At 72.5% G+C, this 56,173-nt stretch carries 48 protein-coding genes, 4 tRNA genes and 1 pseudogene (1 of these 53 cut by a window edge); 20 read left to right on the forward strand and 33 right to left on the reverse strand.

Annotated elements, in window-relative coordinates:
• The coding region (locus ACWDD7_RS26225; RefSeq protein WP_450459171.1) for a beta strand repeat-containing protein at nucleotides 1-3,219 on the forward strand (3,219 nt) is incomplete at its 5' end.
• A 127-nt stretch (nucleotides 3,220-3,346) separates the two neighbouring features.
• Here ACWDD7_RS26225 and ACWDD7_RS26230 read toward each other — a convergent pair.
• Nucleotides 3,347-3,420, reverse strand: a tRNA-Lys gene (locus tag ACWDD7_RS26230).
• A 174-nt stretch (nucleotides 3,421-3,594) separates the two neighbouring features.
• Between ACWDD7_RS26230 and ACWDD7_RS26235 the strand changes: the two genes are divergently transcribed.
• The 3 genes from ACWDD7_RS26235 to ACWDD7_RS26245 all read left to right on the forward strand — a co-directional run bounded on the left by ACWDD7_RS26235 (nucleotide 3,595) and on the right by ACWDD7_RS26245 (nucleotide 6,859).
• Entirely contained in the window at nucleotides 3,595-4,887 is a 1,293-nt protein-coding gene (locus tag ACWDD7_RS26235; RefSeq protein WP_450459172.1) for a peptidoglycan-binding protein, read from the forward strand.
• A 75-nt stretch (nucleotides 4,888-4,962) separates the two neighbouring features.
• Nucleotides 4,963-6,174, forward strand: coding sequence for an SPFH domain-containing protein (locus tag ACWDD7_RS26240; RefSeq protein WP_450459174.1), 1,212 nt, complete (start codon nucleotides 4,963-4,965; stop codon nucleotides 6,172-6,174).
• Nucleotides 6,175-6,253: 79 nt separating this feature from the next.
• A complete protein-coding gene (locus ACWDD7_RS26245) occupies nucleotides 6,254-6,859 on the forward strand; it encodes a lytic polysaccharide monooxygenase auxiliary activity family 9 protein (RefSeq protein ID WP_351872384.1) in 606 nt (201 codons plus the stop codon).
• 43 nt (nucleotides 6,860-6,902) lie between these two features.
• Here the strand turns inward: ACWDD7_RS26245 and ACWDD7_RS26250 are convergent.
• The 6 genes from ACWDD7_RS26250 to ehuB form a co-directional block, all read right to left on the reverse strand.
• Nucleotides 6,903-6,976, reverse strand: a tRNA-Lys gene (locus tag ACWDD7_RS26250).
• 76 nt (nucleotides 6,977-7,052) lie between these two features.
• Complete coding sequence (locus ACWDD7_RS26255; protein WP_450459175.1) at nucleotides 7,053-7,811, reverse strand: IclR family transcriptional regulator domain-containing protein; 759 nt, start codon at nucleotides 7,809-7,811, stop codon at nucleotides 7,053-7,055.
• 213 nt (nucleotides 7,812-8,024) lie between these two features.
• A complete protein-coding gene (ehuA, locus tag ACWDD7_RS26260) occupies nucleotides 8,025-8,807 on the reverse strand; it encodes an ectoine/hydroxyectoine ABC transporter ATP-binding protein EhuA (RefSeq protein WP_450459176.1) in 783 nt (260 codons plus the stop codon).
• Nucleotides 8,797-9,447, reverse strand: a complete 651-nt coding sequence (gene ehuD, locus ACWDD7_RS26265) for an ectoine/hydroxyectoine ABC transporter permease subunit EhuD (RefSeq protein WP_450459177.1) — start codon at nucleotides 9,445-9,447, stop codon at nucleotides 8,797-8,799. The genes ehuA and ehuD overlap by 11 nt, the downstream gene beginning before the upstream one ends.
• The gene (gene ehuC / locus ACWDD7_RS26270; protein ID WP_450459178.1) at nucleotides 9,444-10,163 is read right to left on the reverse strand and encodes an ectoine/hydroxyectoine ABC transporter permease subunit EhuC; all 720 of its coding nucleotides are present in this window, start codon (nucleotides 10,161-10,163) and stop codon (nucleotides 9,444-9,446) included. Before ehuC ends, ehuD begins: the two co-directional genes overlap by 4 nt.
• Nucleotides 10,160-11,074, reverse strand: a complete 915-nt coding sequence (gene ehuB / locus ACWDD7_RS26275) for an ectoine/hydroxyectoine ABC transporter substrate-binding protein EhuB (RefSeq protein WP_450459179.1) — start codon at nucleotides 11,072-11,074, stop codon at nucleotides 10,160-10,162. Before ehuB ends, ehuC begins: the two co-directional genes overlap by 4 nt.
• Nucleotides 11,075-11,120: 46 nt before the next feature.
• Here ehuB and ACWDD7_RS26280 point away from each other — a divergent pair, with 46 nt between their 5' ends.
• Nucleotides 11,121-11,615 (forward strand): DUF3830 family protein, encoded by a 495-nt coding sequence (locus ACWDD7_RS26280; protein WP_450459180.1) that lies wholly within the window; start codon nucleotides 11,121-11,123, stop codon nucleotides 11,613-11,615.
• Here ACWDD7_RS26280 and ACWDD7_RS26285 read toward each other — a convergent pair.
• The gene (locus ACWDD7_RS26285) at nucleotides 11,596-12,999 is read right to left on the reverse strand and encodes an amidase (protein ID WP_450459181.1); all 1,404 of its coding nucleotides are present in this window, start codon (nucleotides 12,997-12,999) and stop codon (nucleotides 11,596-11,598) included. The genes ACWDD7_RS26280 and ACWDD7_RS26285 overlap by 20 nt on opposite strands.
• A 15-nt stretch (nucleotides 13,000-13,014) precedes the next feature.
• Nucleotides 13,015-13,965 carry a D-2-hydroxyacid dehydrogenase gene (locus ACWDD7_RS26290; RefSeq protein WP_450459183.1) on the reverse strand — a complete coding sequence of 317 codons (951 nt, stop codon included), beginning with the start codon at nucleotides 13,963-13,965 and terminating at the stop codon, nucleotides 13,015-13,017.
• A gap of 231 nt (nucleotides 13,966-14,196) precedes the next feature.
• Between ACWDD7_RS26290 and ACWDD7_RS26295 the strand changes: the two genes are divergently transcribed.
• From ACWDD7_RS26295 to ACWDD7_RS26305, 3 genes are all read left to right on the forward strand, one after another.
• Nucleotides 14,197-14,982, forward strand: a complete 786-nt coding sequence (locus ACWDD7_RS26295; RefSeq protein ID WP_450459185.1) for a maleate cis-trans isomerase family protein — start codon at nucleotides 14,197-14,199, stop codon at nucleotides 14,980-14,982.
• Nucleotides 14,979-15,710, forward strand: coding sequence for a maleate cis-trans isomerase family protein (locus ACWDD7_RS26300; protein WP_351872358.1), 732 nt, complete (start codon nucleotides 14,979-14,981; stop codon nucleotides 15,708-15,710). The genes ACWDD7_RS26295 and ACWDD7_RS26300 overlap by 4 nt, the downstream gene beginning before the upstream one ends.
• 102 nt (nucleotides 15,711-15,812) lie before the next feature.
• On the forward strand, nucleotides 15,813-16,931 hold the full coding sequence (locus tag ACWDD7_RS26305) for an LLM class flavin-dependent oxidoreductase (protein ID WP_450459187.1): 1,119 nt from the start codon (nucleotides 15,813-15,815) through the stop codon (nucleotides 16,929-16,931).
• Nucleotides 16,932-16,957: 26 nt separating this feature from the next.
• Here the strand turns inward: ACWDD7_RS26305 and ACWDD7_RS26310 are convergent, their stop codons facing one another.
• Nucleotides 16,958-18,760: a putative bifunctional diguanylate cyclase/phosphodiesterase gene (locus ACWDD7_RS26310; RefSeq protein WP_450459188.1), complete on the reverse strand. Its 1,803-nt coding sequence runs from the start codon at nucleotides 18,758-18,760 to the stop codon at nucleotides 16,958-16,960.
• Between the two features lie 322 nt (nucleotides 18,761-19,082).
• Here ACWDD7_RS26310 and ACWDD7_RS26315 point away from each other — a divergent pair, with 322 nt between their 5' ends.
• On the forward strand, nucleotides 19,083-20,342 hold the full coding sequence (locus ACWDD7_RS26315; protein WP_450459189.1) for a M6 family metalloprotease domain-containing protein: 1,260 nt from the start codon (nucleotides 19,083-19,085) through the stop codon (nucleotides 20,340-20,342).
• A gap of 140 nt (nucleotides 20,343-20,482) precedes the next feature.
• Here the strand turns inward: ACWDD7_RS26315 and ACWDD7_RS26320 are convergent.
• The 7 genes from ACWDD7_RS26320 to ACWDD7_RS26350 form a co-directional block, all read right to left on the reverse strand.
• Nucleotides 20,483-20,556, reverse strand: a tRNA-Lys gene (locus ACWDD7_RS26320).
• Nucleotides 20,547-21,089: a hypothetical protein gene (locus ACWDD7_RS26325; RefSeq protein WP_450459190.1), complete on the reverse strand. Its 543-nt coding sequence runs from the start codon at nucleotides 21,087-21,089 to the stop codon at nucleotides 20,547-20,549. The genes ACWDD7_RS26320 and ACWDD7_RS26325 overlap by 10 nt, the downstream gene beginning before the upstream one ends.
• A 134-nt stretch (nucleotides 21,090-21,223) precedes the next feature.
• Nucleotides 21,224-21,592 carry a hypothetical protein gene (locus ACWDD7_RS26330; protein WP_351872343.1) on the reverse strand — a complete coding sequence of 123 codons (369 nt, stop codon included), beginning with the start codon at nucleotides 21,590-21,592 and terminating at the stop codon, nucleotides 21,224-21,226.
• A 117-nt stretch (nucleotides 21,593-21,709) separates the two neighbouring features.
• Entirely contained in the window at nucleotides 21,710-23,050 is a 1,341-nt protein-coding gene (locus tag ACWDD7_RS26335; protein WP_351872340.1) for an AAA domain-containing protein, read from the reverse strand.
• Nucleotides 23,047-24,636: a hypothetical protein gene (locus ACWDD7_RS26340; protein WP_351872338.1), complete on the reverse strand. Its 1,590-nt coding sequence runs from the start codon at nucleotides 24,634-24,636 to the stop codon at nucleotides 23,047-23,049. Before ACWDD7_RS26340 ends, ACWDD7_RS26335 begins: the two co-directional genes overlap by 4 nt.
• The gene (locus ACWDD7_RS26345) at nucleotides 24,627-25,823 is read right to left on the reverse strand and encodes a hypothetical protein (protein WP_450459191.1); all 1,197 of its coding nucleotides are present in this window, start codon (nucleotides 25,821-25,823) and stop codon (nucleotides 24,627-24,629) included. The genes ACWDD7_RS26340 and ACWDD7_RS26345 overlap by 10 nt, the downstream gene beginning before the upstream one ends.
• Complete coding sequence (locus ACWDD7_RS26350; RefSeq protein ID WP_450459192.1) at nucleotides 25,720-26,652, reverse strand: phosphatase PAP2 family protein; 933 nt, start codon at nucleotides 26,650-26,652, stop codon at nucleotides 25,720-25,722. Before ACWDD7_RS26350 ends, ACWDD7_RS26345 begins: the two co-directional genes overlap by 104 nt.
• 238 nt (nucleotides 26,653-26,890) lie before the next feature.
• On the opposite strand from ACWDD7_RS26350, the gene ACWDD7_RS26355 reads away from it, so the two are divergent.
• Nucleotides 26,891-27,487, forward strand: coding sequence for a histidine phosphatase family protein (locus ACWDD7_RS26355; RefSeq protein ID WP_392215861.1), 597 nt, complete (start codon nucleotides 26,891-26,893; stop codon nucleotides 27,485-27,487).
• 155 nt (nucleotides 27,488-27,642) lie between these two features.
• Here the strand turns inward: ACWDD7_RS26355 and ACWDD7_RS26360 are convergent, their stop codons facing one another.
• The gene (locus tag ACWDD7_RS26360; protein WP_450459193.1) at nucleotides 27,643-29,127 is read right to left on the reverse strand and encodes a hypothetical protein; all 1,485 of its coding nucleotides are present in this window, start codon (nucleotides 29,125-29,127) and stop codon (nucleotides 27,643-27,645) included.
• 267 nt (nucleotides 29,128-29,394) lie between these two features.
• Between ACWDD7_RS26360 and ACWDD7_RS26365 the strand changes: the two genes are divergently transcribed.
• The gene (locus ACWDD7_RS26365; RefSeq protein ID WP_351872329.1) at nucleotides 29,395-29,796 is read left to right on the forward strand and encodes a hypothetical protein; all 402 of its coding nucleotides are present in this window, start codon (nucleotides 29,395-29,397) and stop codon (nucleotides 29,794-29,796) included.
• Nucleotides 29,797-29,830: 34 nt separating this feature from the next.
• A complete protein-coding gene (locus ACWDD7_RS26370) occupies nucleotides 29,831-30,700 on the forward strand; it encodes a spermidine synthase (RefSeq protein ID WP_351872326.1) in 870 nt (289 codons plus the stop codon).
• A gap of 16 nt (nucleotides 30,701-30,716) precedes the next feature.
• Here the strand turns inward: ACWDD7_RS26370 and ACWDD7_RS26375 are convergent, their stop codons facing one another.
• A complete protein-coding gene (locus tag ACWDD7_RS26375) occupies nucleotides 30,717-31,091 on the reverse strand; it encodes a hypothetical protein (RefSeq protein ID WP_450459194.1) in 375 nt (124 codons plus the stop codon).
• A 121-nt stretch (nucleotides 31,092-31,212) separates the two neighbouring features.
• Between ACWDD7_RS26375 and ACWDD7_RS26380 the strand changes: the two are divergent.
• Nucleotides 31,213-31,791, forward strand: a pseudogene (locus tag ACWDD7_RS26380) (cellulose binding domain-containing protein); the annotation flags it as partial.
• A 53-nt stretch (nucleotides 31,792-31,844) separates the two neighbouring features.
• Here ACWDD7_RS26380 and ACWDD7_RS26385 read toward each other — a convergent pair.
• Nucleotides 31,845-33,269, reverse strand: coding sequence for a GH1 family beta-glucosidase (locus ACWDD7_RS26385; protein WP_450459196.1), 1,425 nt, complete (start codon nucleotides 33,267-33,269; stop codon nucleotides 31,845-31,847).
• A gap of 151 nt (nucleotides 33,270-33,420) precedes the next feature.
• On the reverse strand, nucleotides 33,421-34,470 hold the full coding sequence (locus tag ACWDD7_RS26390) for a LacI family DNA-binding transcriptional regulator (protein WP_450459197.1): 1,050 nt from the start codon (nucleotides 34,468-34,470) through the stop codon (nucleotides 33,421-33,423).
• A gap of 494 nt (nucleotides 34,471-34,964) precedes the next feature.
• Between ACWDD7_RS26390 and ACWDD7_RS26395 the strand changes: the two genes are divergently transcribed.
• The 5 genes from ACWDD7_RS26395 (at nucleotide 34,965) to ACWDD7_RS26415 (ending at nucleotide 41,511) form a co-directional block, all read left to right on the forward strand.
• The gene (locus ACWDD7_RS26395; protein WP_450459199.1) at nucleotides 34,965-36,284 is read left to right on the forward strand and encodes an ABC transporter substrate-binding protein; all 1,320 of its coding nucleotides are present in this window, start codon (nucleotides 34,965-34,967) and stop codon (nucleotides 36,282-36,284) included.
• A gap of 417 nt (nucleotides 36,285-36,701) precedes the next feature.
• The gene (locus tag ACWDD7_RS26400) at nucleotides 36,702-37,694 is read left to right on the forward strand and encodes a carbohydrate ABC transporter permease (protein WP_351872312.1); all 993 of its coding nucleotides are present in this window, start codon (nucleotides 36,702-36,704) and stop codon (nucleotides 37,692-37,694) included.
• Between the two features lie 14 nt (nucleotides 37,695-37,708).
• Complete coding sequence (locus ACWDD7_RS26405; protein WP_351872310.1) at nucleotides 37,709-38,617, forward strand: carbohydrate ABC transporter permease; 909 nt, start codon at nucleotides 37,709-37,711, stop codon at nucleotides 38,615-38,617.
• Between the two features lie 207 nt (nucleotides 38,618-38,824).
• Nucleotides 38,825-40,273, forward strand: a complete 1,449-nt coding sequence (locus ACWDD7_RS26410; protein WP_450459201.1) for a GH1 family beta-glucosidase — start codon at nucleotides 38,825-38,827, stop codon at nucleotides 40,271-40,273.
• 182 nt (nucleotides 40,274-40,455) lie between these two features.
• On the forward strand, nucleotides 40,456-41,511 hold the full coding sequence (locus tag ACWDD7_RS26415; RefSeq protein WP_450459202.1) for a LacI family DNA-binding transcriptional regulator: 1,056 nt from the start codon (nucleotides 40,456-40,458) through the stop codon (nucleotides 41,509-41,511).
• Nucleotides 41,512-41,633: 122 nt separating this feature from the next.
• Here the strand turns inward: ACWDD7_RS26415 and ACWDD7_RS26420 are convergent.
• The 4 genes from ACWDD7_RS26420 to ACWDD7_RS26435 form a co-directional block, all read right to left on the reverse strand.
• Nucleotides 41,634-41,709 (reverse strand) — tRNA-His (locus ACWDD7_RS26420).
• A 118-nt stretch (nucleotides 41,710-41,827) separates the two neighbouring features.
• Nucleotides 41,828-42,433 carry an oligoribonuclease gene (gene orn / locus ACWDD7_RS26425; RefSeq protein WP_392215851.1) on the reverse strand — a complete coding sequence of 202 codons (606 nt, stop codon included), beginning with the start codon at nucleotides 42,431-42,433 and terminating at the stop codon, nucleotides 41,828-41,830.
• A gap of 139 nt (nucleotides 42,434-42,572) precedes the next feature.
• Complete coding sequence (locus tag ACWDD7_RS26430; protein WP_351872298.1) at nucleotides 42,573-43,799, reverse strand: helix-turn-helix domain-containing protein; 1,227 nt, start codon at nucleotides 43,797-43,799, stop codon at nucleotides 42,573-42,575.
• A 379-nt stretch (nucleotides 43,800-44,178) separates the two neighbouring features.
• Entirely contained in the window at nucleotides 44,179-44,544 is a 366-nt protein-coding gene (locus tag ACWDD7_RS26435) for a hypothetical protein (protein ID WP_450459203.1), read from the reverse strand.
• Nucleotides 44,545-44,898: 354 nt separating this feature from the next.
• Between ACWDD7_RS26435 and ACWDD7_RS26440 the strand changes: the two genes are divergently transcribed.
• A complete protein-coding gene (locus tag ACWDD7_RS26440) occupies nucleotides 44,899-45,426 on the forward strand; it encodes a universal stress protein (RefSeq protein ID WP_285561389.1) in 528 nt (175 codons plus the stop codon).
• A 54-nt stretch (nucleotides 45,427-45,480) separates the two neighbouring features.
• Here the strand turns inward: ACWDD7_RS26440 and glmS are convergent, their stop codons facing one another.
• Together glmS and ACWDD7_RS26450 are read right to left on the reverse strand one after the other, a co-directional pair.
• A complete protein-coding gene (glmS, locus tag ACWDD7_RS26445) occupies nucleotides 45,481-47,298 on the reverse strand; it encodes a glutamine--fructose-6-phosphate transaminase (isomerizing) (protein WP_351876352.1) in 1,818 nt (605 codons plus the stop codon).
• A 12-nt stretch (nucleotides 47,299-47,310) separates the two neighbouring features.
• Nucleotides 47,311-47,568 carry a hypothetical protein gene (locus tag ACWDD7_RS26450; protein WP_285561385.1) on the reverse strand — a complete coding sequence of 86 codons (258 nt, stop codon included), beginning with the start codon at nucleotides 47,566-47,568 and terminating at the stop codon, nucleotides 47,311-47,313.
• A gap of 475 nt (nucleotides 47,569-48,043) precedes the next feature.
• Between ACWDD7_RS26450 and ACWDD7_RS26455 the strand changes: the two genes are divergently transcribed.
• Complete coding sequence (locus ACWDD7_RS26455) at nucleotides 48,044-49,645, forward strand: beta-N-acetylhexosaminidase (RefSeq protein ID WP_450459205.1); 1,602 nt, start codon at nucleotides 48,044-48,046, stop codon at nucleotides 49,643-49,645.
• A 51-nt stretch (nucleotides 49,646-49,696) separates the two neighbouring features.
• Here ACWDD7_RS26455 and ACWDD7_RS26460 read toward each other — a convergent pair whose 3' ends face one another.
• The 6 genes from ACWDD7_RS26460 to ACWDD7_RS26485 form a co-directional block, all read right to left on the reverse strand.
• Nucleotides 49,697-51,466 carry an IucA/IucC family protein gene (locus tag ACWDD7_RS26460; RefSeq protein WP_450459206.1) on the reverse strand — a complete coding sequence of 590 codons (1,770 nt, stop codon included), beginning with the start codon at nucleotides 51,464-51,466 and terminating at the stop codon, nucleotides 49,697-49,699.
• Entirely contained in the window at nucleotides 51,463-51,996 is a 534-nt protein-coding gene (locus ACWDD7_RS26465; RefSeq protein WP_450459208.1) for a GNAT family N-acetyltransferase, read from the reverse strand. Before ACWDD7_RS26465 ends, ACWDD7_RS26460 begins: the two co-directional genes overlap by 4 nt.
• Nucleotides 51,993-53,276: a lysine N(6)-hydroxylase/L-ornithine N(5)-oxygenase family protein gene (locus ACWDD7_RS26470; protein ID WP_450459209.1), complete on the reverse strand. Its 1,284-nt coding sequence runs from the start codon at nucleotides 53,274-53,276 to the stop codon at nucleotides 51,993-51,995. The genes ACWDD7_RS26465 and ACWDD7_RS26470 overlap by 4 nt, the downstream gene beginning before the upstream one ends.
• Nucleotides 53,260-54,702, reverse strand: a complete 1,443-nt coding sequence (gene desA / locus ACWDD7_RS26475) for a lysine decarboxylase DesA (RefSeq protein WP_450459210.1) — start codon at nucleotides 54,700-54,702, stop codon at nucleotides 53,260-53,262. Before desA ends, ACWDD7_RS26470 begins: the two co-directional genes overlap by 17 nt.
• 126 nt (nucleotides 54,703-54,828) lie before the next feature.
• Nucleotides 54,829-55,674, reverse strand: coding sequence for a siderophore-interacting protein (locus ACWDD7_RS26480; RefSeq protein ID WP_351876366.1), 846 nt, complete (start codon nucleotides 55,672-55,674; stop codon nucleotides 54,829-54,831).
• A gap of 43 nt (nucleotides 55,675-55,717) precedes the next feature.
• Nucleotides 55,718-56,173, reverse strand: partial view of an ABC transporter substrate-binding protein gene (locus ACWDD7_RS26485; RefSeq protein WP_450459211.1) — the 3' end only. Its footprint extends 591 nt past the window's final position; 456 of the gene's 1,047 nt are visible here — the last part of the coding sequence; the start codon falls outside the window, past its right edge — the gene reads right to left on this strand; it ends in the stop codon at nucleotides 55,718-55,720.

The following is a 56,173-nucleotide window of genomic DNA, read 5'->3' on the forward strand; positions in this document are numbered from 1 at the left end:
GTCCAGACGGTGACGCAGGCGGCGACGACCACCGGTCTCACCTCCGCGCCCGATCCTTCCGTCTTCGGTGAGGCGAAGACGCTGACGGCGACGGTGACCGTCGTGCCGCCGGGAGCGGGCACCCCCACGGGTACGGTCGACTTCTTCGACGGCGCCACGCTGCTGGGTACGGGCACGCTCGTGGGCGGTACCGCCACCCTCACCACCTCCGCCCTCGGGGTCGGGAGTCATTCCCTGACGGCCGTCTACAGCGGGGACACCGACTTCAGCGGGTCGACGTCTCCGGCGGATGTCCAGACGGTGACGCAGGCGGCGACGACCACCGGTCTCACCTCGGCGCCCGATCCTTCTGTCTTCGGTGAGGCGAAGACGCTCACGGCCACCGTCACCGCCGTACCACCCGGAGCGGGCACCCCCACCGGCACGGTCGATTTCTTCGACGGCGCCACCCTCCTGGGCACCGCACCCCTGAGCGGCGGTACCGCCACCTTCACCACGTCCGCTCTCGCGGTCGGGTCGCACTCCCTGACGGCTGTCTACAGCGGGGACACCGACTTCACCGGGTCCACCTCGCCCGTGGATGTCCAGACGGTGACGCAGGCGGCGACGACCACCGGTCTCACCTCGGCACCCGATCCCTCTGCCTTCGGTGAGGCGAAGACGCTCACGGCCACCGTCACCGCCGTACCGCCGGGTTCTGGTACGCCGACGGGTACGGTCGACTTCTTCGACGGCGCCACGCTGCTGGGCACCGGCACCCTCGTGGGCGGTACCGCCACCCTCACCACGTCCGCCCTCGCGGTCGGATCGCATCCCCTCACCGCCGTCTACAGCGGCGACGCCGACTTCACCGGGTCCACCTCACCCGTGGACATCCAGACCGTCACCCAGGCGGCGAGCGCCACCACTCTCACCTCCGCGCCCGACCCTTCCGTCTTCGGCCAGGCGAAGACCCTCACGGCCACCGTCACCGCCGTACCGCCGGGTTCTGGTACGCCGACGGGGACGGTCGGCTTCTTCGACGGCGCCACGCTGCTGGGCACCGGCACCCTCGTGGGCGGTACCGCCACCCTCACCACGTCCAGCCTCGCGGTCGGCAGCCATTCCCTCACGGCCGTCTACAGCGGCGACGCCGACTTCACGGGCTCCACCTCACCCGTGGACACCCAGACCGTCACCCAGGCGGCGAGCGCCACCACCCTCACCTCCGCACCCGATCCCTCCGTCTTCGGCCAGGCGAAGACGCTCACCGCCACCGTCACCGCCGTACCGCCGGGAGCCGGCACACCCACCGGCACCGTCGACTTCTTCGACGGCGCCACCTTCCTGGGCACCGGCACTCTCGCCGGCGGCACCGCCACCCTCACGACGACCGCTCTGAGTGTCGGCCCCCACGCGTTGACCGCCGTCTACAGCGGGGACACCGAGTTCACGGGCTCCACCTCGCCGGTGGACAGTCAGTCGGTGGTGAAGGGGTCGAGTTCGACGGTGGTGAGTGTGGCGCCGAATCCGTCGGTGTTCGGTCAGGCGAAGACGCTGACCGCGACGGTCTCGGCGGTCGCGCCGGCGGCGGGTACGCCCACGGGGACGGTGACGTTCTACATCGGGGGCATCCCGCAGGCGCCGGTGCCGCTCGTCGGCGGCGTGGCGACCCTGACCACGTCGACGCTCCCCGTAGGCGTGCGCTCGGTCCGTGCGGCGTACAACGGCGACGCGAACTTCAACGGCTCCATGTCGCCGATCGTCAATGCCGTCGTGACCAAGGCCGCTACGAGCACCGCCCTCACCTCGGCGCCCGATCCGTCGGTGTTCGGTGAGGCGAAGACCTTGACCGCGACGGTGTCCGTGGTGGCGCCGGGCGGCGGCACGCCGACCGGTACGGTGAGTTTCTTCGACGGTGCGACGCTGCTGGGCACGGGCACGCTCAGCGGCGGGGTGGCGACGCTCTCGGTTTCGAGTCTGGCGGTGGGGGGCCATGCGTTGACCGCCGTCTACGGGGGGAGCGGCAGCTACCTGACGTCGACCTCGCCGGTGGACAACCAGACCGTCACCCAGGCGGCGAGTGCCACCGCCCTCACCTCGGCGCCCGATCCCTCCGTGTTCGGCCAGGCCAAGACCCTGACCGCGACCGTTACCGCGGTGGCTCCCGGGGCGGGCATCCCGACCGGGACCGTCAGCTTCTTCGACGGTGCGACGCTGCTGGGTACGGGCACGCTCAGCGGTGGGGTGGCGACGCTCACCACGTCCGTCCTCGCGGTCGGCGCCCACTCGTTGACCGCCGTCTACGGCGGGGACACCGAGTTCACGGGCTCCACCTCGCCGGTGGACAACCAGACCGTCACCCAGGCGGCGAGTGCCACCGCCCTCACCTCGGCGCCCGATCCCTCCGTGTTCGGCCAGGCCAAGACCCTGACCGCGACCGTTACCGCGGTGGCTCCCGGGGCGGGCACTCCGACCGGGACCGTCAGCTTCTTCGACGGTGCGACGCTGCTGGGTACGGGCACGCTCAGCGGTGGGGTGGCGACGCTCAGCACGTCCGCCCTCGCGGTCGGCGCCCACGCGTTGACCGCCGTCTACGGCGGGGACACCGAGTTCACGGGCTCCACCTCGCCGGTGGACAGTCAGTCGGTGGTGAAGGGGTCGAGTTCGACGGCGGTGAGTACGGCGCCGGAACCCTCGGTGTTCGGTCAGGCGAAGACGCTGACGGCGACGGTCTCGGCGGTCGCGCCGGCGTCGGGTACGCCCACGGGGACGGTGACGTTCTTCATCGGGGGCATCCCGCAGGCGCCGGTGCCGCTCGTCGGCGGCGTGGCGACCCTGACCACGTCGACGCTCCCCGTAGGCGTGCGCTCGGTCCGTGCGGCGTACAACGGCGACGCGAACTTCAACAGCTCCACGTCGCCGACCGTCAACACCACGGTGACCAAGGCCACTACCGCGACGGCTCTGTCCTCCGCGCCCAACCCGTCGACCGTGGGACAGCTCGTGCTGCTGACGGCGACGGTCACCGTGGTGGCGCCGGGCGGTGGGACACCCACCGGTGTGGTGAGCTTCTTCGACGGTGCGACGCTGCTGGGTACGGGCACGCTCAGCGGGGGCGTGGCCACGTTCAGCACGTCCGCTCTCACCCTCGGGACGCACTCGCTGACCGCCACGTACGCCGGTAGCTCCTCCTACACCACATCCACCTCGCCCGTGGACGTCCACACCGTCATGTGATCAGGCGTCACCGGTCCCGGCCGGCTCCGGCCGGGACCGGTGACGCCGCCGCGGAAACGGCAGGGAGGTGCAAACACCGAAGGGCGTTCTCGGATACCGAGAACGCCCTTCGGGTGTTGATCGCTAGTGCGCCGCCAGGGACTCGAACCCCGGACCCGCTGATTAAGAGTCAGCTGCTCTAACCAACTGAGCTAGCGGCGCCTGCTGACAAGAGAACTCTACCTGACCTGTGGGGGTGCTCCGAACCACCGGGAGGGGGTCCGTGGGGGCCCGTACATCGTTCGGACCGTCAAAGTGCGCGTTCCGTGGACAGTTGTGAAACTGATCAACGTGCACACAAGCGGACAGAACCACCACGAATGTGAGGCAGATCGCATGGCCGCTCCGGCGTTCGAGGAGTTCGAACCCGCGCGCGACTGCGACTGCCCCGGCTGTGTCCACCTGCGGCGCACCCGCCGCCGCCCGCTGTCCGGCCGCCTCGCCCACCTCCCCGCGACCCGGGGGATGGCCGTCGTGGCCGCCGTGTCCGCCGCCCTCGGCGCGGTGACGACCCCGGCGGCCGCCCTCCCCGGCGGCCCCTCCCCCCACCGCCAGGCCGTGCCCGGCGACGGCGAGCCCGACACCCCCCAGGGCGCCGAGGCCCCGCTGCACGGCCCCGGCGGCAAACCCGCCGAACCCGGCGGCGCCCCCGCCCCGCGCATCACCCGCAGCGCCATCATCAAGCGGGCCAGGTCCTGGGTGACGGCGAAGGTGCCGTACAGCATGAGCCGTTACTGGACCGACGGCTACCGGCAGGACTGCTCGGGCTACGTCTCCATGGCCTGGGGCCTGGGCAGCAACCAGTGGACGGGCAGCCTCGCCAAGTACGGTGTGAAGATCACCAAGTCCCAGCTCCAGCCCGGCGACATCCTGCTGTACCACAACACCGCCAACCCCCAGAACGGCTCCCATGTGGTGATCTTCGGCGGCTGGACGGACCACACGCACACCTCCTACACGGTCTACGAGCAGACACCCCCGCACGCCCGCAGCCAGACCACGCCCTACCCCTACTGGAGCCACGCCGGCAAGTACGTCCCCTACCGCTACAAGGGGCTGGCCGACGGCAACGCGGGCGCCGGGGCGTCGGGCGGCAAGACCTCGACCGCCTTCCCGGGCGCGCACTCCTTCGGGCCCGGAGCGGTCAACGCGTATGTCACCGAGCTGGGCCGGATGCTGGTGGCGCGGGGAGCGGGAGCGTACTACCCCGAGGGTCCGGGGCCGGCCTGGAGCGAGGCGGACCGGCGGGCCACCGAGGCGTTCCAGCGGGCCCAGGGCTGGGGCCCCGAGGAGGCCGACGGGCGGCCGGGTCCGCGCACCTGGGAACTGCTCGCCTCCGGCGGGGGCCGGGACATCGCCCCGGGCGGGGACGGCCCCGCCTCGCACGGGGTGCCCGGCTACCCCGGCAAGGGCTACTTCCGCCCGGGACAGAGCAACGACCACATCGCCCGGCTGGGCGCCCAGCTGGTGCGAAAGGGGTTCGGCCGGTTCTACGGCGACGGACCCGGGCCGCGGTGGGGCGAGGCGGACCGGCGGGCCGTGGCGGCCTTCCAGCGCAGCCAGGGCTGGCGGGGCGGCGCGGCCGACGGCTCGCCGGGCCCGGAGACCTGGCGGCGTCTGTTCGCCTAGCCGCCGACCCGACCGCCGTACACCTCACACCTGTTCACGTTCATGACGCATCTGGCGCGGAGGCTGGAGGCACGCATGAGTACGACCACCTCGCACACACCGTCCGAATCCGAGGGGCGACCCCAGGCGGCCACGGCCACCGGCACCCGCCCGGCCCGGCTGATCCAGAACGAGTCCACCACCGAGATCCCGGTCCACCTGCTCTTCCGTGACGACCCCGGCGACCCCGACGGCCGGGACGGCCCCGGCGGCCGCGATCCGGTGCGGATGCCGCCCAAGCCCGCCGTCGTCGGGCGCCGGCAGGGCACCGGCGAGCTGCCGCGCGCGAACCGCCCGGCGCCGGGGCGGCGCCCGCTGCCCTGGATCGACCCGGAGCTGACGGAACGTCCGGCGCGGGTGCTGCCGGGGGCGGCCGGGGTGCTCGCCGGGGCCTGCGGGGTGACCGGCTGCCTGGCCGCCTCCTGGTGGGCCGGGGTGCTGCCGCCGCTCGCCGCCCAGGCGCTGCGCCTGCCGGAGCCCGCGGGCGCGGGGCTGGGCCCCGCGCAATGGGCGGCGTACGCCGGGGCCGGGCTGCTCGGCACGGCCGGGTTCGGCGGGCTGGCCCGGGGCCGCACCGGACGGGCCTGGGTCGTGGGCCTGTTCGGGCGTTACCGGGGGACGGTACGGCGCACCGGGCTGCTCTGGGTCAACCCGCTGCTGCGCCGTCGGCGGGTCGACGTACGGCTGCGGCACTGGCGCAGCGAGGTGATCCCGGCCGCCGATCCGGGCGGCACCCCGCTGCGGGTGGTGGTGCTGGTGGTGTGGCGGGTGCGGGACACCGCGCGGGCGGTGCTCGGACTGGAGGACCACGAGCGGTACCTGCGCGAGTGCGTGGAGGCGGCGCTGGCCCGGGTGCCGGTGCAGCCGGCGGGCGGCGGCCGGGGCGGCCCCGCGGCGGCGGGGGAGGCGCTGACCCGGCTGGTGACGGCGGAGACCGCGCCGGCCGGCCTGGAGGTGTTCTCCGTGCGGCCGTTGCGGGTGGAGTACGCCCCGGAGGTCGCGGCCGCGATGGAGCGCCGCCGGATCGCCGCGCTGGACGCCCGGGAGCGGGCCGGTCTGCTCAGCTCGGTGGTGGACTCCGTGGAGGACACGGTGACCCGGCTGACCAGGCGCGGCCTGGTCGATCTCGACGACTACGAGCGCAAGGCGCTGGTACGGGACCTCACGGTGGCGTTCTGCGCGGGCCGCGGGGAGCGGGCGCAGCCGGGCGCGGCCGCCTCCGCCACTGGTATGGACATGCTCAAGTGACGGCAATAATCTGAGGCTTGGTCTAGACCTTCCTCATGCACGGCTCACCGAACTCCCCACGTTCTCCAGGAGCGGCAGCATGCGCACCCAGACCAGACTGTCCGCCGTCGTGCTCGGGGCGGTGACCGCCGGAGCGTTCGCGCTCTCCACGGGCGGCGCCAGCGGGCACGGCTACACCGACCTCCCCGTCAGCAGGCAGAAGCTCTGCGCCAACGGCACGGTCACGGGCTGCGGCGACATCCAGTACGAGCCGCAGAGCGTCGAGGGTCCCAAGGGCTTCCCGGCCGCCGGGCCCGCCGACGGCCGGCTCTGCGACGGCGGCGTGGACCGCTTCGCCCAGCTCAGCTCGCCGACCACCCCGTCCGGTACCGCCTGGCCCACCACCCGGGTGACCGGCGGGCAGTCGTACACCTTCCGCTGGCAGTTCACCGCCCGGCACGCCACGACGGACTTCAGGTACTACGTCACCAAGCAGGGCTGGGACCAGAGCCATCCGCTGTCCCGCTCGGACCTCGTCCTCACGCCGTTCCTGACGGTGCCCTACAACGGTCAGCAGCCGCCGGCGACGCTGAGTCACAGCGGCACCCTGCCGACCGGCCTGTCCGGGCATCACGTCATCCTCGCGGTGTGGACGATCGCCGACACGGGCAACGCGTTCTACGCCTGCTCGGACGTCGATTTCTGAGGCACGCCGAAGGGCCCCTCGCGTGCGAGGGGCCCTTCTTCTGTGCGCCGCCAGGGACTCGAACCCCGGACCCGCTGATTAAGAGTCAGCTGCTCTAACCAACTGAGCTAGCGGCGCATGACTCCCGCCTTCCGCTTTCCGCGGCCGGCGACGAAGAAAATACTACCTGGTCCCGAGGGGTGCTCGTGACCACCTAGAGGGCCAGCGACAGCAGGACCGGCGCCGCGTTCCGGTTCAGGGTGTCCGCGGCCTGTTTCAGCCGGTGGGCGTGCTCCACCGGGAGGGACACGGCCAGACAGCCCACCGAGGCGCCGGCGGTGATCGGGACGGCCGCGCAGACCGTGCCCACCGCGTACTCCTGGAGGTCGAGCACCGGAACCGTCGGCGGCTGGGACTCCAGGCGGGACAGGAGCAGCTTGTCGCTGGTGATGGTGCGCGAGGTGAGGCGGGCCATCTTGTGCCGGGCGAGGTGATCGCGGCGCGCGTTGTGGTCCAGCTGGGTCAGGAGGCTCTTGCCGACCGCGGTGGCGTGGGCCGAGTAGCGGAAGTCCACCCATTCGTTGACCGCCGGGGCGGCGGGTCCGGCCGCGTACTGGGTGACCTTGACCTCGCCGTCCACGTACCGGCTGATGTAGACCGCCGCGCCGACCGAGTCGCGCAGCCGGTCCAGGATGCGCTGGAGCTTGTCGGCGAGGGCCCGCTCGCGGTCCTGGGCCGAGGTCAGCCGGCGCAGCGTGTCGCCGGTGACGTACGCCCCGCCGCCGATCTGTTCCACGTACCCCTCGCGGCGCAGCATCCGCAGCAGCAGGGTGAGCCGCTCGGGGCCGAGGCCGGTGTGCCGGGCCAGCTCGGCCTCGGTGACCCCGACGGCGGCGCGTGCCACGGTCTCCAGTACGCGCAGTGCGTCCTGGGCGGAGTGGTACGGGGCGGTCGGCTCGTGCTTCAGCGCCACGGTGGGTCCCCCCTGCGCTCGCTTGCTGGGCCGTGGTTTCCGGACGGTGCGGCGATACCACGATAACGGGCAAACGGCCGCCAGGGAGAGGGCGTTGACAAGATTTAGGCCCTTCTGCCCCGGCCCGACGGCGGTCCCAACTGCGGTGAAGACCCTTTGGCATATGCCATGGTCATGTCCCAGTGGCCGGACCTCGACCGTTGCCCATCGTGCTCACAGAACCGCGCTGAGGAATTCCCGGGTGCGGTCCTGCTCCGGCTCGCTGAAGATCTTCTCCGGGGAGCCCGACTCGATCACCCGGCCGCCGTCGAACATCAGTACCTGATCGGAGATGTCCCGGGCGAAGCCCATCTCGTGGGTCACGCACAGCATCGTGATGTCGGTGCTGCGCGCGATGTCCCGCAGCAGGTCGAGCACGCCCGCGACCAGCTCGGGGTCGAGCGCGGAGGTCACCTCGTCCAGCAGCAGCACCCGCGGCCGCATCGCCAGCGCCCGTGCGATCGCCACCCGCTGCTGCTGCCCGCCGGACAGCTGGGCCGGGCGCGCCCCGCACTTGTCGGCGAGGCCCACCAGCTCCAGCAGCTCCCGCGCCCGTTCCTCCGCCTCGTCCTTGGACAGGCCGAGGACCTGCACCGGCGCCTCGGTGAGATTGCGCAGCACGGACATGTTCGGGAACAGGTTGAAGTGCTGGAAGACCATCCCGATCTTCTTGCGCACCTCCCGGACCTGCTTCTCCGCCGCCGGGAAGAGCCGTTCGCCGTCGACGGTGATGGTCCCCTCGTCCGGCTTGGTGAGGGTCATCAGGAGTCTGAGGATCGTGGTCTTGCCGGAGCCGGAGGGTCCGATCAGGGTCACGTGCCTGCCGGGGCGGACCGCGAAGTCGAGGCGGTCGAGCACGGTGTGGGCGCCGAAGCGCTTGGTGACCTGCTCCAGACGGATCAGGTCGGCGGGCTGGGCCGCGGTGGGGGAGGGCTGGGTACGGGTCTCAACGGACAAGGCGTCGCTCCAGGGCTCGCAGGAGAAGGGAGGCCAGGTAGGAGATGAGGATGAAGGCCACGCCGATCACGGTGAGCGGCTCGGTGAACTGGAAGCGCTGCTGGGAGAAGAGCCGGGCCTGGCCCAGCATCTCCAGCACGGTGATCACCATCAGCATCGGTGTGTCCTTGAGCATGGAGATCACGTAGTTGCCGAGCGCCGGCACCACGCGGCGGATCGCCTGCGGCAGGATCACCGCGGTCCACGTCCGCCGCCTGGGCAGGTTCAGCGCGGTCGCCGCCTCCCACTGGCCGACGGGCACCGCCTCGATGCCGGCCCGGTAGACCTGCATGGTGTACGTCGAGTAGTGCAGCCCGAGCGCGAAGACGCCGGTGGACAGCGCGGAGAAGGTCAGGCCCCACTCCGGCAGCACGTAGAAGAGGAAGAACAGCTGCACCAGCAGCGGGGTGTCGCGGACGAACTCCGTGACCACCCCGACGGGCCAGCGCACCCACCGGGTCGGCGTCCGCATCAGCAGCGTCCACACCAGGCCGAGGGTGAAGGACAGCAGCGAACCCAGCACCAGCGCCTGGAGGGTGACCAGGAGCCCGTCCCGGAAGTGCGGCATGAACTCGCCCACCGCGTGCCAGTCCCACTTCATACGACACCACCGCCCACCCCGGTCGTCCGTGCCCGCTTCGGCTCACGTGCCGCCGCCCCCGTGCCGGCGTCCCGGCCGGTCCCGGCCTTCAGCCGCTTCTCCAGGCCGCGCATCAGCCGGGTCAGCACGAAGGCGATCACGAAGTAGATGACCAGCACGTACGTGTAGATCTCCGCGCTCTGCTGGAGCGCCAGGCGCACCAGGTCGGCGCTGAACGTCAGATCGCCCATGCCCATGACCGACACCAGCGCGGTGCCCTTGAGCAGCTCGATCAGCAGGTTGCAGAAGGAGGGGATCATCTCCGGCACCGCCTGCGGCAGCACGACCAGCCGCATCCGCTGCGCCGGCGTGAAGCTCAGCGCGATCGCGCCCTCCTTCTGCGCCGGGTCGACCGAGTTCAGCGCGCCGCGCACGATCTCCGAGCCGTACGCGCCGTACGTCAGGCCGAGCGCCAGCGTGCCCGCCCACATCGGCACCAGCTGCCAGCCGAACGCGATCGGCAGCACGAAGAACACCCAGAAGATCATCACCAGCGCCGAGGTGCCGCGGAAGACCTCGGTGTAGACGCCGGCCACGAAGCGCACGATCCACCGCCGGTGGGTGCGCGCCATGCCGACCACGAAGGACACCGCGGCGGCCAGCAGCGCACTGAACACCAGCAGCTGGACGGTGGTCCAGACGCCCTTGAGCACCAGTTCCCACAGGCCCGAGGTCATTGCCCGCACAGCTCCTTCGCCGTCAGGTCCGTCATCTCGGCCCTGGTGAAGCCGAACGGCCGCAGGATCCGGAACAGCTCACCGGTGCGCTTCAGCTCCCGCAGCTCCCGGTTGAAGGCGTCCCGCAGCCGGGTCTCGGTCGGCCGGAACGCGAACGCCCCGCCGTCCACATGGGGCTTGCCCCCGACCAGCGGCGCGAACGGCGCGGTCGCCTCCGCCTTGCCCGACTTCTTCACCACCTCGCGCGTGGTGAGCGCCGTACCGGCGAAGACGTCGACCCGGCCCGCCTCCACCGCGTTCAGCCCGGCCACCTGGTCCGGCACGATCAGGATGTCGCTCTGCCGGTAGCCCGCCTCGACCGCGTACTGGATCTCGGCGTACCCGGTGCCGGTCGCGAACCTCGCCTTCTTCGCGACGACGTCCTTGTAGGAGTGCAACCCCTTCGGGTTCCCCTTGCGGACGATGAACGAATCCAGCATCTGGTAATCGGGGTCCGCGAAGATCACCTGCTCGCAGCGGTCGGCGTTGACGTACATCCCGGCCGCGACGACGTCGAACTGCTGCGAGTTCAGGCCGGGTATCAGCGAGCCGAACTCGGTCGGCACCGGCTGCACCCGGTCGACCCCGAGCCGCTTGAACACCACCTTCGCCAACTCCGGTGCCTCACCCGTGAGATGGCCGTCCTTGCCGATGTATCCGAACGGGATCTCACCCGCGATCCCGAGCCGTACGACGCCCTGCGCGCGGAGCCGGTCGAGCAGTTCGCCGCCGTTCCCGCCCGCGGCCGCTACCCGGGCACAGCCCGCGGCGCCCAGGAGCCCGAGCGCCGCCATCGAGCCGAGCAGTGTGCGCCGACCGGGTCTGTGTTCCGACCGGCAAGTGTGTACGTCGTTCCCATGTGGTGGAGCCATGGCGGCGCGGCTACCCAAGCCGATCCGGGGTATGCACCCTGGTTTCATGGCCGAACGATGCGTCACCGTCTCGCTGGACGCGCGGGACGTGCACTGCCGGGCGCGGCTGCTGGACGACGCCGCGCCCCTGACCTGCGCGGCCGTGTGGAACGCGCTGCCGCTCAGCGGCGACGTGTACCACGCCAAGTACGCGCGCAACGAGATCTACGCCCTCTTCCCGCCGTTCGCCTCCACGGAACCCCCACTGGAGAACCCGACGGTCACCCCGATTCCCGGCGACCTCTGTTACTTCTCCTTCGCGGGCACGGAGCTGGCGACGACGTCCTACGGCTACGACCGCGAGGTCGCCCCCGGCGCCGCCCTGGTCGACCTCGCCCTGTTCTACGAGCGCAACAACCTGCTGCTGAACGGGGACGTGGGGTGGGTGCCGGGGATCGTGTGGGGCCAGGTGGTGGAGGGGCTGGCGGAGATGGCGCGGGCGTGCAACGACCTGTGGCGCAGGGGCGCCGAGGGGGAACGGCTCACGTTCCGGCGGGCGTGACCACCTCGGGGGCGACGACGTCCGCCTCGTACAACGCGTGCGCCGCCCGCAGCACGAGGTCGTCCCGGTGCCGGGCGGCGACGATCTGCATGCCGATCGGCAGGCCCGCCCCGTCCCTGCCGACCGGCACCGTCGCGGCCGGCTGCTGGGTCAGGTTGAAGGGGTAGGTGAAGGGGGTCCAGCCGGTCCAGCGCCGGTGGGCGGAGCCCCTCGGCACCTCCGCGCCCGCCTCGAACGCCGTCAGCGGCAGCGTCGGGGTCACCAGCAGGTCGTACCGCTCGTGGAAGCGTCCCATGCGGCGGCCGAGGTCCGTGCGGGCGTCCACCGCCGCCAGATAGTCCAGCGCGCTCATCCGGGCGCCCTGCGCGCAGATCTCCCGCAGCCCCGGATCGAGCAGACCCCGCCGGTGCGGGGAGAACCGCTGGGTGATGCGGGCCGCGCCGGTGAACCACAGGGTGTGGAAGGCCTCCAGCGGCTCGCTGAAATCGGGGTCGGTCTCCTCGACGTACGCGCCGAGGCCGGCGAGCGCGGCCACGGTACGCCGCACCGCCGCGGCGACCGCCGGCTGGACCGCCACCTGCCCGCCCAGCGAGGGCGAGTACGCGACCCGCAGCCCGCGGACACCCCCTGTCAGCGCCTGTGTGAAGGAGCCCGCGGGCGGCAGCGCCGACCAGTCGCGGACGTCGGGACCGGCGATGACGTCGAGCATCAGCGCCGCGTCGGCCGCGTCCCGGGTCATCGGCCCCACGTGGGACAGGGTGCCGAAGGGGCTCGCCGGATACAGCGGCACCCTGCCGTACGTCGGCTTCAGCCCGAAGATCCCGCAGAACGCGGCCGGGATCCGGATGCTGCCCCCGCCGTCCGTGCCCAGCGACAGCGGCCCCGCGCCGAGCGCCACCGCCGCCGCGCTGCCCCCGCTGGAGCCGCCGGCGGTGCGCGAGGTGTCGTACGGATTGCGCGTGACCCCGGTCAGCGGCGAGTCCGTGACCCCCTTCCAGCCGAACTCGGGCGTCGTCGTCTTGCCGAGGAACACCGCGCCCTGCTCCCGCAGCCGGGCCACCGAGGGCGCGTCCTCGTCGAAGACGCCCTGCTCGGACACGGTCCGCGAGCCGCGCAGCGTCGGGTGCCCGCGCATCAGCAGGAGGTCCTTCACGGTCACCGGCACCCCGTCCAGCAGCCCCGCCGGCTCCCCGCGCCGCCAGCGCTCCGCCGACTCCCGGGCCCGCGTCAGCGCCTCGTCCTCGGTGAACCGCACGAACGCGTTCACCGCCGGCTCGGCGCGCCGGGCCGCCGCCAGCGCCTGCTCGACCGCCTCCACGGGAGAGAACTCGCCCGTGCGGTAGCCGTCCAGGAGCCGGCGTGCGGTGAGGTCGGTGAGCTGCATGCACCCTCCATCGGGTCAGTGGCCGGGCACGTAGCCGCGCGTCTTGTCGACCACGTTCACCAGGGGTTTGCCCGCCGCCCAGCGCTCGTACAACTCTACGAACTGCCGACCGAGTTCATCCCGCCATCCGACCGTGTCCCCGCTCATGTGCGGGGACACGATCAGCCCCGGCAGCTCCCACAGCGGGCTGTCGGCGGGCAGCGGCTCGGTGGCGAACACGTCCAGCGCGGCGCCCGCGATCCAGCGCCGGGCCAGGGCGTGGGCGAGGGCGTCCTCGTCGACGAGCGGGCCGCGGCCCACGTTGACGAAGAACGCCGAGGGCTGCATCACCCCGAACCGGTGGGCGTCGAACATCCGGTACGTCTGCTCGGTCAGCGGCGCCGCCGCGATCACCCAGTCCGCGCGGGAGATCAGCCGGTCCAGGTCGGCCGGGCCGTACACGCCGGTTCGCGGCGCCCGCCCGACCAGCGCCGTCGTCATCCCGAGGGCTTTCAGCATCCGGACGATCGCCCGACCGATGGGACCCGTACCGACCACACAGGCACGGGTACCCGCCACGCGCCGGCTCTCCCGGTGCCGCCACTCGCGCGCCCGCTGCTGCTCCAGGGTGCGTGGCAGATCCTTGGCCACCGCCAGCACCAGCGCCGCCACGTACTCGGCGATCGGCTGGTCGAAGATCCCGCGCGCGTTGGTGACGACCGTGCCGGACGCGGCCAGCTCCGGGCACAGCAGATGGTCCACGCCCGCGCTCGCCGTGTGCACCCAGCGCGGCCGGGGCCCCGCTCCGGGCCATGCCTCGCGCACCGCGTGCGAGGTGAAGTCCCAGACCAGCAGCGCGTCCGCCGCCGGCAGCCGCTCGGCCAGGTGCGCGGCGTCCGTGTGCACGACGCGGGCGCGCCCGGTCAGCCGGCCCAGCCGGGGCGGCGGCTCGGCGTCCAGCACGAGCAGGGTGGGGACACTCGTCATACGGGACGGCTCCCGACGTCCGACATGTGCGGCTCCCGGCGTCCGTAGGGGGGTGACAGGGGGTGGCAGGGGGTGGCAGTGCGGCGGGGCTCCCACGGGCGCCCCGGGGGTGCTCCCGCGACCGCCTGAGATGCACGGATTGACCACGCTCGCACCCCAACCTACCGTCGTCAACACGGGCGTACTCGCGATCCGTTGTCCCCGCCTCCGAGCGTGAGGCCGGTACCGGCCATGGACGTCTCCTTTCTCGGCGGCCCGCGCCACCAGCGCGGTGTCGGGGTGGTGGCCCCCTTCGACTTCGCCCTCGACCGCGAGCTGTGGCGCTGGGTGCCGGACGAGGTCTCGCTGCACCTCACCCGCACCCCCTACGTCCCGGTCGAGGTCGGCCTCGACCTGGCGCGGCTGGTCAGCGAGCACCAGACGCTCGCCGGGGCGGTCCGCGCGCTGACCGCCGTGGATCCGGACGTGGTGGTCTACGCGTGCGCCTCCGGCAGCTTCGTCGGCGGGATCGCCGGGGAGCGGGCGATGCGCGCCGCGATGAGCCGGGCCGGCGCCCGGCCCTCCGTGACCACCTCGGGCGCCCTCCTGGAGGCCCTCACCGAGCTGGGCACCGAGCGGATCGCGCTGGTCACGCCGTACACGGTCTCCGTGACACGGGCGCTGGAGGAGTACCTCGGCCAGGCCGGGGTGCGGGTCACCGGCTGCGCCTTCATGGGGCTGACCCGGCGCATCTGGCAGGTGCCGTACCGGGAGGTCGTCGCCCTCGCCCGGCGGGTGGCACGGCCCGGCACCGCCGACGCGCACTTCCTCTCCTGCACCAATCTGCCGACGTACGACGTGCTCCCCCAGCTGGAGGCCGAGCTGCGGATGCCGGTGCTCTCGGCCAACCAGGTCACGATGTGGGCGGCGCTGCGGAGGCTGGGTACCCGGGCCGTGGGGCGGTATCAGGCACTGCTGGACGAGGCGGCGCGCGGACGCCCCGTACTGCCCGACCCGACGCAGGAAGGCTGGACATGACCGCACTCGGATTCCTCTACCCGGGCCACTCCGCCGAGGACGACTATCCGCGCATCGAGCAGCTTCTGGGCAGCGACATCCGGGTGGACCTGGTCCACACCGAGATCGGCGAGGACGCGCACCGGGTCGCGGCGCTGCGCGAGATGGGCTCGGCCGAGCGGCTCGGCGCGGGCATGGAGCGGCTGCGGCTCGCCGGTGCCGAGACGGTGGTGTGGGCGTGCACCAGCGGCGGCTTCGTGCACGGCTGGCAGGGCGCCCAGGACCAGGTGCGCACGCTGGCCCGGCTGGCCGGGATGCCGGCCTCCTCGACGTCCTTCGCCTTCGTGCACGCGGCCCGCGAGCTGGGGGTACGCCGGGTCGCCGTCGGCGCCACCTATCCCGAGGACGTCACCGCGCTGTTCGCGGAGTTCCTGCGGGCCGGGGGCCTGGAGGTGACCTCGGTGCGCTCCTCGGGGATTCTCACGGCCGCCGAGGCCGGCACCTGGGGCGAGGAGGACGTGCTGACGCTGGCGCGGGCCGCGGACGACGCCGGCGCGGAGGCGGTGCTGCTGCCGGACACCGCCCTGCACACGGTCGCGCACCTGGGCCTCCTGGAGAAGTCCCTGTCCAAGCCGGTCCTCACGGCGAACCAGGTCACGGTCTGGGAGGGGCTGCGGCTCGCCGACCGGCGGGTGAACGCGCCGGAGCTGGGGGCGTTGTTCACGCGGGAGCCGATCGTCCAGGTCTGAGGACCCGGACGGCGTCCGGGTCCGAGGACCGGAATAGGCGGGGGCCGTCTCCTGTTACGACACTCCGGCACAGCTCACGCCGGGAAAACAGGAGGCCCCACCGTGTCGGCAGACGAGGCAGGCAAGGCAGACCGCGCTGACGAGATCCGCGGTACGGCGCTCGGGAGCGCGCCCGTCCCCCTCTCCGTCCTGGACCTGGTCACCGTCGGCGCGGGCCGCACCGCCACCGACGCGCTGCGCACCAGCGTCGAGCTGTCCCGGCTCACGCAGGCCCGCGGCTTCCACCGGTACTGGGTCGCCGAGCACCACTCCATGCCGGGCGTCGCCTCCTCCTCGCCGGCCGTGATCCTCGCCCATCTCGCCGCCCACACCGACCGCATCCGGCTCGGCTCCGGGGGCGTCATGCTGCCCAACCACGCCCCGCTGGTGATCGCCGAGCAGTTCGGCACGCTGGAGGCGCTGGCACCGGGCCGGATCGACCTCGGCCTCGGCCGGGCCCCCGGCACCGACGGCGCCACGGCCGCCGCCCTGCGCCGCTCCGACACCCTGAACGAGGGCGCCGACGACTTCCCCGAGCAGCTCGCCGAGCTGATCCGCTTCCTGGACGACGACTTCCCCGACGGCCACCCCTACCGGCGTATCCACGCGATCCCCGGCCCGGTGCAGGGCAGCACCCCGGGCGGCGTCCAGTCCCCGCACCGCCCGCCCGTCTGGCTGCTCGGCTCCTCCGGCTTCAGCGCCCGGCTGGCCGGAATGCTCGGCCTGCCGTTCGCCTTCGCGCACCACTTCTCGGCGCAGAACACCGTCCCGGCGCTCGACCTGTACCGGGGGACCTTCCGCCCCTCCGCGGTGCTCGCCGAGCCGTACGCCCTCATCGGCGTCTCCGCGCTCGCCACCGACGACGAGCGCGAGGCCCGCCGCCAGACCCGGGCGATGGCCCTCAACATGCTCCGCCTGCGCACCGGCCGTCCCGGGCTCTTCCCCGACCCGGAGGAGGCCGAGAGGCAGGAACTCGGGGCGATGGAGGAGGAGTTCATCGCCTCCTGGTCGTCCAACGTGGTGCACGGCACCGCCGACGAGGTGCGCTCCGGCCTCGACGACCTCCAGAAGCGCACCGGCGCCGACGAGTTGATGATCACCACGCACGCCCATCGCGGTGAGGTGCGGGTGCGCTCGTACGAACTCATCGCGGACGCCTACGCGTTGCCGACGATCGCGTAGCCCGCGCGGCGAGGGCCGCGCGGTCCTCACGTGGTCGCGGTGTAGGCCCGCGCCCCCAGCAGCTCGGAGATGCGGTCCGGCGGCACCGGGCGGGAGTACAGCCAGCCCTGTCCGGTGTCGCAGCCGATCCGGCGCAGCCGGGTGGCCTGGGCCGAGGTCTCCACGCACTCGGCGGTGACGGTGAGGCCCAGCCGGTGGGCCAGCTGGATCATCGCCTCCACGATGACCTCGTCGGCGGGGTTGGGCGCGACCCCCTTGGGCGCCTCCTCGTACTGGAAGCCGCGGACGAAGGAACCGTCCAGCTTCAGCGTCGAGACCGGCAGCCGGCTGAGATAGGCGAGGTTGGAGTAGCCGGTGCCGAAGTCGTCGATGGCGATGCGCACCCCCATGTCGCTGAGGGCCTGGAGCGCCTGGAGCGGGCGGCCCGCCGAGCCCATCACCGCGGACTCGGTCAGCTCCAACTGGAGCAGATGCGGGGCCAGTCCGGTGTCCGCGAGGGTCTCCGCCACGTCGGCCACCAGGTCCGAGTCCCACACCTGGCGCACGGCCACGTTCACGCTGACGAAGATCGGCGGCTCGCCGGGGTGGTCCAGCTGCCAGCGGCGGGCCTGCCGGCAGGCGGTGACCAGCGCCCAGCGGCCGAGCTGCACGATCGAGCCGTCCTCCTCGGCCAGCCCGATGAACCGATTCGGCGTCAGCGTGCCGAACTGCGGGTGGTGCCAGCGCACCAGCGCCTCGACCCCGGACAGCCGGCCGTCCTCCATGCCCACCAACGGCTGGTACTCCAGGGCGAATTCGCCCCGCTCGATGGCGGGCCGCAGGGTGGAGGACAGCGCCTGGCGGGTCATCCGGTGCGCGTTGCGCTCGGGGTCGAACAGCGTCCAGCGGCCCTTGCCGTCGGCCTTCGCCCAGTAGAGCGTCGTGTCCGCCGCCTGCATCAGACCGGTCGCCGTGGTGCCCGCCGCATGGCGCTCCACGACGCCGATGGACGCCGTCAGCGACAGCCGCTGCCCGGCCAGGTCGTAGGGCTCCTGGAGGGCCGCGAGCGCGGACTCGGCGAGGTCGGCCAGCTGTTCGGTGCCGGTGGAGTCCTCCACCAGCAGCGCGAACTCGTCCCCGCCGAGCCGGGCCACCAGGGGAGTCGCGGCGCGGGCGTACCCGGCCTCGTCGGCGACCCTGGTCAGGCGCTCGGCCACGGCCGCCAGCAGCCGGTCGCCGACGCGGTGGCCGAGGGTGTCGTTGACCGCCTTGAACCCGTCGAGATCCAGGTAGCACAGCCCGATCCGGCCGGTGCCCCTGTGCTCGTACGACTCCGCCTCCAGCGCCGCCGACAGGCGCTCGAAGAACAGGGTGCGGTTGGGCAGCCGGGTCACCGGGTCGTGCATCTGCAAGTGCCTCAGCCGTGCCTGGAGTTCACGGCGGGCGCTGATGTCGGCGACGGACAGCAGCACGTTCGCCCCGCCGTCCGCCAGCGGGGCCACGGTGAGCTGCACCCACACCGAGTTCCCCTCGGGGTGCTTCAGCCGGCGGGTGCAGCGCAGCCGGGCCTGCCGCCCGCACAGCACCTCCCGGTAGGCGTGCCAGGAACGGGCGTCGGCGGTCAGGTCCACCAGATCGGCGGCGGCCCGGCCGGTGAGAGTGTCGCAGTCGGCGCCGATCAGCTCGCCGAAGGCGGGGTTCGCGCGCAGGACGAGTCCCTCGCGGTCCACGACGGCCATGGCGAGTGGCGCCGCCCCGAAGACACGGTCGTAGGTGATGTGATCACTGTCTGTGACGGCTGACCGGTCGAGGTCTGCCGCGGGCGTCGGCCCTTCGGACGTTCCGCTCACCGCTCGCTCCCGCAGTGCACTCGATCTCTGTCCGTGCCGGAAAGTGTGCCGATCATAGAGGCTGGCCCCGGGCCCTTCCAGCCACCGTCCAGTGTCCCGGACCGTACGGACTTTCTGACAGATCGTTTCTGCCCGCACCTGGACGGGTTATTGAGGCCGTCGACCAGTTGTGACGTTCCGTGAGTGAATCGGGGGCGCCGAGCGCCGTAGTGCGCCGGCGCCCAAATGGGGAGCGTTCACTCTCCTGGTGCAGACAAACAAGACATGGAGTGGCGAATCGCAGCAACCTGGGTGCGGGTCTGTCGAACCGCGTCCGGAGGTCATGTCCGTGCCCCTGCTGCGCAGCACCGCCGCCGTGTGCACCACGCTGTCGGCGCTGGCCGCGACCTCGATCATCACCGGCCCGTCGGTCGCCGAGCCCTTCTCCACCGCCCCCTGCGCCCTGCACCGCACCGATGCCCACCACTCCGAGGGGGCCGACTCCTGGGACTCCGGCTACGCCCGGCCCACCCGGGTGCTGGACGCGGTGATGGTCTTCCTGTCCTTCCCGGACGCCGTTCCTCGCACCACCCCGGCCGAACTGGTCGCCGACCACTTCCCCGAGACCAGCCGCTACTTCGAGCGGGCCTCCTACGGCAGATTCACCCTGCGCCCGCATCCGCTGGCCCACTGGCTGCGTATGCCCCGTCCCTCCACGGCGTACGCCGTACGGCGCGACTGGGCCGCCGAGGACCGGGCCGCGTACCTGAACGACGCTTTCAAGGTGGCCGACAAGGAGGTCGACTTCTCCCGCTACCCGGTGGTGTATCTCGTCGCCGACCCGGACGCGCCCGGCGTGGACTCCGACGCCACCAAGGTCGTCAACCTCGACACACCCCTCCATGTGGACGACACGGATGTGCGACGGGTCGTCACGGTGTTCGAGAAGCATCCGCCGGATCGGCTGGTTCTCGCCCATGAGACCGGCCATGTCTTCGATCTGCCCGACCTCTACCACCGGCCGGCCGACGGCAAGGGTGACTGGGACACGTACGTCGGCGACTGGGACCTGATGGGCAGCCAGTTCGGTCTCTCGCCCGACCTGTTCGCCTGGCACAAGTGGCGGCTCGGCTGGATGGACCCGCGCCAGGTGGTGTGCGTACGGGGCGCGGGCCCGACCCGCCTCACCCTGGAACCCCTCGCTGCCGGGCCCGGCATCCCGGTGCAGGGCGCAGGCGGGGCGCCCGCGTTCGGCCTCGGCGACGGGGTGAAGCTGGCCGTGGTGCGCACCGGTCCGGACAGCGCGCTGGCCTTCGAGGCCCGCACCGCCGCCGGCAACGACCGCGCCACCTGCCGCGAGGGCATCCTCGTCTACCGGGTGCACAGCGGCGCCGAGTCCGGCGGCGGTCCCATCGAGGTCGTCGACGCCCATCCGCGTACGGAGGCGTGCCCGGACGACTCGGTCTACCCGCCGCTCGCCGATGCGCCGGTCGCCCTGGGGGAGAGCTTCACCGTCCCCGGCGAGGGCGTGAAGATCGACGTGGAGGACCGGACGGCCTCGGGGGCGTGGACGGTGAAGATCACGCAGCGGGTCAGAGGGTGACGTCTCGGCCGACGGCCGCTGGGCCGACGGGCGGGGGTGCGGACGGCGGAGCCCCCACGGTGCGCGGCGAGGCCTCGCGAAAACAGCGATGGCGAGTCCGACCGCACTTTCTGCGGTCAGATCTCGCCATCGCTCTCGCGTGCGCCGCCAGGGACTCGAACCCCGGACCCGCTGATTAAGAGTCAGCTGCTCTAACCAACTGAGCTAGCGGCGCCTGCTGACGTCGTAGACCTTAGCATCCGGACTGGTGGGAGGAAAAATCGATATCCGCACTGCCGCCCGTGCCGCCCGCACCGCCGCCCACAGCAGCACCTCCGGGCCCGGTAACCAGGGGTGACGCGCGTCCGGGGCGACGAGCCAGCGGGGGTCGGCCGAGGAGTCGCCGTCCGGGGGCGGGACGGTCACCGCGTCTCCCGTGCCGTGGCAGAGCAGGGGCGGTACGGCCGCCGCGCGGTGCGTGCCCCACTCCTCCCAGGCCAGCAGCGAGGGCAGCCGATGGGCGGTGCCGGGGGCGCAGAACAGCAGCATCCGGCCACGGGACATCGCGACCGGGCCCGAGCCGGGGCCGTCGTCCCACAGCCGGTCCAGCATCCGGCGCCCGAAGACCGCCGGGGCGCTCACCACGTCGAAGACGGTGCCGCAGGGCAGGACGGCCGGGGCGGGCGCGTGCGGCGGGTACGCCCCGGCCGAGGCGAGCCAGGCGGCGCCGTCGGAGGTGACTCGGGTGACGTTCGGTGTACCGCTCATGCCGTCCAGATCTACCGGCGGTGAGCAACCGGTTCTCCACAGTTGCGGAAAACCGGGACAGGGGGAGGGGGAGGGGAGTATCTTGCCCGCCTGGCATATGCCAGGCGCGGGTCACGCGGGCCGCACGGGGCGGGTCACACGGGATCGGCGGTGGTCCGGCCCTCGCTGTTCCCGCGCATCAGATCCCGGCCGAACTCGACCATCTTCTTGGCATAGTCCTCCGTCCACTCCGCGCGCTCGGCGATGTCGGCGGCGGTCAGCCGGTCGAACCGGCGCGGGTCGGCGAGCTGGGCCGCGGCGATGGCCTGGAACTCCACGGCCCGGTCGGCTGCCGCGCGGAACGCCTGGGTCAGCTCCGTCGCCCGGGCCAGCAGCGCCCGCGGGTCGTCGATGGACTCCAGCTGGAAGAAGTGCTCGGGATCGGCGGCCGCTTCCGCGGGCTCGAAGATCAGGGGCGCGGGGCGTAGCCGCGGTTCGTTCCGACGCGGCGTGGGCTCCGCCATGTCTTCTCTCCTCCTCGTACGGCCTTCGTACGGTTCGCTGGGCACCGCCTGTCTGGTGGGCCACCGTCCATTGTCCCGCGTGGACGCAAGGGGCCGGCGAGGTGGCGGTGGGCTCGGTCAGGGCCGCCAGCTCACCCGGTGCTCGGCCAGGTGCGCCAGTACCGCGTGGTTCGCCTCCCAGCCGTCGGGAAACCTGACCAGCGTGCCCAGTTGGACCGGCTCCGTGGACGGGTAGTCGTCCAGCAGGTCGCCGACGCCGGCGCGGCAGACCACGACGCAGGCGTGGCGGTGCCGGGAGGCGAGGACGCACAGGCGGCCGGTCTCCAGGTGGAAGGCGGTGGCGTCGGGGCGGCCGGAGAGCGGGTGCAGGACGACCGTGACGTCGTACTCGCGGCCCTGGAGCCGGTTCGCCGTGTCGACCGTCACCTCCGCGATGCCCAGGTCGGCGAGTGCGGAGCGGACCGCTGCGGCCTGGTCGCGGTGAGCCGTGCCGACGGCGATCCGGGCGGCCGTGAGCGGGGTCGGGTCCGGTGAGCGCTCCGCCGAGACCGCGGCGCCGCCGCGGTCCAGCAGGCGCCGCACCACCGCCGCCACCGCCCGCACCGCCTCCGGGTCCGTGCGCGGCGTGTGCCGGGCGGGCAGCTCCAGCAGGCCCCAGCCGGAGGCGGCGGCCTCGTCGATCACCCGGTCGGGGGCCGAGCCGTCGGAGGGCACGGCGAAGGCGAGCCGGCGGTCGCCCGGCCCGGTGCCGCTGCGGAACGGGGTGTACGGGTAGAACGCGTCCGAGACCAGGGGTGCCGCGGACGCGGGCAGCCGCCACGAGACCGGCAGCCGGTGCTGCGGCAGACCCGGGTTGTGGGCGAGCAGCGTGGTGACGGCGGAGGCCGAGGGGTCGTACGACAGCCCCGCCCACTGCTCGCTGCCGACGATCGCGAACGGGTCCAGCTGGCCGGGGTCGCCCACGAACAGCGCCCGCTCGAACAGACCGGCGACGGCGAGCAGGGAGTCCGAGCGCATCTGGTACGCCTCGTCCACGATCGCGTGCCGCCAGGGCTCGTCCACCTTCACATGCGCCCACTTCGCGGCGGTGGACAGCACCACCGGCAGCCCGGCGAGGTCGGCCGCCTTCGCCGACGTACGCACGCCCGGCAGCCCGTCCAGCGCCGTGTCGTACGCGTCGGCGTCGCTGCTGTGCAGCCGGCCCACGGGCAGGTCGGGGTTCTTCTCGGCGAGCCGCAGCACGAGGTCGTCCACCTGGGCGTTGGTCTGCGCCACCACCATCAAGGGACGCCCCGCGTCCGCGAGTTCCAGCGCCGCCCGCACCACGAGCGTGGACTTGCCCGCGCCCGGCGGTGAGTCGACCACCACGCCCCGCTCGGTGCCGTGCAGCGTGTCGTGGAGGATCGCGTCGGTGGCGCGGGCGGCGGCGGCCCCGGGGTCCGCGTCGACGGTCGTCACAGCACGTCCTCCTCGGTGATCGGATCGGCGGCCTCCGCCACGGCCTCGCCGGGCGGCCCGCCGTGTGTCCACGGGGTCTCCTCCGGGGCGGGCAGCTTCGCCCCGCCGCGCTGCTCGTGCTCGAAGAGGGTGAAGCAGACCCGGTCGCCCTTTTCCGGCACCGAACCGGGCTCCGGCTCCCTGCCCCGGCCCATCTTGTCCAGGAGCCGCAGCACGACCGCGTCCGGGGCCGTCCGCTCGACGAACTCCGCCGACTGGGGGCGGCCCGCCAGCGAGCGGTACACCTTCGCGCGCTCCGCCAGGTGCGGCAGGTCCTCGGTGCGGACCGTCACCAGCGGGCGCGGGCTCGGCCGCCTGCCCTCGCCGTACGCCATGACGACCTCGGTCACCTCACCCGCGAACGCCTCACCGGCCAGCCGCCGCCCCGCCATCACCAGCGGATCGTCCAGCGCCTCCTGTGCCTCCAGGCGGGCCTGCTCACGCTCGCGCGTGGCCAGCTTGTTCGCCGCCGTCACCGCGTCGTCCCGGCGCGGCTGCGGGGGCTCCCCGGCCAGCACCCGGTCCCGGTGCCCGGTGAACGACCAGCGGTCCCGCGTCCAGCGCTCCTCGGCATGCCCGCCCTCCGGCAGCGCCCGCAGCAGGTCCAGGCCCCGCCACACCGCGTCCCAGGTGGGCCGGGCCTGGCCCTCGATCAGCTCGCGGATCTCCCGCTCGGCCCGGGTGAGCGCGGCCAGCCGGTCGTCGGCGTCCAGCGGGTCCTCGGCGGCGGCGAGGGCGGTGCGCGCGCGGTCGTACCGCTCGATCGCCGGGGCCAGCAGCTTGTTGTCGAACGCCGGGTCGGTGGCGGGCCCGGCCGGCGGGCACCGCAGCTGCCCGGCCGCGTCCCGGGCCAGCTCGGCCTCCCGCGCGGCCTCGGCGCCGCTCATGCCCTCCGGTGGATCGATCCACGCCAGCAGCGCGCCCAGGTGCTGGTCCTCAAGTCCCGACTGGCCGGTCGCCCAGTGCCGGGACAGCACATCGGTGAGGGCGAGCAGCAGTGCGGAGCCGGGGACCCGGGACCGCTCCCCGTAGTGGGTGAGCCAGCGGCCGAGCAGCGGCACCCGGGGCGGTGCCGGGTAGGGCGCCTCCGGGTCCTGCTCGGCGGTGCGGCGGAACCGCATGGAGCGCCCGAGCAGCCGGACGTACTCCAGCCCCGTGCGGCTCGGCACGATCAGCTGGGGCGCGTCCGTGCACAGCTCCACCTCGACCTTGATCCGCTTGCCGGTCTCCGGGTCGGTGTCGGTGCGCTCGGCGGCCTCCACGGAGCCGGCGTAGGAGTCGATGTACGGCAGGACCAGGTCGGCCAGCTCGGCGAGGAACGTGAAGCGCAGGTCGCGGTCGCGGGGCTGCGGCACGACCAGCAGCCGGGGCGCGTCCCGGTCGGTGCCGACCAGCGCGCCGAGCGGGGCACCGGCCTCGCCCGCGGTGGTGAGCGGCACGAACACCAGCGGACGGACGGAGAGATGCCGGTGCCGTACGGTCGCGGCGGCCTGCGCCCGCCCGCTGCCGACGGCCTCCAGGCGGGCGAGCGTGTCGATCAGCGACATACGGCCGCCACCTCCCGGTCCCGGGCCTCCCGGAGCGCCTCCGCGCGCAGGGCCGCCGCCCGGCGCAGCGCCGCGACCGCAGGATCGTCCGGGTCGCCCAGTTCGCCGTGGGCCGCCGCGAGGACGTCCTCGACCGTGGTCAGGCCGCCCAGTTCGGCGCGCAGCGGCCGGCCGAGGCGGGTGACCGCGTCGGCCGCACGGGCCCGCTCCCGGCAGTGGAAGGCCAGTTCGCAGGCGGACAGGCACTCGGGCGCGTACGCCGCCGGGACCGCGGCCACCGCGGCCGTCAGCTCCTCGGCGTCACGGTCGGGCGCGAAGCAGGTGCCCTCGGGCAGCGAGTCGGCGATCTCCTCGACGCGGGTGAGCCGGGCGAGCTGGCGCGCGGTGACCGCCCGCTGCTTGCGCACGTCGACGGCGGAACCGGCCGGCAGGTTCGAGAAGTCCTTGGGACACACCAGCAGCACCCGGTGGCGCACCCGTGGTGCGGGGTCGAGCCGGGCGGCGACGTCCTCCAGGGCGAGCACGTACACCGCCGCCTGCCGGGCGGCGGCGCCCACCTTCGCCGGGTCCGCCGAGCCGTCCAGCATCGGGAAGGACTTGATCTCCACCACGGACCAGTCGCCGTCCGGGTGCACCACCACAGCGTCCGGCTCCAGGAACGCGAGCGAGCCCGCCACGTCCAGGGCGAGCATCGGGTGGTCGAGCAGCGTCCAGCCGCCCGCGCGGGTGGCCTCCCGCAGCGCGAGGGCCGTACGCGCCGTACGGCCCTCGGGGCCCTGCGCGGTCAGGTCGGGCACCGCGGCCGCCCGCGGGGCCTCGGCGCCCGGGTCGAGGCGGGCGTGCGCGAGGCGCAGCAGCTCGGCGCCGCCGTCCGCCTTCACCTTCGCCTCGAACGCGTTGCCCCGGGTCAGCGCGAACTGCGACTGGCCGAAGCCGGAGGGCGCGCCGAGCGCGCTCGCCAGCCGGGCCTTGTCCACCCCGGCGCCGTCCAGGATCGCCCGTCTGCGGCACCCGGGGTTCGCGGCCAGCGCCGCGAGGGCGCGCGCGTCCAGGGCCTTCGCCGGTACGTCCGGGCCGCGCAGCTCAGCGAGCCGGTGCCGGAGCCCCGTCGCCCGCGTCCGTGGGGGAGGGGTCCGGCTCGGCTCCGGCGCCGGGCCGCGACCCGCGCTGCCGTGGAATTCGCTCACCCGCGGAAGTCTGGCATCCGCCACTGACAATCGGGGGACCCCCGGCCTTCGCGAGGGCCGGGAAGAGCCTGGCCCGGACCCGGTCGACGGTCCGCGTCACCCACGGCGCGAGCAGGTGGCCGACGCCCATCACGGCGATCCCGGCGAGCGCGTCCAGGAGGTAGTGGTTGGCGGTGCCCATGACGACCAGCGCGGTGCCCAGCGGATAGAGCACCCCCAGGACCTTGGTGAGCCGGTTGCCGCCGTACCACCAGAGCATCACCCCGCACCACAGCGCCCAGCCGACGTGCAGGCTCGGCATCGCCGCGTACTGGTTGGTCATTCCGCCCAGACCCCGCGGCGCGCTGGCGTCGCCGCCCCACCAGCCGTACGAGCTGTAGTGGGCCATGGTGTCCACGAAGCCGTGGCTCGCCGAGAGCAGCCGGGGCGGGCAGGTCGGCACCAGGGTGAAACCGATCAGTCCGATGAACGTGGACGTCATCAGCCAGGTGCGGGCCCGCCGGTACTGCTCGGCGCGGGCCCGGAACATCCAGACGAGGATCGCGGGCGTGACCAGGTAGTGCAGTGAGGCGTACCAGAAGTCCGCGGGTATCCCGAGCCAGGGTTCGCGGGTGAACAGGCGGTTGAGGGGGTGCTCGGCGTTCAGGTGGAGCAGCTTCTCGGCGCGCAGCAGGGTCAGTCCGTGCTCCACGGCGTCGTCCACGTCGCCGCGTACGAGGAGACGGCCGGCCGAGTAACAGCCGTAGACCAGCAGGAGCAGCGGCAGTTCGGTCCACCAGCGCAGCCGGGTGCGGGGCACCTCGGTGCCCGGTGTCTCGGTCTGCGCCATCCGATCGCCCTCCCCCTGTCCGCGGTACGTCCGCCCGGTGGGCGACCGTGCCACTTTACGGTGTCCGTTCGTGGCCCGTGCGGGTCCTTCGGAGCCGTCCGGTGCGGTCGGCTCCGGCCCACAAAGACGCCGGGACCGGGCGCGGGGTTGCCCCCGAAGGGGTGAGCGATGATGGAGGGACCGACTCCTGTTGTTCCTGTGGCGTCTTTTCGGCGTCCGCCCCCCGGAAAGGTCCCCCATGGCACCGCGCATCCTGCTGGCCCGGCACGGACAGACGGCCTGGTCGCTGTCCGGCAGACACACCGGCAGGACCGATGTGCCCCTCCTGGCGGAGGGCCGGCACGGCGCGAAGCTGCTCGGCGAACGCCTGCACCGGGCGCCGCTGGACGGGCTGCCCGGCGTGGCCGTGCGCACCAGTCCGCTGGCGCGGGCCTCGGAGACCTGCGCGCTGGCCGGGTTCGGGGAGCGGGCCGAGCCCTGGGACGCGCTGATGGAGTGGGACTACGGCGCGTACGAGGGCCTGACCCCGGCGGAGATCCAGGCCGTCCGCCCCGGCTGGCTCATCTGGCGCGACGGCGTCCCCGAAGGGGAGACGATCGCCGAGGTCACCGCCCGCGCGGACGAGGTGATCTCCTGGGCCCGCTCCGCCGACCGTGACGTCCTCCTCTTCGCCCACGGCCACATCCTGCGCTCCTTGGCCGCGCGTTGGCTGGGCTTCCCGCTGGACTTCGCCGCCCGCATCCGTCTCAACCCGACGTCGCTGTCGACCCTGGGCTGGGCGTACGGCGAACCGGCGCTGGAGAGCTGGAACGACGTCGGCCACCTGGCGGGCTGAGCCGCGGCCGGCCGGGGCGCCGACGGCGCCATGCGGCCGCCGGCCCCGTGGTGCGCCGGGGGCGCGGGGAACCAGGCGAGCCACCACGGACGCACCCGCGGCCCGGCGACGGCGGAACCCGCCCGCCCCCGCCGCCGGGCGGCTCCGCGCACGCGCTACGCCCCCGCCACCCTCGGATACGCCTTGTGCCGGTCGAGGAAGTCCGAAACGCCCGCGGCCCTCCGATGGGGCAGCAGGACCCGCGCCGTCCCCGCCAGCATCGTCTGGATACGGGACGACTGCACCTGGTCCAGCAGCGACAGCACCCGCACCCCCGCCTCCGCCGCCTCGTCGGGACGGCCGTCACGCGCGAGGTCGTCCGCGAGTTCCGCCGTGTAGAGGGCGAGGTTCCGCGTGAAGTGGGGGTCCTGAAGGTCCGCCGCCCGCCGGGCGTGGAGGGACGCCCGGCGCCAGTCGCCCAGCATGGACCAGCACTGGGCCTCCTGCCCCTCCAGCTCGGCCTCGCCGTAGAAGCTCATCCACTCGGGGTCCGCGTCGGAGCGCCCCCGCGCGAACAGGGCCTGCGCCCGCGCGAGCGCCCGCGCGCAGCCGGTGCCGTCGGCGAGTCCCGCCCAGCCCCCCGCCTCCCGCAGCGCGAGCAGGGAGTTCAGCCGGTCGGAGCCCAGGGGCCGGGCCGCCCGCTGCGCGGCCTGCGCGGCCCGTACCGCCTCCCGGGGCCGCCCGGCGTCCCGCGCCAGGAACGCGGTGTTGCAGAAGGCGTGCGCCTCCAGCGCCTCGTCCCCGGTCATCCGGGCCGTGGCCAGCGCCTCCGCGTAATGGGAGCGCGCGTCGTCGAAGCGCCCGGAGTCGTGGGCCAGCCAGCCCACGGAGATGGCGAGTTCACCCGCGCCCGCGTGCAGCCGCTCGACGGTGGTCTGCCGGGTCGCGCCGGCGTCCAGCAGCGCGTACGCCGCGCGCAGGGGAGCCGCAGCGCGCCGGTAGAGGCCGTCCGCGCCGTGCCGGTCGTCGAGCAGCCGGATCCGGCGGACCGCCTCCTCCAGGGCGGTCGCCTCCGTGCTCCCGGGCCTGCGCGGGCGCCGGGGCGCGGGCACGGTCGCCGGGGTGAGCCGCAGCGGGCCCAGCGCGGTGGCGGCCACGGTGGCGCCCCCGCCGGTCATGAATGCGCGACGCAGCACGTCGCTCTCCTCGTGGTTCGGGTGGTCGTACGGGTACGGCCCCTGGGGGTCGTACTCCTCGTGCGGGTCATACAGGTCATACGAGTTCTGCCGGTCCTGCGGCTCGAACGCCTCGCCCGTTCCCACGGCCACGGTCTCCTTCCCCGTGAGCGCCGAAGTGGCCGTGCGCGCCGCGCGGCCGCGGACGGACGAGCGGGGCGCGAAGCCGAGGTCGGTGAGTGACCGACCGGGGAACATGTGCAGGAACACCCGCTCGTAGGCGTAGTTGGGGCAGCGGATCTCACCCGCCTCGACGCGCCCGACGTAGCGCGCGTCACAGCTCACCCGCTCACCGATCTCCCGCGCGGCCCGCCGTACCAGCGCCGCGAACTCGGCCGGTGAGCGCCGGCCGCGCAGCCGCCGGAAGGCGAGATTCGGCCGGGGTGGCCGCTCGGGCTGTGACGAGGTCACGGTAGACGACGCCATGGCCGGGTCCTCTCGTGCGAACCGTCGAACCATGCCGGTGCCGGGGCGGGTTCGGGACGCGTGACCCGAGGGACGCCCTGGTTCCGGCGAGCAAGAACGTACCGGCTGTGAGGGGCCCGCCACGCTGGGTTTGGCCACAAAAGCGGATATCTCATCCGCGATCTGCCATGAAGTGCCATCCTTTGCGGCGCACTTGCGCCGTAGCCGTTGACGCGGCCGCGCGTTGGAACGGGTGGACCGCGACAGTGCTGTGTGGTGGAGGCGGGCATGCAGACCAGCAACGAACCGTGCACATCACCGCTGTCGCCCGCGTCGGGCGACACGGTGTGCGACCTGGTGACCGTACCGGCCCGGCAGGGTTTGGAGGCCGTCGACATCCTGCGGCGCGGCGCCGCGGACGCGGTCGGACCGGTGCTGCACGACGACGACCGCGACACCCTCGGCTTCCTGGTGCCCGCGGGCACCGCCGCCGGCTGGGACGTACCGGGGAGCACCTGCACGGAGACCAACGGGCGCGGACTGCGCCTCGCCCCCGAGCCCCCGGTCGCCGGCTCCGACTGGCTCCTGCCGCCCGGCGACGACGCCGGTCTCGCCACCGACCCGGCCGTCCTGCGCGAGGCCCTCGGCGAGGCGGCGCGGCTGATCGAGGCCGCCGACAACTGCCGCTGAAACGTTTACCGCGGAAACCTGGGAAAATGACCGGATGGGCAGATCCAGGAACCCGCGGCGCGCGGCGGCCGCCGTCAGCGCCGTCGAGGAGGCCGTCGACGGCGGACTCGCGCAGCTCCTCCCCGACCCGGACCGCGGCCGGGCCTGGACGCTGCTGATCGACGGGGCGCCCCAGTCGCACGTCGACCTGGACGACCCCGCGTACCTCTCCTTCGAGTACCAGCGCCGCCTCGGCCATGTCATCGACCTCGCCGCCCCGCCCGGCAAGCCCGTGCACGCCGTGCACCTCGGCGGCGGCGCCCTCACCCTCGCGCGGTACGTCGCCGCCACCCGGCCCCGGTCCACCCAGCAGGTCGTGGAGCGGGACGCGAGCCTGGTGCAACTGGTACGGCGCGAGCTGCCGTTGGACCCGAACGCCCGGATACGCGTGCGGTCGACGGACGCCCGTGCGGGACTCGGCAAGGTGCCCGACGGCTGGGCCGACCTCGTCATCGCCGATGTCTTCAGCGGCGCCCGCACCCCCGCGCACCTCACCTCCACCGAGTTCCTGGACGAGGTCCGGCGCGCCCTGAAGCCGTCCGGGGTCTACGCCGCCAATCTCGCCGACGGCCCGCCGCTCGCCCATCTGCGCGGCCAGATCGCGACCGCGGCCGCCCGGTTCGGGGAACTCGCCCTGGTCGCCGACGCGGCCGTGCTGCGCGGCAAGCGCTTCGGCAACGCGGTCCTGGTCGCCTCCGACCTGCCTCTGCCGCTGCCCGAGCTGACCCGCCGCGCCGCCTCCGACCCGCATCCGGCGCGGGTCGAACACGGCCGCGCGCTCACCGACTTCACCGGCGGGGCCCTGCCCGTCACGGACGCGGCGGCCGTGGACTCCCCGGCGCCGCCGCCCTCGGTGTTCCGCTGAGCCCCGGCGGCCCGCGTCAGTAGTCGCCGATCTCCACGTGCGGCGGACCGTCGTGCCAGGTGCAGAACACCGACACCCGGTCCGTGCCCCGGGTGAACTCCAAGGGGGACGGACCCGGTGAGCGGGGGGTGGTGCGCGCGGAGGACGGGGACGCGGACGCGCTCGGCGGGGCGGCCTTCGCGCGGGAGGGCCGGGGAGATCCGGAGGTCCGGGGCGCCGACGGGCGTGCGGCGGACGGCGCCCCCTGGGCCGTCGCGCCCACGACCGGCAGCGCGCGCGGCGGGTCGTACGCCGTCCTGGCCATCACCGTGTGCACGCCCCACCACGACAGTGTGACCGCGGCGCCCGTCGTGAGCAGCCACGCCAGTACGTGTACGAGTCCTCTGCGCATCACGCCCATCCTGCCCCACCGGTCACACAGGTCGGCACCGGTTGTCCACAGCCGGGGAGTTGTCCACAGGCCGGCACCGGGTGCTGGCGCATGGCGTACGGTGCGGCGCATGGCAAGTGTGCTGACCAAGGTCGACTTCGACGTGGAGGGCGGCGCGCTGCCGAACACGGCCGCCAACACGCGCCGCGCCCAGGCCATCGCCAAGCTCCAGGCCCAGCACCCCGGCCTGGACGTCTCCTTCACCCTCCCGGTGATGCCCGAGGGTCTCACCCAGGACAGCGTGAACCTGCTGTCGGACGCCAAGGCCGACGGCGTCAGGATCGGCACCGTCAACGTCATGGCGATGGACTACGGCTCCTCCTACAGCGGCGACATGGGCGGCTCTGCCGAGCAGGCCGCCACCGCCACCCAGGCCCAGGTCAAGAGCGTGCTCGGGCTGTCCGACACGGACGCCTGGAAGACCGTCGCCGTCACCCCGATGATCGGCGTCAACGACGTCTCCTCCGAGGTCTTCACGGTCGACGACGCCACCCGGCTGGCGGGCTTCGCCACGTCCAAGGGCCTCGGTGGACTGTCCATGTGGTCCGCCGCCCGCGACCAGCAGTGCCCCGGCGGCCCCAAGCCCTCCGCCGACCCCACGTGCAGCTCCGTCGCCCAGGACACGTACGCGTTCTCGAAGGCGTTCGCGGCCTTCGGCTGACGTGACGGGCACGTGAGGGGGGCGGGGCACCGCGGTGCCCCGCCCCCCTCACGTCACACGGCGTCCACCGGCGGCAGCTGCCCGGTCCGCGCCGCCCGCGCATACCAGTGGGCGCTCGACTTCGGGGTGCGCTCCAGCGACGAGTAGTCCACGTACACGGCGCCGAACCGCTTGCCGTAGCCGTACGCCCACTCGAAGTTGTCCATCAGGGACCACAGGTAGTAGCCGCGCACATCGGCCCCGTCGGCGATGGCGTGCCGCACCTCGGCGAGGTGGGCGCGCAGGTAGGCGATGCGCTCGGGGTCGTGCACCCGGCCGTCGGGGTCGGGCTTGTCGTCGTAGGCCGCGCCGTTCTCCGTCACGTACAGCGCGAGCCCCGGGGCCTTGCGGGAGTAGCGCATGATCAGCTCGTACAGGCCGGTCGGGTCGATGGTCCAGCCCATCTCGGTGCGGTCGCCCGGCGTCTGGTGGAACGCCACGTCGTCCGAGCCCGGCCACGGTGAGTGCGCGCTCGCGCCGTGCCCGTCCGCCCGAGGCCCCTTGGGCGCGTTCTCGGCCGAGGAGACCAGCGCCGGCGTGTAGTAGTTGAGGCCCAGCGCGTCCAAGGGCTGCCGGATGTCCGTCAGGTCCCCCTCGCGGACGAACGACCAGTCGGTGACCGACGAGGTGGCCTCCAGCAGGGTGGCCGGGTAGGCGCCCTTGAGGAGGGGGCCGTGGAAGACGCCGTTGGCGAGGTCGTCGATCCGCCGCGCCGCGTCCAGGTCCGCGGGGTTCTGCGACAGCGGCCGGATCACCTGGGAGTTGAGGCTGACGGCGATCGAGCGATGGGCGGGCAGCACCGAGCGCAGCGCCTGCGTGGCCAGCCCGTGCCCCAGGTTCAGATGGTGGGCCGCACGCAGCGCGGCCGACGGCTCGGTCCGGCCGGGCGCGTGCACCCCGGAGCCGTAGCCCAGGAAGGCGCTGCACCACGGCTCGTTGAGCGTGATCCACTGCTCCACACGGTCACCGAGCGCCTCGCCCACGAGCTGCGCGTACTCCGCGAAGCGCAGCGCGGTGTCCCGCTCCGGCCAGCCGCCCGCGTCCTCCAACTCCTGCGGCAGGTCCCAGTGGTAGAGGGTGACCGCCGGTTTGATCCCGTGGGACAGCAGCTCGTCGACCAGCCGGCGGTAGAAGTCCAGGCCCGCCTGCGCGGCGGGACCCCGGCCGGTGGGCCGCACTCGTGGCCAGGAGACCGAGAAGCGGTAGGCGTTCAGGCCGAGCCGCGCCATCAGCGCCACGTCGTCGCGGTAGCGGTGGTAGTGGTCGACAGCGGTGTCGCCGTGGTCGCCGCCGGCCGTCCTGCCGGGCTGGTGGCTGAAAGTGTCCCAGATCGAGGGGGTACGGCCGCCCTCCCGCACCGCGCCCTCGATCTGGTACGCGGACGTCGCCGACCCCCAGAGGAAGGCAGGCGGGAAGGACTCGGACATCGGTTCGGGCATGGAATCGCTCCCACGAGTTGAGTGCGACCATTATGCATGGGAGCGCTCCCATAGAGAACGGGTCATGCCCGCGAAGGCGTGCGGCGCACGGTTCCGCCGTGCTCAAGAGGCGTTTCGGGGGTCCCGCCCGGCCGCGTCGGCCGAACGGGCCTCAAGCCGACTCCCGCACCACCAGTTCCGTCGGCAGGACCACTTCCCGCCGACCCGTGCCGCGGTGGGCGATCTCGTCCAGGAGCAGGCTCGCCATGGCGCGTCCCATTTCCTCCAGCGGCTGGCGGACGCTGGTCAGCGGGGGATCGATGTGCCGGGCCACGATCGAGTCGTCGAAACCGACGAGGGCCACGTCCCGCGGCATCCGCCGGCCCGCGGCGCGCAGTTCCAGCACCGCGCCCGAGGCCATCACGTCGGAGGCGGCGAAGACGGCGTCGAGGCCGGGGCGCCGGCGCAGGAGTTCGCGCATGGCGGCGCGGCCGCCCTCCTCCGTGAAGTCGCCGGAGGCGACGAGTTCCTCGTCGACGGCGACGCCCGCGCGCTTCAGCGCCTCGCGGTAGCCGTCGAGCCGCTCCCGGGCCACGTCCATGTCCATCGGGCCCGTGATCGTGCCGATGACCAGGCGGCCGGCCGCCAGCAGATGCTCGACCGCGACCCGGGCGCCGCCCCGGTTGTCCGCGCGCACGTGTCCGAGCGGCTCGGCCTCGCGCCGCCGCCCGGCCAGCACGGTCGGCACGGCGAGCTCGTCCAGTCGGTCGGGCAGGGTGTCGTCGCTGTGGACGGCCATCATCAGCACTCCGTCCACCCGCTGCGCGGACAGATAGGCCGCCAGGCGCGCGTACTCGGTCTCGTCCCGCGCCAGCACCAGGAGCAACTGCATCCCGGCACCGGCGAGTCCGGCGGAGACGCCGCGGATGATCTCCGAGAAGTACGGCTCGGAGAAGAGCCGGGTCTCGGCGTCGGGCACGACCAGGGCCACCGAGTCGGTGCGCCGGGTGACCAGGGAGCGGGCGGCGCGGTTGGGGACGTAGCCGAGTTCGGCGATCGCCCGCTCGACCACCGCGCGCGACCGGGCGCTGACCTTGGGGGAGCCGTTGATCACCCGGGAGACCGTGCCGCGGCCGACCCCGGCCCGGGCGGCGACGGCGTTCAGAGTCGGGCGCCGGACGTCCGCGGTCCTGTGCGGCTGCGGCGGTTCGGCAGAGCTCATCGTTCACCTTCCGGCGCTTGGTGCGGGGCCGCTTCATTCTGACCCAGAAAAATCCGGCCACCGGCCCGGTCCCTCGCGAGCGGGCGTCGCCCCTGTCGCCGACCCCCCTGTGATCTGCGCGGATCGCAAGGACTGGGCGGCGCCGGAGGGCTTCTGACGCCCCGTCACGCGAAACATTCGCGTGACGCGCTGAACACGCTTGGGCAACAACGCCGTTTTCAAGTCTTGACACGTGGCCCGGCAGCAACGAGTCTTCCGGCATGCCGCGTGGGAGCGGTCCCACGGTTCACCGGGGTTCTCTCCCGTGTGGCCGGAAAACCACCGAAGGGCCTTCCCTCTGTACCCGTTGCCACGCCGTTGACCAGCACCTTTTCATCGCTTGCCGAGTGCTGTGGGCTGGCCGCTGCTCGAACCGAGAGGGCAGGTCCGGACCGTCGCACGTCGGCGGTCGGATTCCTGAGGTCCCGTTCCCCACTGGAACAAGGAGTAGTGGAATGCGTATCACCCGTACCGGCGGCCGCCGCGGCCGCAGAGCAGCGGCCGTGGCCACGACGGTCCTGGCGGCCTCGGCCCTGTTGCTGACCGGCTGCAGCAGCGACGGCGACTCGAACGCCGCGGACTCCAGCGGGAACATCACCCTCACCCTGTCCGACTACGGCCAGTTCGGCTACAAGGAAGCGGGCCTGTTCGCCCAGTACCACAAGCTGCACCCGAACATCACGGTCAAGGAAGAGACGACGGCCAACGAGCAGGACTACTACCCGAAGCTGCTTCAGCAGCTGAACTCGGGCAGCGGTCTCGGTGACATCACGGGCATCGAGGTCGGCCGTATCAAGGAGGTCGTCGACACCCAGGCGGGCAAGTTCGCCGACCTGAGCAAGTCGATCAACGTGAGCGACTGGTTGTCCTGGAAGGAGAAGCAGGCCACCGCGCAGGACGGCACGGTGATCGGCGCCGGCACCGACATCGGCCCGATGTCCCTGTGCTACCGCAAGGACCTGTTCCAGAAGGCGGGTCTGCCGGCCGACCGCGACGCGGTGGCGAAGGCGGTCTCGGGCGGCTGGGAGGACTACCTCAAGCTCGGCGAGCAGTACCAGAAGAACGCGCCCGCAGGCACCCACTTCATGGACTCCGCGAGCGCCATGTACAACGCGGTCGTCAGTTCGTCGGCGAAGCAGTACTACGACGCCGACGGCAAGCCGATCTACAAGGACAACCCGGCCGTCAAGCAGGGCTGGGACCTGGCCGCCGAGGCCGCGTCGAAGAAGCTCAGCGCGGGTCTGGCCCAGTTCCAGGTCCCGTGGCAGACGGCGCTGCGCAAGGGCAACGTGGCCACCGTGGTGTGCCCCGCCTGGATGGCCGCCCAGATCTCGACCTACTCCGGTGACTCCTTCAAGGGCAAGTGGGACATCTCCCACGCCCCCGGCACCACGGCGTCCGCCTGGGGCGGCTCCTTCCTGGCCGTGCCCAAGAGCGGCAAGCACGTCAAGGAGGCCATCGACCTCGTCAAGTGGCTGACCTCCGCCGAGCAGCAGGCCGCCGTGTTCAAGGCCGCCGGTGTGTTCCCGTCCAACACGGGCGCCTACCAGCTCGCCAGCGTGAAGGACGCCAAGCTCCCGTACTTCAGCGACGCCCCGATCGGCCAGATCTACGCGGACGAGGCCAAGTCCATCCCCGATGCCGTGCTCGGCGAGAAGGACGGCGTGATCAAGGACACGATCTCCACCCAGATCAACAACATGGAGCAGCGGGGCACCGCGCCCGACAAGGCCTGGAAGGACGCGACCGACACGATCGACAAGGCGATCGGCTGACGACCGCCGGGTGCGGGCGGCCCCGGCGGCCGCCCGCCCCGAGCCCCCGGGCGGAGCCCTGCGACGGCTCCGGCAGCGGGGCCGTCGAGCGGGGCGGGCCGGGCCCGGGTTCCTGAAGCACGGGACCCGGGCCGGCCCGGCCGCGCTTCACCGGACCACCACCCGACCGGCGACTCTCGCCAGGCCCGCCACGTCCGGCGGGAGCCACCGGACGGGCAGGCACCAGGCCGAAGGCCGGTGCCCGGCCGACCGGACGCGGTATCCGGTGGCCGGGACCGGCCCCACACGCACGTCAGGCCGCGGCGCGGGCCGCTCGGCACCGGCCCGTCCGTACGGGGGAGCCGCGGGACGGGCGCCCCGCCCCCGAACGCGACTCTCGCCCGCACCCGGCCCAAACCTTCAGGGAAGGACTCCCTCGTGGCAACGACAACCCCCGTACGGGGCGCCGGCACTCCGCCCGCCGGCGGCTCCGGCACCGCGCCGAACGGACGCGGCAGGTGGCGTACCCGGCTGTGGCGCCTCGACGACATCGCGTCGCCGTACGCCTACATCGCCCCCTTCTTCCTCGTCTTCGGCGCCTTCGGGCTCTACCCGCTCCTCTACACCGGCTGGATCGCCCTGCACCGGGTGGAGATGACGGGCCTGGACCAGTCCCAGTGGGTCGGCTTCGACAACTTCACCAAGATCCTCCAGGACTCGGAGTTCTGGACGGCCGTCTTCAACACCTTCGTCATCGGCGTCATATCCACCGTCCCGCAGCTGCTCGTCGCGCTCGGCCTGGCCCACCTGCTCAACTACAAGCTGCGCGCCAGCACGTTCTGGCGGACGGTCATCCTCACCCCGTACGCCACCTCGGTGGCCACCGCCGCCCTGGTCTTCGCCCTGGTCTTCCGGGCCGACGGCGGCGTCCTCAACTGGGTGCTGCACTTCTTCGGCGCGGGCAACACCGACTGGGGCAACGGGGAGTGGACCTCCAAGATCGCCATCTCGGTCATCGTGATCTGGCGCTGGACCGGCTACAACGCCCTGATCTACCTCGCAGCCATGCAGGCGGTGCCCAGCGACCTGTACGAGGCGGCCTCGATCGACGGGGCGTCGCGGTGGCAGCAGTTCCGCAAGGTGACGATCCCCTCGCTGCGGCCGACGATCCTGTTCACCATCGTCATCTCGACGATCGGCTCCATGCAACTGTTCGGTGAGCCGCTGCTGTTGCAGGGCGGCACGCTCGGCGCCGTCGGCGGCAGCGAGCACCAGTACGAGACGCTCAGCATCTACCTCTACAACTACGGCTGGAAGCTCGGCCATCTGGGTCCGGCCGCGGCCGTGGCCTGGGCGATGCTCGTCCTGCTGCTGCTCATCGCCCTGATCAACTGGATCGTCGGCCGGTTCGTGCGCAAGAGCGCGGCCTGACGGGAGCGATATCGATGACCACGACCAGTCCCACCAACACCGCCGTGCCGGACCTCGTCGCCCGCGCGGACACCGGCCGTCCGCGCTTCAGGATCGGCGCCGGCCAGCAACTCAAGGGCGGCCCGTTCACCTATATCGCGCTCGTCGTCGTCGGCGTGGGCTCGATCCTCCCGCTGTACTGGACGCTGGTGGCGGCCTCGCACGACCAGCAGCGCGTCCTGGACACCCCGCCGCCGCTGGTGCCGGGCGGCAGGCTCTGGAGCAACCTCCAGGCGGCCTGGGACCAGGCCCACCTGGGCAAGGCCATCGTCAACAGCGTCCTCGTGGCGGGTTCCATCACCGTCGCCACCCTGTTCTTCTGCACCCTCGCCGGCTATGCCTTCGCCAAGATGCGTTTCCGCGGCCGGGGTGTGCTGATGACGGCGGTCATCGCGACCCTGACCATCCCGCCGCAGCTCAGTGTGGTCCCGCTGTTCATGCTGATGTCCGACATCGGATGGGGCGGCAAACTGGAGTCGGTGATCTTCCCGACCCTGGTCGGCGCCTTCGGTGTCTTCTTCATGCGCCAGTACCTCCTGGAGGCGCTGCCCTACGAGCTGATCGAGGCGGCCAAGGTGGACGGGGCGAGCAACATCCGCATCGTCTGGAACGTCGTCCTGCCCGCGGCCAGGCCCGCGATGATGGTGCTCGGCATGCTCACCTTCGTGCAGGCGTGGAACGACTTCTTCTGGCCCTTCCTCGCGCTGAACCAGGAGAACCCCACCATCCAGGTCGCGCTCGGCCAGCTCAGCGCCTCCTACACGCCCGACCAGAGCATCGTCATGGCCGGGGCGCTGATCAGCACCCTGCCGCTGCTGGTGGTCTTCGTCATCTTCGGCAAGCAGATCGTCGGCGGGATCATGGCGGGCGCCGTCAAGGGCTGAGACCGCGGGCCCGTCTGCCGCGGCCCGTCCCGGCCCCCGTGCCCACCGCGCCCCCGCACCCCGTACGGCCCGTCCGGTACGACCCGCACCGTACGGCCCGCCCCGCACGCGGGCCGTACCGGGCCGGGCACCCACCGCCCCGCCCCGTCCGGCACCGCCGGACCGCCGTCCGTCCTCTTCTCACGCCACTTTGGGAGCGTTCTCACCATGACCGCCGTACGACCCGAGGCCAGCGCCCAGCACGCAGCGGGCACCTCCTTCCCGCCGGGCTTCGTCTGGGGCGCCGCCACCGCCGCCTACCAGGTGGAGGGTGCCGCCGCAGAGGACGGCCGCACCCCTTCCATCTGGGACACCTTCAGCCACACCCCCGGCAAGGTCCGCAACGGTGACAGCGGTGACATCGCCGCCGACCACTACCACCGGTACCGCGACGACGTCGCGCTGATGAAGGACCTCGGCCTCAAGGCGTACCGGTTCTCCGTCTCCTGGTCCCGGGTCCAGCCCACCGGCCGCGGGCCCGCCGTCGAGCGCGGCCTGGACTTCTACCGCAGGCTCACCGACGAGCTGCTCAAGGCGGGCATCACCCCGGTCGCCACCCTCTACCACTGGGACCTGCCCCAGGAGTTGGAGGACGTCGGCGGCTGGCCGCACCGCGACACCGCGCACCGTTTCGCCGAGTACGCCGACATCATGGCCCGCGCCCTCGGCGACCGGGTCGGCGTGTGGACCACGCTCAACGAGCCCTGGTGCAGCGCCTTCCTCGGCTACGGGTCCGGTGTGCACGCGCCCGGCCGCACCGACCCGTCCGCCACCCTGCGCGCCGCCCACCACCTCAACCTCGCGCACGGGCGGGCCGTCGGGGCACTGCGTTCGGTCCTGCCGACGTCCGCGCAGATCTCCCTCACCCTCAACCTGCACCAGGTGCGCCCGCTGACCGACAGCACGGCCGACGCCGAGGCCGCGCGCCGCATCGACGCGGTCGGCAACCGGATCTTCACCGGGCCCGTCCTGGACGGCGCCTACCCCGAGGACCTGCTCGCCGACACCGCGCACCTCGTCGACTGGGGCCGGCTGGTGCACGACGGCGACCTGGCGGAGATCTCCCGGCCCATCGACGTGCTCGGTGTCAACTACTACTCGCCGACCGTGGTCTCCCGGGCCGCCGACGGCTCCGGCACCACCAGGAACGACGGCCACGGCGCCAGCGACCACTCGCCGTGGACCGGCTGCAAGGACGTGGCCTTCCACCTCGCCAACGACGAGCTGACCGCGATGAACTGGGCCATCGACGCCGACGGGCTGCACACGCTGCTCACCGGTCTGGCGTCCGCGTACCCGCGGCTGCCGCTGATGGTCACCGAGAACGGCGCCGCCTTCGACGACTACATCTCCCCCGAGGGCCGGGTCGACGACCCGCAGCGGATCGCCTACCTGCACGGCCACCTGGACGCGGTCCGCCGCGCCATCGCCGACGGGGCGGACGTCCGCGGCTACTTCCTGTGGTCCCTGCTGGACAACTTCGAATGGTCCTACGGCTACTCCAAGCGTTTCGGCGCCGTCTACGTCGACTACTCCACCCAGCGCCGCATCCCCAAGGCGAGCGCCCACTGGTACAGCGAGGTGATCCGCGGCAACGCCCTGCCGGCCGCCCGGTGAGCGGGGCGCGGGAGTGACCGTCAGGTCCGGGGGGCGAGGCCACCGGCGGCCTCGCCCCGTCGCGTCCCGGGCGGCCCGAGGGGCGAGGGAACCGGCTCGGCGGGGTACGACGGCGCGCGGGGGCGGGGGGATACCTGCTGTTAGATTCCTGGCCTGACAGCTGCGAACGGAAGGCGGCGACCATGGCGGTCAACGACGGGCGGGGCCGGGGCGGACGGCGGCCCACCCTGGAGGAGGTCGCCGCTCGGGCCGGGGTCGGCCGGGGCACGGTCTCGCGCGTGATCAACGGCTCGCCCCGGGTCAGCGACGCGACCCGCGCCGCCGTGGAGGCGGCGGTCGCCGAACTGGGCTACGTCCCCAATACGGCGGCCCGCGCGCTGGCCGCCAACCGTACGGACGCCATCGCCCTCGTCGTCCCCGAGCCCGAGACCCGGTTCTTCACGGAGCCGTACTTCTCGGACATGCTGCGCGGGGTCGGCGCCCAACTGGCCGACACGCAGATGCAGTTGATCCTGACCTTCGCGGGCAGTGACCGCGAGCGGGAGCGGCTGGCGCACTACCTGGCGGCCCACCGGGTGGACGGCGTCCTCCTGGTCTCGGTGCACGCCGACGACCCGCTGCCCGACCTGCTGGCCGAGCTGGAGATCCCCGCGGTGGTCAGCGGACCGCGCTCGGACACGGAGCCGCTCCCCTCCGTGGACGCGGACAACTACGGCGGCGCCCGTGCGGCCGTGGAGCACCTCCTTTCCCGCGGCCGCACCCGCATCGCCCACATCACCGGCCGCCCGGACGTCTACGGCGCCCGGCGCCGCATCGACGGCTACCGCGACGCCCTGCGCGCCGCAGGCCACGAGGTGGACGAACTCCTCGTGGAAAGCGGCGACTTCACCGAGGAAGGCGGTCGCCGCGCGATGTCCGCCCTGCTCGCCCGCCGCCCGGACCTGGACGCGGTGTTCGCCGGTTCGGACGTCACCGCGGCCGGCGCCCGCCAGGTGCTGCGCGAGCAGGGCCGCCGCATCCCCGAGGACGTCTCGCTCGTCGGCTACGACGACTCCGTCATCGCCCGCCACATGGACCCGCCCCTCACCAGCGTCCGCCAGCCCATCGAGCAGATGGGCCGCGCCATGATCGACCTTCTCCTGACGGAAATCTCCGACCGCCGCCCCGCGGGCCCGGGGCGGGGGGAACGGCGGCACGCGGTGCTGCCCACGGAGCTGGTGGTGCGGGCGTCGTCGTAGCGCCGTGTGGGCCGCGGTCGCGGCCCGCGCGGGGCCCGTCCGTCCCGCCGCCCCGGCGACGGCGCGCGCGGATGACGAAGAAGCCCCTGATCGGCGTCTCCGCTGATCAGGGGCTTCCCTGGTGGGGTGAGTGACGGGACTCGAACCCGCGGCATCCTGGACCACAACCAGGTGCTCTACCAGCTGAGCTACACCCACCATGACCGGTGCTTGGAAACTTGTCGCTTCCCCGACCGGCCGAGAAGAAGTCTACAGGGTCCGAGGGGGTGCTCGCGCACACGTTTTCGCGAGGCCCCCCGAGCGGACCCTGACCGGCCTACTTCGCCGCGGGCAGCACGTGCTTCGCCGCGATCGTCCGGGCCGTCTCCGAGTCCGGGCCCGGCTGCGGGACGAAGACGGCCTCGCGGTAGTAGCGCAGCTCGGCGATGGACTCGCGGATGTCGGCGAGGGCCCGGTGGTTGCCGTTCTTCTCCGGGCTGTTGAAGTACGCCCGCGGGTACCAGCGGCGGGCCAGCTCCTTGACCGAGGAGACGTCCACGATCCGGTAGTGCAGCCAGTCCTCCAGCGTCGGCATGTCCCGTAGCAGGAAGCCCCGGTCGGTGCCCACGGAGTTCCCGCACAGCGGGGCCTTGCCGGGCTCCTTCACGTGCTCCTTCACATACGCCAGGACCTGCTCCTCGGCGTCCTTGAGCGTCGTGCCGTTCGGGAGCTCGGCGAGCAGCCCGGACGCGGTGTGCATCTGACGGACCACCTCCGGCATCGTCTCCAGCGCCCGCTCCGGCGGGCGGATGACGATGTCCACCCCCTCGCCGAGTACGTTCAGCTCGGAGTCGGTGACGAGGGCGGCCACCTCGATGAGAGCGTCGTCGGACAGCGAGAGGCCGGTCATCTCGCAGTCGATCCACACCATGCGATCGTTCATGCGACCACCCTAAGGCGGACCTCCCCTTTTGGATGCCCCGCGTCGGCCGGGAAGTGAGCGGAGACATCGGCGGACAGGGGAAGGGGTGCGGAGCCCGGCCCCGCACCCCTTCTCTTTCGTCCCCTTCGCCGCTTCCCGGTCAGCTCCCGGCGCGCGGCCCCGGAAGCAGCGTCACCGCCCCGGCGCCCGCCGTGCGCCTGCTCTGCATCGGCACTCCGCTGTCCCGCTCCGCGTGCAGCACCGACGGCATGGTGCCCATCGGGCCCGGACCCGGCAGCCCCGCGGGCGGCAGCGGCTGCCCGGAGGGCGGTTGCGGCGCGGTCTCCGCCTCACCCGGCTTCTCGGCCCCCGGCCGGCGGGCCCGGTACGCGGCCCGGTACGCGGCGGGGGAGGAGCCGAGCTGGCGGCGGAAGTGCCCGCGCAGCGCGACCGGCGAGCGGAACCCGCACCGGCCGGCCACCTCGTCCACCGAGTAGTCCGACGTCTCCAGCAGCCGCTGCGCCTGGAGCACCCGCTGGGTGATCAGCCACTGCAGCGGCGCGCTCCCGGTGAGCGAACGGAACCTGCGGTCGAACGTACGGCGGCTCATGTACGCCCGCGCCGCCAGCGTCTCCACGTCGAACTGTTCGTGGAGGTGCTCCAGCGCCCAGGCGACGACCTCGGCGAGCGGGTCGGCGCCGATCTCCTCGGGTAAAGACCGGTCGAGGTAGCGCTCCTGACCGCCCGAGCGGCGCGGCGGGACGACCAGGCGGCGGGCCAGCGCGCCGGCCGCCTCGTTGCCGTGGTCCGTCCGCACGATGTGCAGACAGAGATCGATTCCGGCCGCCGTACCCGCGGAGGTGAGCACGTCGCCGTCGTCGACGAACAGCTCCCGCGGGTCGACGTGCACCGACGGATAGCGCTTGGCCAGCGTCGGCGCGTACATCCAGTGGGTGGTCGCCGGGCGGCCGTCGAGCAGTCCGGCGGCCGCGAGCACGAACGCGCCGGTGCACAGCCCGACGATGCGGGCGCCCTCCTCGTGTGCCCGGCGCAGCGCGTCGAGCGCTTCTTCGGGCGGCGGCGCGGTGATCGAGCGCCAGGCCGGTACGACGACCGTACCGGCGCGGGAGATCGCCTCCAGCCCGTGTGGGGCGCTGAGTTCGAGACCCCCCGTGGTCCGCAGCGGACCCTCCTCGCCGCCGCACACCAGCAGTCGGTAGCGCGGCACTCCGGCGTCCTGGCGGTCGATGCCGAACACCGACAGCGGTATGGAACTCTCGAAGATGGGGCCGCCGCTGAACAGCAGCACCGCGACGATCTCCTTGCGGCGGCGTCCGGACAGTTTCCGGACAGCGGCTTCCGGCGCGGCAGTGGAGTCGTGGCTCATACTGCTAAGCCCCCCTCGGTGGTCGCGGCTCCTCGGTTGTGTCGCTCCTGCACGTTTCCCCTCGGTCCTGCACGAGTCCCCCGCCGTAAAGACAGTCAAGATCGAATCTACTGGGTCCCGCGGACGCACGGTGACCAGTTCCAAATGCGGCACATTGTCGACATGACAACTTGGCGTGAAGCATTCGATCACGAAGGGTTGCACTCGCGGGCCGTGCAGGGAAGTGCGCCTCGGAGCAGTGGCCAAACCGCGTAGGGTGCACAGCGCTCCGCAGACCCTTTCCGTGCAGGTGGAACGGGGGTTGAGGGGTGGTCCGGACCACCCTGGGGCGATATCCAGAAGTTGGCTGAAAAGAAGCGCTTGGAAGCGTGGAAACCGGTCAGTCGACCGGTGTCTTCTCCCGGGTGTGACGTCCGCCTCTTTGCACGCCGCAACGCCCGGCACCCCGGCCGTTCCCCGGACCCGTGCCCCGCCCCGTGCCCCGCGCCCCGCCGCGCCGCGCACCGCGCCCGCGGCTCCGGCGCGCGCCCCGCCGCGCCGCGCGCTCCGACCGGCGCAGCAGAAGCCGGCAGACGGCGGTGACGGCGGCCAGTCCCAGCGCGGTGCCCGTGGCGCCGGCGAGCGAGGTGCCGTACCAGACCAGGACCACGGGGACGAGGACGCAGCTGAAGGCCGCCCAGCGGATCAGCTCGCCCGTGCTGTCCTGAGCGCCGGGCTCCTCGTGGCTGGACCGGGGTCCGGGCATCTCGTACTCCCTGTGGCGAGCTGTGTCGGCCTGTGGCTCCGTGTGGCTCCCTGTGGCGGTGGCTCACCCCGTTCAACGCCCGTCCGACCGGTCGGTCACCGACCGTGCGTCCGCGAATCCCGTGCAAAGCGCCTGTACGTGACAACGGGCATTGCGTAACGGGCGCCGCTCGTGCATGCTCCGGGGAACCCCTACGGATGTCGGGGGGCCGCTTACGGAGCGTGCAAGGCAACTGGGCTCGGGAGGCGTGCCGCCGTACCCTTGGGGGTATGGGGTGGGGAAGATGAATCCCGGACACAGCTCCGCTGCACACTGTCGTCCCGTCCCATAAAGGATCACAACGCCGAGACAGCCATGGCCGGTCACGAATTCTTCGAACCCGCGGACCGCAAGCGGCCGGTCGCCGACCCCACGGCGGCCGATCCCCTGGCGGCGGAAGAGTCATGTCATTCCTGCGACCCCGCCTTCCGGCACGGAGTCGTCGTCGGCTTCGACGGCTCCACCTCCAGTGAGCGCGCCCTCGCGTACGCGATAGGCATGGCGCACCGTTCCCACTCCGGGCTGATCATCGTGCATGTCGCCAACCGGCTGCCCACCACGGTGTGGGCGGGCTGCGAGCCGCCGGTCTTCGTGGACGTGCCGGACCACCGCACGGAGGTGCTCGGCCTCGAACTCGCCTGCGCGGACTATCTGTCCGAGGTGCCCTGGATCCTCGTCGAGCGGGGCGGGGACATCTGCCACGAACTCGAAGAGGTGGGGCGGGAGTACGAGGCGGACGCGATCGTCGTCGGCTCCACGCACGGGATCGTGGGCCGCATCTTCGGCTCCGTCGCGGGGCGGCTCGCGCGGCGGGCGCGGCGGCCGGTCATCGTGATCCCCTGAGACGGCAGAACCCCCGTGCGCCGCGCACGGGGGTTCGTCCGGACGTCCGGTCTCCTACTCGACCGTCACCGACTTGGCGAGGTTCCTCGGCTTGTCGATGTCCCGGCCCAGCGCCTGCGCCGTGTGGTAGGCGAGGAGCTGGAGCGGGATGCCCATCAGGATCGGGTCCAGTTCGTCCTCGTTCTTCGGGACGACGATGGTCTGGTCGGCCTTCTCCTGGTGCTGGTGGGCCACGGCGAGGATCTTGCCCTCGCGGGCCTTGATCTCCTCCAGGGCCGCGCGGTTCTTCTCCAGCAGGTCGTCGTCGGGGACGATCGCGACCGTCGGCAGGGCCGGCTCGATCAGGGCCAGCGGGCCGTGCTTCAGCTCGGAGGCGGGGTAGGCCTCGGCGTGGATGTACGAGACCTCCTTGAGCTTGAGGGAGGCCTCGCGGGCGACCGGGTAGCCCCGGACGCGGCCGATGAAGAGCATCGAGCGGGCGTCGGCGTACAGCTCGGCCAGCTCCTTGATCTGCTCCTCCTGCTTGAGGATCTCGGTGATCTGGTCGGGCAGCCTGCGCAGGCCCTCGATGATCCGCTTGCCGTCGCGCACCGAGAGGTCACGCGTGCGGCCCAGGTGCAGCGCGAGGAGCGCGAAGGCGACCGTGGTGTTGGTGAAGCACTTGGTCGAGACGACGCAGACCTCGGGGCCGGCGTGGACGTAGATCCCGGCGTCCGCCTCACGGGCGATCGCCGAACCCACCACGTTGACGACGCCGAAGACCCGCGCGCCCTTGCGCTTCAGCTCCTGCACGGCGGCGAGGACGTCGTACGTCTCACCGGACTGGGAGACCGCGACGTACAGCGTGTCGGGGTCCACGACCGCGTTGCGGTAGCGGAACTCGGAGGCCGGTTCGGCGTCCGCGGGGATGCGGGCCAGCTCCTCGATCATCTGGGCGCCGATCATGCCCGCGTGGTACGAGGTGCCGCAGCCGAGGATCTTCACGCGGCGGATCTGCCGCGCCTCGCGGGCGTCCAGGTTGAGCCCGCCGAGGTGAACGGTGGAGAACCGGTCGTCGATCCGGCCGCGCAGCACCCGGTCGACCGCGTCGGCCTGCTCGAAGATCTCCTTGTGCATGTAGGTGTCGTGGCCGCCCATGTCGTACGACTCGGCCTCCCACTCCACCGTGGTGGGCTCGGCGGTGGTGCGCGTGCCCTCGGTGGTGTAGGTGCGGAAGTCGTCGGCCTTGAGGGTGGCCATCTCGCCGTCGTCCAGCGTCACTATCTGGCGCGTGTGCATGACGAGGGCGGCGATGTCCGAGGCGACGAACATCTCCTTCTCGCCGATGCCGAGGACGACCGGGGAGCCGTTGCGGGCCACCACGATCCGGTCCGGGAAGTCGGCGTGCAGCACGGCGATGCCGTACGTGCCCTCGATCAGCCGGACCGCCTGGCGGACCTTGTCCTCCAGCTTCTCGGCGGTCGAGCGGGCGATGAGGTGGGTGAGGACCTCGGTGTCGGTCTCGGAGAGGAACTCGACGCCGTCCGCCTCCAGCTTGCGGCGCAGGTCGGCCGCGTTGTCGATGATGCCGTTGTGGACGACGGCGACCTTGTTGTCGGCCGACATGTGCGGGTGGGCGTTCACGTCGGAGGGGGCGCCGTGGGTGGCCCAGCGGGTGTGGGCGATGCCGGTGGTGCCCTTGAAGCGCGCCGGGACCTTCGCCTCCAGGTCGCGCACCCGGCCCTTGGCCTTGACCATCTTCAGGCCGGGCGCCTTCGGGGAGGTGATCACGACGCCCGCGGAGTCGTACCCGCGGTACTCCAGCCGCTGCAGGCCCTCCAGGAGGAGGGGAGCCACGTCACGCTTCCCGATGTAACCGACAATTCCGCACATATACAGGTATTCCTAGCCGTAGACGATGCGGCGCAGCTGCCTGAGCGTCAGCTCGGGCGGTGCCACCGCTCGATATCTGAGGTCCGCCCCGATCCGTTCGAAGATCTCCGCGTTCACCAGGCCCTGGGCCTGGAGCTCGCGGTGGCGGCGACGGACGAAATCCTCCGTCGACTCGTCGAAATAGGCGAGCACGTCCTGGATCACCCGCAGCGCCTCGCCCCGGCCGAGGGGCGTGGACCGCGTCAGATGATCTACGAGTTCGTCGTGCACCCGTAGATCCTCGGGTACCGGCGCCGGTTTCGCAAGAATCCTGCCCGATATCGGGCAGTGCCGGGGTGGGTGGCGCGGTGAACTCGCGTTCGCGGCTGTGTTCTTCGTCACTTCAGCGCTCGCGGCCGGCCCAGGACCGCCCACGGGTGCCTGCTCCGGCGCGGGCGTCCCCCGCGGCACGGGCGGGCCGTCCGCCCGCGGCCCCGCCGGATGCGGCAGCCGCGCCCGGCAGCCGTCGGCGTCCCTGTCCTTCGTGCGGGGCAGGTGGTCGGGGCTGTCGGCGCGCCCAACGGCACGAGGAGTCACCCTCGTTTCCGGCGTAGCGGCCCGACGCCCTTGTCCCGGCCCGGCGTGAGCCGCGGGGCGTCACCGTCGAGGACCCAAGTGTCGCCCTTCCGGAGGATTTCCGCCAGAGCGGGATTGTTTCACCGGATCTGCGGGAGAGTGGTCTCGACCAGACCCGAAGGGAGCGCATGTGAGACGGAATCGCCGTACGACTCCCCGCACCGCCCGCGTCCTTGGTTCGCTGCTGCTCGTCGCGGCGGCCGGCGCCTTCACCATCGGCGCCGCCCCCGCCCCGCCCAGGACCGCCACCGTCCCCCTGGACCGGGTGGTCCCGGCCCCCGCCTCCGTCACCCCGGGCGGAGCGTCGTACCGCATCACCCGCGCCACCGCCGTCCGCGTCGACGGCTCGGCCGAGGTCCGCCGCGTCGGCGCCTACCTCGCCGGCATCCTGCGGCCCTCCACCGGCTACCCGCTGCCGCTCACCGACCGTGGCAGCGGCGGCATCCGCCTCCACCTGGAGAAGGGCGACCACGGCGCCGAGGGCTACCGGCTGCGCAGCGCCCCCTCCGGCGTCACGCTCACCGCGAGCACCCCCGCGGGGCTCTTCCACGGTGTGCAGACGCTGCGTCAGCTGCTCCCGGCCGCCGTCGAGAAGAAGACGGTCCAGCACCAGGGCTGGGAGATCGCCGGCGGCACCATCGAGGACCACCCCCGCTACGCCTACCGCGGCGCCATGCTGGACGTCTCCCGGCACTTCTTCACCGTCGCCCAGGTCGAGCGGTACATCGACCAGCTCGCCCTCTACAAGGTCAACGAACTGCATCTGCACCTCAGTGACGACCAGGGCTGGCGCATCGCCATCACGTCCTGGCCCCGCCTGGCCGATTACGGCGGCGCCACCGAGGTCGGCGGCGGCAAGGGCGGCTCCTACACCCAGGCCGACTACCGGCGGATCGTCTCCTACGCGGCCTCCCGCTATGTGGAGGTCGTGCCCGAGATCGACATGCCCGGCCACACGAACGCGGCCCTCGCCTCCTACGCCCGGCTCAACTGCGACGGCGTGGCACCCCCGCGCTACACCGGTACCGAGGTCGGCTTCAGCTCGCTGTGCGTCTCCAAGGACGTCACGTACACCTTCGTGAACGACGTCGTCAGGGAGCTGGCCGCGCTCACGCCGGGCCGCTACCTGCACATCGGCGGCGACGAGGCGCACTCCACCAGCCACGCCGACTACGTGACCTTCATGGACCGCGTGCAGCCGATCGTCGCCAGGTACGGCAAGACGGTCATCGGCTGGCACCAGCTCACCGGAGCCCACCCGGCCGAGGGCGCGCTCGCCCAGTACTGGGGCCTGGACGGCACCGGTGCCGCCGAGAAGGACCAGGTCGTGCGGGCCGCACGCGCGGGCACGGGGCTGATCCTGTCCCCGGCCGACCGGGTCTACCTCGACATGAAGTACACCAAGGACACCCGGCTCGGGCTGACCTGGGCGGGCCTGGTCGAGGTGCGGCGGTCCTACGACTGGGACCCGGGCGCCTATCTGCCGGGGGCGCCCGCGTCGGCGATCAAGGGGGTGGAGGCGCCCCTGTGGTCGGAGACGCTGAAGACCTCCGCCGACATCGAGTACATGGCCTTCCCGCGGCTGCCGGGCGCGGCCGAGCTGGGCTGGTCGCCGGCGGCCACCCACGACTGGAACCGCTACAGGGTACGGCTGGCCGCGCAGGGCCCGCGGTGGGACGCCCTCGGGATCGGGTACTACCGGTCGCCGCAGGTGCCGTGGCCCCACGGCTGACAGGGAGGTGGACCGGCGCCCCGGAGGACCGTACTCCGGGGCGCCGGTCCGTCAGTGTCCGGCCAGCGGATTGCGCAGCGTGCCCACCAGCTGGAGCGCCCCGGACGGGTCCGCGAGGTCCACCATCTGCCGGTTGTCGCGCAGCTGGAGCCGGTTGAGGCAGGACAGCGCGAACTCGGGCGCGAAGAGGTCGTACCGCCGGAACCGGTCGGCGAGCCGGGGGTTCGCCTCCTGGTACTCCCGGCTGATCTCCGCGACCGTCCGCCAGAACCCGTCCTCCGCGAGGATGCCTTCGGCGGCCAGGTTCGCGGCGAGGAAGCGGAAGAAGCAGTCGAAGACGTCGGTGAAGATCGACAGCAGCTTCCTGTCCTCGGGGACCTCGGCGCGGACCCGGGCCACCTCCGGCGGCAGCACGGTGTCCGGGTCCATCACCACGATCTCCTCGGCGATGTCCTTGTACACGGCCCGCCGCACCACCGCGTCCCGCAGCACCAGGACGGTGTTCTCGCCGTGCGGCATGAACGCCAGGCCGTAGGCGTAGAAGCTGTGCAGCAGCGGGACGTAGTACGCCCGCAGGTACCGCCGCAGCCACTCGGCGGGCCCGAGCCCCGAGCGCTCGATCAGGGCGCCCGCGAAGGACGCGCCGTCGTGGTCGACGTGCAGCAGGGAGGCCATGGTGGCGAGCGACTCGCCGTCCGCCAGGGAGGGCACCGGGCTCTCCCGCCACAGCGCGGCCAGCATCCTGCGGTAGGGGGAGGAGCGGTCGGTGGCCCGCTCGTACTCCAGGTGCCGGTAGCCGACGGCCGCCCGCTCGCGGATGATCGTCAGGCCGGTCCCCTTCAGCACCGGGTCGTCGTCGACGAGTCGGGCGAGCCAGTCGTTGATGGCCGGGGTGGCCTCCATGTAGGCGGCCGAGAGTCCGCGCATGAAGCCCATGTTGAGGACGGACAGGGCCGTCTTCACATAGTGCTTGTGCGGGGCGCTGGTGTTGAAGAGGGTCCGGACGGACTGCTGGGCGAGGTACTCGTCGTCGCCCTCGCCGAGCGGGACCAGGTGGCGCCGGGCCACTTCCGCGGCGAAGGTGACGGACAGCTTGTTCCACCACTGCCAGGGGTGGACCGGGATGAGGAGGTAGTCGGCCGGGTCGAGTCCCTGCGCGGTCAGTGTCCGCCCGAACCGCTCGACGGTCCGCTCGCCCAACTCGGCCCGGACGAAGCCCTCGTACTCGATCCCCGCGCCCGCCGTGAACGCGGCCCGCGACCGGTGCGCGGCCAGCCACACCAGGCGGACGGGGTGCGCGGTCTCCGGGGCGTACGACAGGTACTCGTGGATCCCGAACCCGAGCCGCCCGTTGTTCGCGACGAAGCAGGGATGGCCCTCGGTCATTCCGGTCTCGATCGCCTGGAAGCCGCTCGACGCCAGCTCGGCGGAGGTGACCCGGTGTCTGGCGAGCTTGTAGCAGGTGCCGGAGAGGGTGGCGGAGATCTCCTCCAGGTAGACCGGCAGGACGGCATCGCCGAGCCCCAGCGACTCCCTCAGGTCGATGACGAAGTCCAGTGCGGCGAGCGGGAGTTCGCGCCCCTCGCGCTCCCGGGTGAGGGAGCCGGCGTCGACCTGCCAGTGGTCGAGGGCGCGGCGCACGGCGGTGAACCGGTAGGCGGTGCGACCGTCGTCGCTGCGGACGACGTACCCCTCGCCGTCCTCTTCGGGCGTGATCAGACGCTCGTGCGCGAACTCCGCGAGCGCCTTGCGGATCAGCAGCCGATTGGCCTGCGCCCAGCGCTCGGGGGAGAGGTGGGCGACGGACTCGGCGGGCGTCACGCGGCCACCGCCTTCGTGAACCGCTCCCGCGTGCAGAAGCTCAGCAGGGCGGATTTCTCGGGCTTGCGTATCTCGCGCTCGGCCACGAACCCGACGGCCGCGTTCAGCGCGTGCACGGCCTTGTTGCGCACGTCCGGCTCCACGACGACGCGCCGTACCGCCGGGTCCTCGAAGAGGTGGGCCATGACGGCGGTGATGACGGCCCTGGTGAACCCGTGCTCGGGGGTGTCGGTGGCCGGGGTCAGGAAGTGCATGCCGACATCGCCGGGCCGCGGCTCGTAGAGGCCCACCAGTTCCCGGTGCGCGGGGTCGTACTTCTCCATGAGGAAGGCGGCACGGCCGTCCCGCAGCCCGAGGAGAGCGTGATGGTGCGGGTCGGCCGCGATCTCCGTGTACGCCCGCTCGACGTCCTCGCGTCCGGCGTCCCGCATCATCCAGAAGGCGGCCTTCGGGTGGGTGACCCAGGAGTGCAGCAGCTCGGCGTCCCCGAGCGGGTCGACGGGCCGGAAGTCGAACGTGATGTCGGTCATGCGGCGAACTCCTGGAAGGCGATGGACTTCTCGACCGGGTAGTACTCGGTGCCGAGCAGCTCGCGGATGATGCAGGCGTTGCGGTACGGGCCCATGCCCAGGTCGGGGCTGGTGATGCTGTGGGTGTGGACGCCGGCGTTCTGCAGGAAGACACCGCGCCCGGTGACGTCGATGGCGTAGTTGCGGGCCACGTCGAAGCGGCCGTGGCCGTCGAAGCGCAGCCGCTCGCGCAGCGGGGCGAGGAAGGCCGGGGGCGCGTAGCGGTAGCCGGTGGCCAGCACCAGGCCCTCGGTGCGGATCTCGAAGTCCTTGCCCTGCTCCTCCTGGCGGAAGCCCAGGGTGTAGGCGCCGCCGTCGTGACGGGCGCTGCTCAGCGAGGAGTTGGTGAGCAGCCGGGTGGGCACGGGCCGGTCCCCGCTTTCCACGTCCTTCTGGTACAGCAGGTCGAAGATCGCGTCGACGAGGTCCGAGTCGATGCCCTTGAACAGCCCCTTCTGCTGCTTCTCCAGCCGGTACCGGGTCTCCTCGGGCAGCGCGCGGAAGTAGTCGATGTAGTCCGGGGAGGTCATCTCCAGGGTCAGCTTGGTGTACTCCAGCGGGAAGAACCGCGGGGACCGGGTGACCCAGTTGAGCTGGTAGCCGTGGACGTCGATCTCGGACAGCAGTTCGTAGTAGATCTCGGCCGCGCTCTGCCCGCTGCCGACCACCGTGATGGACTTCTTGCGCCGCAACTCCGCCTTGCGGTGCATGTACTGGGAGGTGTGCAGGAAGTCCCCGGCGAGGTCCCGGCAGGACTCCGGGACGTGCGGCACCGTGCCCGTGCCGAGGACGAGGTGCCGGGCGCGGTAGGTGTCCCCGGCGGCGGTGCGCACGACGTGGACGCCGTCCGCGTACGCCACCTCGGTGACCGTCGCGCCGAACCGGACGCTGGTCAGCCTGCCGGCGGCCCAGCGGCAGTAGTCGTCGTACTCCACCCGCAGCGGGTAGAAGTTCTCGCGGATGTAGAAGGAGTACAGCCTGCCCTTCTCCTTCAGGTAGTTGAGGAAGGAGTACGGCGAGGTGGGGTCGGCGAGGGTGACCAGGTCCGACAGGAACGGGGTCTGGAGGTGGGCGCCGTCCAGGAACATCCCGGCGTGCCACTCGAAGTCGGGCTTGGACTCCAGGAAGACGGCGTCCAGTGCGGCGATCGGCTCGGTCAGGCAGGCGAGGCCCAGGTTGAAGGGGCCGAGCCCGATCCCCACGAGGTCGTGGACGCGGCTGGCTTCAGGAAGCGCGGTCAAGGGACTCTCCCAGGTACTGCTCGGCGTGGCCGGCGATCAGATCGAGGACGGCGGCGATGTCGGCCGGCCTCGTCTCGGGGTTGAGCAGGGTGAACTTCAGATAGTGGCGGCCCCCCACCGTGGTGCCCGCGACCACGGCGTCGCCGGCGGCGGACAGGGCCTGGCGGGCGTACAGGTTCGCGCGGTCGATCTCGGCCGGGTCGGTGACGGCGGCCGGGACGCAGCGGAAGACGAGGGTGGACAGGGCCGGCTCGACCACCACGTCGAACCGGGGGTCGGCGGCGAGCAGGCCCCACCCCTCGACCGCCAGGTCCACGACCTCGTCGAAGAGTTCGCCGATGCCGTCGGCGCCCATGGTGCGCAGGGTCAGCCACAGCTTGAGGGCGTCGAAACGGCGGGTGGTCTGCAAGGACTTGTCGACCTGGTTGGGGATGCGCTCGCGCACCATGCGGCGCGGGTTGAGGTAGTCGGCGTGGTAGGTGGCGTGCCGCAGGGTGGCTCCGTCGCGCACCAGCACGGCCGACGAACTGACCGGCTGGAAGAAGGACTTGTGGTAGTCGACGGTGACCGAGTCGGCGCGCTCGATGCCGTCGATGCGGTGCCGGTACTTGCGCGAGGCGAGCAGCCCGCAGCCGTAGGCCGCGTCCACGTGCAGCCACGTGCCGTACCGGGCGCACAGCCCGGCGATCTCGGGCAGCGGGTCGATGGAGCCGAAGTCGGTGGTGCCCGCGGTGGCGACGACCGCCATGGGCACCAGGCCCTCGGCGCGGCAGCGCTCCAGCTCGTGGGCGAGGGCGACGGTCCGCATGCGCTTGTCGCGGTCCACGGGGACGGTGACGACCGCGTCCGGGCCGAGCCCGAGCAGTTTCGCCGACTTCCGCACGCTGAAGTGGCTGGTCGCGGAGGCGAGGACGCGCAGTCCCGCCAGGTCGTCGCTCTTGGCCTCCTCCCGTGCCAGCAGCAGCGCCTGGAGGTTGGACTGGCTGCCCCCGGAGGTGAACACGCCGTCCGCGGCCGGGCCGAGGCCGAGCCGCCCGGTCGTCCAGTCGATCAGCTTGCGCTCGATGAGCGTGGCGCCGGCCGACTGGTCCCAGGTGTCCAGCGAGGAGTTGACCGCGGACAGCACGGCCTCCCCGAGCACCGCCGGGATGACGACCGGGCAGTTGAGGTGGGCGAGGTAGCGGGGGTGGTGGAAGTAGACGGCGTCCCTCAGGTAGACGTCCTCCAGCTCGTCCAGGACGGCGGCGGTGTCGCCGAGCGGCCGGTCCAGGTCGATGGCGTCGACGCGGGGGGCGAGGCCGTCCACCGTGACGCCGGTGAAGGGGCGCTCGGTGGCGGCGAGTTTGGCTGCCACCCGCTCGACTCCTTCGGTCACGGAGCGGCGGTAGTGCTCCGTCGTGAGGCCATTGAGCAGGTGGGAGCGCATGGGGGGTCCTCCGGGGGGGAAGTCCATGGGAAGTCCGTCTCTTCAAATTTAGGTTAGCCTAACCTAAGTTTTTTGGATCAAGGCATGCGTGTGCGGAGGGTGCGGCTTTCAGGGGGGAGGGGGTGCCTACTCGCCGGTCGCCCGGAGCTGTTCCTCGGTCAGTCCCCGCCGCCAGTACCCGACGAAGGTCACCCGGCGCCGGTCGACCCCGCGCTCCCGGACGAAGTGCCGCCGTAGCTCCTTCACCTGGCCGCACTCGCCGGCGATCCAGACGTAGGGGCGGGCGGCGCCGGGAAGCCGGGCGCCCCGTACGGCGTCGAGGGGAGCGGGATCGCCCTCCCCGCGCACCAGCCAGGTGATCTCCGCGGCGGCGTCCGTGCGCACGTCCTGGATGTCACCGGCGTGCGGCACCTGGAGCCAGGCGCGGACGCGGGTGTCCGCCGGAAGGGATTCGAGGATCGCGGTCGCGGCGGGTACGGCGGTCTCGTCGCCCCACATCACCACGAGGTCGGTGTCCTCGGGTGGCCGGAACCTGATGGCCCGGTTGTCGGCGAGCGCGGGCCCGAGCACGAGCACCCGGTCCCCGGGGACGGCCCGCGCGGCCCACCGGGAGGCGGGCCCGGCGGGAGTGGCCGCCCCGGGCCCGACCCCGTGCAGGGCGAAGTCGATGTCGATCTCGTCCGGCTCGCGCCGCAGCTCCCGCAGGGTGTACGACCGCATCACGGCCCGTACGCCGTCCGGCAGTTCGCGCCACTTGCGCCACCAGCCGTCCCCGAGGTCGAGCGGCACGACGGGCTCCTTCTGCCCGGGGTGCGGCAGGAACAGGGAGAGGGACTGGTCGCGCCCGTCGGAGTGGAGGTCGCGCAGATCGCTTCCGCCGAAGGTGACGCGCACGAGGGACGGCCCGAGTCTTCGCGTGCGCACGACCCGCAGGGCGAAGAACGTGAAGGGGACGACGGCGGCCGTGGTCATGGGGGCTCCTGGGGGAAGCGGAGGGACTGTCCGAAGGGGGCGCCTAGCCGACCTTCCTCGCCTTCTCCAGCGCCTCCGCGAGCGTCGTCAGCAGCGGCACGCACTTGTCGTACGACAGAATCGGCTCGGGCGAGCGCGCGATGACCTGCCCCGCCCTGACCGCGGGGAGCTTCTTCCACGTCGGCTTGGCGATGTCCGCGGGCTGGATCGCCGAGGACCGGTCGTCCATCATGATGATGTCGGCCCGGTACTTGTCGACGTTCTCCCAGCTCAGCGACTCGTACCAGCCGCCGCCCTGCTTCTTCGCGCTCTCCGGCGGCTCCACGAAGTTCACTCCGAGGGCCTTGAAGTACTCAAGGTCGATGGAGAGGTCCGTGCCGGAGACGTAGAAGAGCTGGTCACTCGCGCTGCCGGCCATCACCTTGAGGTGCGGCTTGGCCCTGGCCGCCGCCCGCAGCCGGGACGCGGCCGCCTCGAACCGCTTCTTCGCGTCGACGAC

The organism is Streptomyces sp. NPDC001056 (assembly GCF_053598955.1).

Coding starts and splice junctions, on each gene's coding strand:
- glmS (WP_351876352.1), bottom strand. CDS start 47,298: ATGTGCGGAATTGTCGGTTACATCGGGAAGCGTGACGTGGCTCCCCTC.
- ACWDD7_RS26280 (WP_450459180.1), top strand. CDS start 11,121: ATGGCCGAACGATGCGTCACCGTCTCGCTGGACGCGCGGGACGTGCAC.
- ACWDD7_RS26340 (WP_351872338.1), bottom strand. CDS start 24,636: ATGTCGCTGATCGACACGCTCGCCCGCCTGGAGGCCGTCGGCAGCGGG.
- ACWDD7_RS26285 (WP_450459181.1), bottom strand. CDS start 12,999: ATGCAGCTCACCGACCTCACCGCACGCCGGCTCCTGGACGGCTACCGC.
- ACWDD7_RS26395 (WP_450459199.1), top strand. CDS start 34,965: ATGCGTATCACCCGTACCGGCGGCCGCCGCGGCCGCAGAGCAGCGGCC.
- ACWDD7_RS26430 (WP_351872298.1), bottom strand. CDS start 43,799: ATGAGCCACGACTCCACTGCCGCGCCGGAAGCCGCTGTCCGGAAACTG.
- ACWDD7_RS26315 (WP_450459189.1), top strand. CDS start 19,083: ATGTCCGTGCCCCTGCTGCGCAGCACCGCCGCCGTGTGCACCACGCTG.
- ACWDD7_RS26405 (WP_351872310.1), top strand. CDS start 37,709: ATGACCACGACCAGTCCCACCAACACCGCCGTGCCGGACCTCGTCGCC.
- ACWDD7_RS26360 (WP_450459193.1), bottom strand. CDS start 29,127: ATGGCGTCGTCTACCGTGACCTCGTCACAGCCCGAGCGGCCACCCCGG.
- ACWDD7_RS26295 (WP_450459185.1), top strand. CDS start 14,197: ATGGACGTCTCCTTTCTCGGCGGCCCGCGCCACCAGCGCGGTGTCGGG.
- ehuB (WP_450459179.1), bottom strand. CDS start 11,074: ATGGCTCCACCACATGGGAACGACGTACACACTTGCCGGTCGGAACAC.
- ACWDD7_RS26365 (WP_351872329.1), top strand. CDS start 29,395: ATGCAGACCAGCAACGAACCGTGCACATCACCGCTGTCGCCCGCGTCG.
- desA (WP_450459210.1), bottom strand. CDS start 54,702: ATGCGCTCCCACCTGCTCAATGGCCTCACGACGGAGCACTACCGCCGC.
- ACWDD7_RS26465 (WP_450459208.1), bottom strand. CDS start 51,996: ATGACCGACATCACGTTCGACTTCCGGCCCGTCGACCCGCTCGGGGAC.
- ACWDD7_RS26290 (WP_450459183.1), bottom strand. CDS start 13,965: ATGACGAGTGTCCCCACCCTGCTCGTGCTGGACGCCGAGCCGCCGCCC.
- ACWDD7_RS26370 (WP_351872326.1), top strand. CDS start 29,831: ATGGGCAGATCCAGGAACCCGCGGCGCGCGGCGGCCGCCGTCAGCGCC.
- ehuD (WP_450459177.1), bottom strand. CDS start 9,447: ATGAAGTGGGACTGGCACGCGGTGGGCGAGTTCATGCCGCACTTCCGG.
- ehuC (WP_450459178.1), bottom strand. CDS start 10,163: ATGACCTCGGGCCTGTGGGAACTGGTGCTCAAGGGCGTCTGGACCACC.
- orn (WP_392215851.1), bottom strand. CDS start 42,433: ATGAACGATCGCATGGTGTGGATCGACTGCGAGATGACCGGCCTCTCG.
- ACWDD7_RS26245 (WP_351872384.1), top strand. CDS start 6,254: ATGCGCACCCAGACCAGACTGTCCGCCGTCGTGCTCGGGGCGGTGACC.
- ACWDD7_RS26350 (WP_450459192.1), bottom strand. CDS start 26,652: ATGGCGCAGACCGAGACACCGGGCACCGAGGTGCCCCGCACCCGGCTG.
- ACWDD7_RS26390 (WP_450459197.1), bottom strand. CDS start 34,470: ATGAGCTCTGCCGAACCGCCGCAGCCGCACAGGACCGCGGACGTCCGG.
- ACWDD7_RS26435 (WP_450459203.1), bottom strand. CDS start 44,544: ATGCCCGGACCCCGGTCCAGCCACGAGGAGCCCGGCGCTCAGGACAGC.
- ACWDD7_RS26355 (WP_392215861.1), top strand. CDS start 26,891: ATGGCACCGCGCATCCTGCTGGCCCGGCACGGACAGACGGCCTGGTCG.
- ACWDD7_RS26410 (WP_450459201.1), top strand. CDS start 38,825: ATGACCGCCGTACGACCCGAGGCCAGCGCCCAGCACGCAGCGGGCACC.
- ACWDD7_RS26240 (WP_450459174.1), top strand. CDS start 4,963: ATGAGTACGACCACCTCGCACACACCGTCCGAATCCGAGGGGCGACCC.
- ACWDD7_RS26235 (WP_450459172.1), top strand. CDS start 3,595: ATGGCCGCTCCGGCGTTCGAGGAGTTCGAACCCGCGCGCGACTGCGAC.
- ACWDD7_RS26300 (WP_351872358.1), top strand. CDS start 14,979: ATGACCGCACTCGGATTCCTCTACCCGGGCCACTCCGCCGAGGACGAC.
- ACWDD7_RS26375 (WP_450459194.1), bottom strand. CDS start 31,091: ATGCGCAGAGGACTCGTACACGTACTGGCGTGGCTGCTCACGACGGGC.
- ACWDD7_RS26480 (WP_351876366.1), bottom strand. CDS start 55,674: ATGACCACGGCCGCCGTCGTCCCCTTCACGTTCTTCGCCCTGCGGGTC.
- ACWDD7_RS26385 (WP_450459196.1), bottom strand. CDS start 33,269: ATGCCCGAACCGATGTCCGAGTCCTTCCCGCCTGCCTTCCTCTGGGGG.
- ACWDD7_RS26325 (WP_450459190.1), bottom strand. CDS start 21,089: ATGAGCGGTACACCGAACGTCACCCGAGTCACCTCCGACGGCGCCGCC.
- ACWDD7_RS26440 (WP_285561389.1), top strand. CDS start 44,899: ATGGCCGGTCACGAATTCTTCGAACCCGCGGACCGCAAGCGGCCGGTC.
- ACWDD7_RS26330 (WP_351872343.1), bottom strand. CDS start 21,592: ATGGCGGAGCCCACGCCGCGTCGGAACGAACCGCGGCTACGCCCCGCG.
- ACWDD7_RS26415 (WP_450459202.1), top strand. CDS start 40,456: ATGGCGGTCAACGACGGGCGGGGCCGGGGCGGACGGCGGCCCACCCTG.